The sequence below is a fragment of the uncultured Granulicatella sp. genome (genome assembly GCF_963528195.1).
In the GTDB taxonomy this organism is placed as follows: Bacteria; Bacillota; Bacilli; order Lactobacillales; family Aerococcaceae; genus Granulicatella.
The window spans coordinates 57,672-115,342 of sequence record NZ_CAURVN010000002.1 but is presented as its reverse complement, the minus strand read 5'-3'; the positions used below and the strand labels follow the sequence as shown (position 1 = coordinate 115,342).

At 33.7% G+C, this 57,671-nt stretch carries 50 protein-coding genes, 2 tRNA genes, 1 pseudogene and 1 riboswitch (2 of these 54 cut by a window edge); of the genes and pseudogenes, 44 read left to right on the top strand and 9 right to left on the bottom strand.

Annotated elements, in window-relative coordinates; genetic code table 11:
- A protein-coding gene (locus RWR88_RS01475) for a HAMP domain-containing sensor histidine kinase (protein WP_314450252.1) crosses the window boundary here: on the top strand, positions 1–536 show its 3' end. 718 nt of this gene lie to the left of the window's left edge; 536 of the gene's 1,254 nt are visible here — the last part of the coding sequence; its start codon lies off the left edge, out of view; its stop codon occupies positions 534–536.
- Between the two features lie 137 nt (positions 537–673).
- Here RWR88_RS01475 and RWR88_RS01470 read toward each other — a convergent pair whose 3' ends face one another.
- Complete coding sequence (locus tag RWR88_RS01470; protein ID WP_314450250.1) at positions 674–1,318, bottom strand: ABC transporter ATP-binding protein; 645 nt, start codon at positions 1,316–1,318, stop codon at positions 674–676.
- A 9-nt stretch (positions 1,319–1,327) separates the two neighbouring features.
- Positions 1,328–3,544, bottom strand: a complete 2,217-nt coding sequence (locus tag RWR88_RS01465) for a hypothetical protein (protein ID WP_314450249.1) — start codon at positions 3,542–3,544, stop codon at positions 1,328–1,330.
- Between the two features lie 328 nt (positions 3,545–3,872).
- On the opposite strand from RWR88_RS01465, the gene RWR88_RS01460 reads away from it, so the two are divergent.
- The 24 genes from RWR88_RS01460 to RWR88_RS01345 all read left to right on the top strand — a co-directional run bounded on the left by RWR88_RS01460 (position 3,873) and on the right by RWR88_RS01345 (position 24,217).
- A complete protein-coding gene (locus RWR88_RS01460; RefSeq protein ID WP_314450247.1) occupies positions 3,873–4,634 on the top strand; it encodes an exodeoxyribonuclease III in 762 nt (253 codons plus the stop codon).
- A gap of 157 nt (positions 4,635–4,791) precedes the next feature.
- Positions 4,792–5,766 (top strand): Fic family protein, encoded by a 975-nt coding sequence (locus tag RWR88_RS01455; RefSeq protein ID WP_314450246.1) that lies wholly within the window; start codon positions 4,792–4,794, stop codon positions 5,764–5,766.
- A 104-nt stretch (positions 5,767–5,870) separates the two neighbouring features.
- Entirely contained in the window at positions 5,871–8,690 is a 2,820-nt protein-coding gene (uvrA, locus tag RWR88_RS01450) for an excinuclease ABC subunit UvrA (protein WP_314450244.1), read from the top strand.
- A gap of 113 nt (positions 8,691–8,803) precedes the next feature.
- Positions 8,804–8,920, top strand: a riboswitch (FMN riboswitch).
- A gap of 163 nt (positions 8,921–9,083) precedes the next feature.
- A complete protein-coding gene (locus tag RWR88_RS01445) occupies positions 9,084–9,704 on the top strand; it encodes an ECF transporter S component (RefSeq protein ID WP_006703717.1) in 621 nt (206 codons plus the stop codon).
- 180 nt (positions 9,705–9,884) lie between these two features.
- Positions 9,885–10,160, top strand: a complete 276-nt coding sequence (locus tag RWR88_RS01440) for a DUF2087 domain-containing protein (RefSeq protein WP_314450242.1) — start codon at positions 9,885–9,887, stop codon at positions 10,158–10,160.
- Between the two features lie 212 nt (positions 10,161–10,372).
- Entirely contained in the window at positions 10,373–11,842 is a 1,470-nt protein-coding gene (locus tag RWR88_RS01435) for an SLC13 family permease (RefSeq protein WP_314450241.1), read from the top strand.
- 14 nt (positions 11,843–11,856) lie between these two features.
- A complete protein-coding gene (locus RWR88_RS01430) occupies positions 11,857–12,129 on the top strand; it encodes a chorismate mutase (RefSeq protein ID WP_314349157.1) in 273 nt (90 codons plus the stop codon).
- A gap of 80 nt (positions 12,130–12,209) precedes the next feature.
- A complete protein-coding gene (locus tag RWR88_RS01425) occupies positions 12,210–12,689 on the top strand; it encodes a DUF6985 domain-containing protein (RefSeq protein ID WP_314450239.1) in 480 nt (159 codons plus the stop codon).
- 220 nt (positions 12,690–12,909) lie between these two features.
- Entirely contained in the window at positions 12,910–13,401 is a 492-nt protein-coding gene (locus RWR88_RS01420; RefSeq protein ID WP_314450237.1) for a nucleotidyltransferase, read from the top strand.
- 140 nt (positions 13,402–13,541) lie between these two features.
- Positions 13,542–13,955, top strand: a complete 414-nt coding sequence (locus RWR88_RS01415) for a hypothetical protein (RefSeq protein WP_314450271.1) — start codon at positions 13,542–13,544, stop codon at positions 13,953–13,955.
- Positions 13,956–14,030: 75 nt separating this feature from the next.
- Positions 14,031–14,570 carry a T6SS immunity protein Tdi1 domain-containing protein gene (locus RWR88_RS01410; RefSeq protein ID WP_314450235.1) on the top strand — a complete coding sequence of 180 codons (540 nt, stop codon included), beginning with the start codon at positions 14,031–14,033 and terminating at the stop codon, positions 14,568–14,570.
- 255 nt (positions 14,571–14,825) lie between these two features.
- Positions 14,826–14,909, top strand: a tRNA-Tyr gene (locus RWR88_RS01405).
- Position 14,910: 1 nt separating this feature from the next.
- A tRNA-Gln gene (locus RWR88_RS01400) sits at positions 14,911–14,982 on the top strand.
- Positions 14,983–15,114: 132 nt separating this feature from the next.
- Entirely contained in the window at positions 15,115–15,552 is a 438-nt protein-coding gene (locus tag RWR88_RS01395; RefSeq protein WP_314450234.1) for a hypothetical protein, read from the top strand.
- Positions 15,553–15,720: 168 nt separating this feature from the next.
- Positions 15,721–16,044, top strand: a complete 324-nt coding sequence (locus RWR88_RS01390) for a PTS lactose/cellobiose transporter subunit IIA (RefSeq protein ID WP_314450232.1) — start codon at positions 15,721–15,723, stop codon at positions 16,042–16,044.
- A gap of 30 nt (positions 16,045–16,074) precedes the next feature.
- A complete protein-coding gene (locus tag RWR88_RS01385) occupies positions 16,075–16,395 on the top strand; it encodes a PTS sugar transporter subunit IIB (RefSeq protein WP_314450231.1) in 321 nt (106 codons plus the stop codon).
- An 11-nt stretch (positions 16,396–16,406) separates the two neighbouring features.
- Entirely contained in the window at positions 16,407–17,762 is a 1,356-nt protein-coding gene (locus RWR88_RS01380) for a PTS transporter subunit EIIC (RefSeq protein ID WP_314450230.1), read from the top strand.
- Between the two features lie 104 nt (positions 17,763–17,866).
- A complete protein-coding gene (locus RWR88_RS01375) occupies positions 17,867–18,370 on the top strand; it encodes a GrdB-related putative oxidoreductase (protein WP_314450228.1) in 504 nt (167 codons plus the stop codon).
- A gap of 16 nt (positions 18,371–18,386) precedes the next feature.
- A complete protein-coding gene (locus RWR88_RS01370; RefSeq protein WP_314450227.1) occupies positions 18,387–19,367 on the top strand; it encodes a hypothetical protein in 981 nt (326 codons plus the stop codon).
- A gap of 4 nt (positions 19,368–19,371) precedes the next feature.
- Positions 19,372–20,463 (top strand): M42 family metallopeptidase, encoded by a 1,092-nt coding sequence (locus RWR88_RS01365; protein WP_314450225.1) that lies wholly within the window; start codon positions 19,372–19,374, stop codon positions 20,461–20,463.
- 2 nt (positions 20,464–20,465) lie between these two features.
- Complete coding sequence (locus tag RWR88_RS01360) at positions 20,466–21,425, top strand: N(4)-(beta-N-acetylglucosaminyl)-L-asparaginase (RefSeq protein ID WP_314450224.1); 960 nt, start codon at positions 20,466–20,468, stop codon at positions 21,423–21,425.
- On the top strand, positions 21,426–22,556 hold the full coding sequence (locus RWR88_RS01355) for a Sapep family Mn(2+)-dependent dipeptidase (protein WP_314450223.1): 1,131 nt from the start codon (positions 21,426–21,428) through the stop codon (positions 22,554–22,556).
- 19 nt (positions 22,557–22,575) lie between these two features.
- Positions 22,576–23,307 (top strand): copper homeostasis protein CutC, encoded by a 732-nt coding sequence (locus RWR88_RS01350; RefSeq protein ID WP_314450221.1) that lies wholly within the window; start codon positions 22,576–22,578, stop codon positions 23,305–23,307.
- Between the two features lie 13 nt (positions 23,308–23,320).
- A complete protein-coding gene (locus tag RWR88_RS01345; RefSeq protein ID WP_314450219.1) occupies positions 23,321–24,217 on the top strand; it encodes a haloacid dehalogenase-like hydrolase in 897 nt (298 codons plus the stop codon).
- Positions 24,218–24,298: 81 nt separating this feature from the next.
- On the opposite strand, the gene RWR88_RS01340 is transcribed toward RWR88_RS01345, so the two are convergent.
- From RWR88_RS01340 to RWR88_RS01330, 3 genes are all read right to left on the bottom strand, one after another.
- A complete protein-coding gene (locus RWR88_RS01340; RefSeq protein WP_314450213.1) occupies positions 24,299–24,910 on the bottom strand; it encodes a tetratricopeptide repeat protein in 612 nt (203 codons plus the stop codon).
- Positions 24,911–25,001: 91 nt separating this feature from the next.
- Positions 25,002–25,415, bottom strand: coding sequence for a peptide deformylase (locus RWR88_RS01335; protein WP_314450211.1), 414 nt, complete (start codon positions 25,413–25,415; stop codon positions 25,002–25,004).
- Positions 25,416–25,425: 10 nt separating this feature from the next.
- Complete coding sequence (locus RWR88_RS01330; RefSeq protein ID WP_314450210.1) at positions 25,426–25,974, bottom strand: TetR/AcrR family transcriptional regulator; 549 nt, start codon at positions 25,972–25,974, stop codon at positions 25,426–25,428.
- A 125-nt stretch (positions 25,975–26,099) separates the two neighbouring features.
- Here RWR88_RS01330 and RWR88_RS01325 point away from each other — a divergent pair, with 125 nt between their 5' ends.
- On the top strand, positions 26,100–26,801 hold the full coding sequence (locus tag RWR88_RS01325; protein ID WP_314112387.1) for an ABC transporter ATP-binding protein: 702 nt from the start codon (positions 26,100–26,102) through the stop codon (positions 26,799–26,801).
- Positions 26,802–26,814: 13 nt separating this feature from the next.
- Positions 26,815–29,985 carry an FtsX-like permease family protein gene (locus RWR88_RS01320; RefSeq protein ID WP_314450208.1) on the top strand — a complete coding sequence of 1,057 codons (3,171 nt, stop codon included), beginning with the start codon at positions 26,815–26,817 and terminating at the stop codon, positions 29,983–29,985.
- 645 nt (positions 29,986–30,630) lie between these two features.
- On the opposite strand, the gene cbpA is transcribed toward RWR88_RS01320, so the two are convergent.
- Positions 30,631–31,269, bottom strand: coding sequence for a cyclic di-AMP binding protein CbpA (gene cbpA / locus RWR88_RS01315; protein ID WP_314257272.1), 639 nt, complete (start codon positions 31,267–31,269; stop codon positions 30,631–30,633).
- Between the two features lie 218 nt (positions 31,270–31,487).
- Between cbpA and RWR88_RS01310 the strand changes: the two genes are divergently transcribed.
- The 5 genes and pseudogenes from RWR88_RS01310 (at position 31,488) to RWR88_RS01290 (ending at position 42,158) form a co-directional block, all read left to right on the top strand.
- Positions 31,488–32,852, top strand: a complete 1,365-nt coding sequence (locus tag RWR88_RS01310; RefSeq protein ID WP_314450206.1) for a hemolysin family protein — start codon at positions 31,488–31,490, stop codon at positions 32,850–32,852.
- A gap of 322 nt (positions 32,853–33,174) precedes the next feature.
- On the top strand, positions 33,175–34,416 hold the full coding sequence (sstT, locus tag RWR88_RS01305; protein ID WP_314450205.1) for a serine/threonine transporter SstT: 1,242 nt from the start codon (positions 33,175–33,177) through the stop codon (positions 34,414–34,416).
- Between the two features lie 115 nt (positions 34,417–34,531).
- A pseudogene (locus RWR88_RS01300) lies at positions 34,532–37,016 on the top strand (heavy metal translocating P-type ATPase).
- A 612-nt stretch (positions 37,017–37,628) separates the two neighbouring features.
- Entirely contained in the window at positions 37,629–38,948 is a 1,320-nt protein-coding gene (locus RWR88_RS01295; RefSeq protein WP_314450203.1) for a glycosyltransferase, read from the top strand.
- A 177-nt stretch (positions 38,949–39,125) separates the two neighbouring features.
- A complete protein-coding gene (locus RWR88_RS01290; protein ID WP_314450201.1) occupies positions 39,126–42,158 on the top strand; it encodes a YSIRK-type signal peptide-containing protein in 3,033 nt (1,010 codons plus the stop codon).
- 90 nt (positions 42,159–42,248) lie between these two features.
- Here RWR88_RS01290 and RWR88_RS01285 read toward each other — a convergent pair whose 3' ends face one another.
- Positions 42,249–42,968 carry a YebC/PmpR family DNA-binding transcriptional regulator gene (locus tag RWR88_RS01285; RefSeq protein WP_006703679.1) on the bottom strand — a complete coding sequence of 240 codons (720 nt, stop codon included), beginning with the start codon at positions 42,966–42,968 and terminating at the stop codon, positions 42,249–42,251.
- 143 nt (positions 42,969–43,111) lie between these two features.
- On the opposite strand from RWR88_RS01285, the gene RWR88_RS01280 reads away from it, so the two are divergent.
- From RWR88_RS01280 to RWR88_RS01260, 5 genes are all read left to right on the top strand, one after another.
- On the top strand, positions 43,112–43,405 hold the full coding sequence (locus RWR88_RS01280) for a thioredoxin family protein (RefSeq protein ID WP_314450200.1): 294 nt from the start codon (positions 43,112–43,114) through the stop codon (positions 43,403–43,405).
- A gap of 80 nt (positions 43,406–43,485) precedes the next feature.
- The gene (locus RWR88_RS01275; RefSeq protein WP_314450198.1) at positions 43,486–44,130 is read left to right on the top strand and encodes an NfeD family protein; all 645 of its coding nucleotides are present in this window, start codon (positions 43,486–43,488) and stop codon (positions 44,128–44,130) included.
- 11 nt (positions 44,131–44,141) lie between these two features.
- Positions 44,142–45,146, top strand: coding sequence for a flotillin-like protein FloA (floA, locus tag RWR88_RS01270; RefSeq protein WP_314076631.1), 1,005 nt, complete (start codon positions 44,142–44,144; stop codon positions 45,144–45,146).
- The gene (locus tag RWR88_RS01265; RefSeq protein ID WP_314450196.1) at positions 45,143–45,811 is read left to right on the top strand and encodes a hypothetical protein; all 669 of its coding nucleotides are present in this window, start codon (positions 45,143–45,145) and stop codon (positions 45,809–45,811) included. Before floA ends, RWR88_RS01265 begins: the two co-directional genes overlap by 4 nt.
- An 81-nt stretch (positions 45,812–45,892) precedes the next feature.
- On the top strand, positions 45,893–46,708 hold the full coding sequence (locus RWR88_RS01260) for a DUF2785 domain-containing protein (protein WP_314450194.1): 816 nt from the start codon (positions 45,893–45,895) through the stop codon (positions 46,706–46,708).
- A 339-nt stretch (positions 46,709–47,047) separates the two neighbouring features.
- Here the strand turns inward: RWR88_RS01260 and RWR88_RS01255 are convergent, their stop codons facing one another.
- Positions 47,048–48,262: a GTP-binding protein gene (locus tag RWR88_RS01255; protein WP_314450192.1), complete on the bottom strand. Its 1,215-nt coding sequence runs from the start codon at positions 48,260–48,262 to the stop codon at positions 47,048–47,050.
- Positions 48,263–48,435: 173 nt separating this feature from the next.
- Here RWR88_RS01255 and RWR88_RS01250 point away from each other — a divergent pair, with 173 nt between their 5' ends.
- The 5 genes from RWR88_RS01250 (at position 48,436) to RWR88_RS01230 (ending at position 53,516) form a co-directional block, all read left to right on the top strand.
- Positions 48,436–49,296, top strand: a complete 861-nt coding sequence (locus tag RWR88_RS01250) for a methyltransferase domain-containing protein (protein WP_314450191.1) — start codon at positions 48,436–48,438, stop codon at positions 49,294–49,296.
- 13 nt (positions 49,297–49,309) lie between these two features.
- Positions 49,310–50,665 (top strand): hypothetical protein, encoded by a 1,356-nt coding sequence (locus tag RWR88_RS01245; protein WP_314450190.1) that lies wholly within the window; start codon positions 49,310–49,312, stop codon positions 50,663–50,665.
- Positions 50,666–50,798: 133 nt separating this feature from the next.
- On the top strand, positions 50,799–51,251 hold the full coding sequence (locus RWR88_RS01240; protein ID WP_314450189.1) for a MarR family transcriptional regulator: 453 nt from the start codon (positions 50,799–50,801) through the stop codon (positions 51,249–51,251).
- Between the two features lie 23 nt (positions 51,252–51,274).
- Positions 51,275–52,006 (top strand): ABC transporter ATP-binding protein, encoded by a 732-nt coding sequence (locus RWR88_RS01235; RefSeq protein ID WP_314450187.1) that lies wholly within the window; start codon positions 51,275–51,277, stop codon positions 52,004–52,006.
- Positions 51,999–53,516: an ABC transporter permease/substrate-binding protein gene (locus tag RWR88_RS01230; protein ID WP_314450185.1), complete on the top strand. Its 1,518-nt coding sequence runs from the start codon at positions 51,999–52,001 to the stop codon at positions 53,514–53,516. Before RWR88_RS01235 ends, RWR88_RS01230 begins: the two co-directional genes overlap by 8 nt.
- A gap of 147 nt (positions 53,517–53,663) precedes the next feature.
- Here RWR88_RS01230 and RWR88_RS01225 read toward each other — a convergent pair whose 3' ends face one another.
- A complete protein-coding gene (locus RWR88_RS01225) occupies positions 53,664–54,224 on the bottom strand; it encodes a TetR/AcrR family transcriptional regulator (protein WP_314450183.1) in 561 nt (186 codons plus the stop codon).
- A 129-nt stretch (positions 54,225–54,353) separates the two neighbouring features.
- Between RWR88_RS01225 and RWR88_RS01220 the strand changes: the two genes are divergently transcribed.
- Together RWR88_RS01220 and RWR88_RS01215 are read left to right on the top strand one after the other, a co-directional pair.
- Entirely contained in the window at positions 54,354–57,005 is a 2,652-nt protein-coding gene (locus RWR88_RS01220) for a YhgE/Pip domain-containing protein (RefSeq protein WP_314450181.1), read from the top strand.
- 270 nt (positions 57,006–57,275) lie between these two features.
- Positions 57,276–57,671: the start of a PTS sugar transporter subunit IIA gene (locus tag RWR88_RS01215; RefSeq protein WP_314450179.1), read on the top strand. The gene runs 1,545 nt beyond the window's last position; only the first 396 of its 1,941 coding nucleotides appear in the window; the start codon lies at positions 57,276–57,278; its stop codon lies beyond the right edge, outside the window.

The following is a 57,671-nucleotide window of genomic DNA, read 5'->3' as shown; positions in this document are numbered from 1 at the left end:
AACAAATGAAGGCATTAGTAGATGATTTATTCGAATATACAACGACAAGTCCAAATGGAGCACCGTTGCGATTGAATGATATTCCAGTAGCGAATTTCTTAGAACAAGTAGCAGCCGATTTTGAATTAGAAGCACAAAAACGTCAAATGACAATTGAAGTGATTCCACCAAAAAGAAAAATGGTGCTAGAAATGGATGCCGAAAAGATGGTACGAGCGATTCATAATTTACTGTCGAATGCGATTAAATATGGTCGTGAAAATACGAAAATTACGATAGAAGTGTTGGAACAAAAAGACATTGTAACCATTGCTGTTCGTAATATTGGAGAACCTATCTCAAAAGAAGTGTTGGAGCATTTATTTAGTCGTTTTTATCGTGCAGAAGGCTCTCGTTCGAAAGAAACAGGTGGAACAGGCTTAGGTTTAGCCATTGCGGATAATATTGTTCGAAGTCATGGTGGGAGAATGTTAGCCGAATCTGTTGGAGAAGTCATTAGCTTTTATATTTGCTTGCCGAATGATGCGGATATTTAGAGAGAAATGAAGTACAACAAAAAGACATAACTATCTAGTATACTTAAGTCAACGAAATCAAAGTATAGAAATGATAGTTATGTCTAAAAACTAAACAAAATAATACTACAAAAATTTATCATAATAATGATACAACATTAAAAATTTAGATTTATAATTTTATCGGTTTTATTGGCTAAATTCATATCATGAGTAACAATAATGATAGTTTTTCCATATTTATCGCGTAAATTTTTAATTAAGCTAAATACTTTTTCAGACATTATGGGATCAAGAGAACCTGTAGGTTCATCAGCTAATATCAAGTTTCCTGGTTTTAAAATACACCTAGCAATAGCCACTCTTTGTTGTTCTCCCCCAGACAATGTATTTACAATTTTAGTTTTTAAATCAAATATATCCAACTCATTTAGAACATTATCTATTAGATGGATTTTTTCTTTTTTTGAGATATCTAAAAATTCCATAGCAATTAGTAAATTATCAACAACTTTTATATCATTGATTAGAGCAAACGATTGAAATAAATAATTAATACTGTCTCTTCTCAATTTCATTGCTAAGGAACTGTTGATAGATGGTAATTTTTTTCCATTTATTTTAATTTCACCACTATCAACTTTTTCGAGCATTCCAATCATGTTTAATATTGTACTCTTTCCAGAGCCAGACTTACCTATGATAGATACAATAGATTTTTCAGGAATAGAAATAGTGAAATTATTAATAATTTTTCTGCCATTATAACTTTTAGAAACATTTTTTAATTCTAGTATATTCATATTCCCCTCCTATGATTTTAAAAATAGATTTAGTTTTTTTATTTGATTACTTATCATAACCTCATAAAATATAACAAGTTGTATTAAACCTAGAACTATCATAAATACTATGCCAACTTTACTATGAAAAAGTATAACAGTTACAATGTCTAAGGTTATCACAAAAGTTGTTAAAAGTAGCGGGACTTTGTATATGCTAAAATTGCTATATCCTAAGAATTTCTTAACGGATATTTTTTCTTTATACGCATTCTGAAAAATAGTTATGATGCTAATTAATAAAATAATAACGATAAATGTAATAGCAATTAAAGCTCCCAAAAATAATTGTATCGTTAACCATAAATCTTTTTGTATTCCATCAACAAATAAACGAATTGTAGCAAACTCTATATAGTTATCATTTAAATTAAATTTTGATAAGTATTCTTGGCTTAAATACTTTGCTTCAGCTTCCCCTTCAAGTTTAATGTAAGAATTTTCTAAACCAATAGCTATTAAACTTTCTGTCTCTCTATAGATCATATTCTCAGGGGTAATGACTAATATGATTGGATCTTTAATCATAAGTTTATCTACTGATTTCGTACTAAATGAAAATACTTCTTGATTAAATTGATATTTTAAAAATTCAAATTCTTTATTTTCATTAAAACTAGTTTTAATATCATCTGATCTAATATTTTTAGTATCTTTTTCGATGAGCATTTCTTTTAACAGTTTAATTTCATTATCTGATTTATTTTCTGGAATTAAATAAGTTCTAGTTCCTCGCTTAGCATTTTCTATAACTGAATCTTCAATTTTTATACCAATCTTTTTTAAATAATTAGGAGATGCCGTCAATTCCCAAAATTCTTCGTTAGGAACAGATTTATAAACTTCATTTAATTTATACTTCTTTAGCATATCCTTGGAAATAAATGAAGTGTTTATGATATTTACATCGTTATCATCTGAAATTTCTTTGTACCAGTTATAAAAATCTCTAAAAAACTCTTTTGATTGCCTGTTAAAACTAGCTTGATCATTTCCAACACTAATATTTTTTAAAATCTTATAATCAGAAACCTTATTCCAGTTTTTAGAGATTTCTATATTTTTTTGGACTTCTTGGTAGGGGCTATCTATATATACACTTCCTACAATTAAGAAGATATTAAAAATAAAATACACCAATACTGCAACAATCATATATTTTCTTCTTGGTATTCTTTCTCTTACTGCATTTATTGCTGAAATTAAGAAGATAAAAAGGGATGCTATTAATAATAAAATACTAATGATTATAAAATGAAGTATTCCTATCCCAAGCATTAAACTAATAAAAAAAATGGAGTTGAAAGTAATATCCGTTAAAACTAATCCATAGGGTATGAATAAAAAAATAGATAACAGAGCCGTATAAATTAACGGTTGATATAACTTAATAGCAAAATATTTTCTTGACCATCCTAGTAAAATAAGTTTACCTAAATTAGGCAAATACTTTATCGTTATTACAATAAGTAACGATAATAATACTAAATTGCTAATCACAAACATACTAACTATTATTATTTCATTCAATCCATGATCTAGAAAATATCCAGATTTACCATCAAAAAAAACGGAACTATCAACACCACTCACTTTACTGAGTCCTTCTAAAAATTCTATTTTTTTTGAATTATCTAATCCCAGAATTCTGTATTCACCATTAATAGTTTTTGTTTCTCTAATTGTATTTGATAACTTTTTAAAGACTATATTTTCTCCGAATTTAAAACGTGGAATATTATCAATACTATTTAATGTAGTTTCAGATACACCCAAAGTTACATTTTCATCTTTTGCAACTAATAATTTCTCTAATTTATTTGAATTAGTAATATTTTGCCCTAAAAAATCAAGTGTTAACTTATCTTTATTAGATTTTATATCCCCATCAATACTAAACAAAGCACCATTAACTGAACCATGTCTATTAAGCAAAAAATCTTTCCTAATATAAAACAATCCATTTTGTTCTGCATATTCATTTAAAAATTTATACGTAGAGTCTGCTTTTTCTTCTGGTATCGTTTTTAATTGAATATATAAAGCGGAAGATGGATACATACTTAATTTATTAAAATATGCTATATCCATGTAAAAAGTTGCCACTAATGAAAATAAAACACCATTTAGTAATATCATAATACAAGTTAAATATTTTAATAAATTATTGTTAAAAATACTTTTCATAGTGCCTCCTAAATGAATTATTATATAGAAAATATTCAAATTTAACTATTTACAATCCCGATATGCTCTAGCTTTAGAGTTTCCTACAAACTGTGAAGTATAAGCAATTTATTTTGTATTATTTTTAATTATCTCTCTTTGTCTACATTATAAAACGTTAACCGCTTACATTCAAGTGGTGGCTTGGACTTTGGAAAGAAAGTATTTCTGAAATACCGACCCCAAAAAGTTAGACTAAAAATCTAACCGTTGGAGGTCGGTATCTTTTTGCTAGTCATCATTTTATAAAATTGTTATGATAGAATAAAATGAACGTGGAGGAAGAAGTATGAAATTAACAACATGGAATGTGAATGGAATTCGTTCTGTTTTAAATAAAGGGGCTTTACAAGAATATGTATTAGAAGCTCAACCAGATATTTTATGTTTACAAGAAACAAAGGCACAGCCTGAACAAGTGGATTTAGGAATGGAATTTGCAGGTTATCATGCGTATTGGAATTCAGCAGTGAAAAAAGGATATTCTGGAACAGCCATTTTTACAAAGGAAGAACCGATTTCTGTTCAATATGGTTTAGGAATTGAAGAACATGATCAAGAAGGACGTGTCATTACAGCAGAATATGCGGATTATTATTTAGTGACAGTTTATACGCCAAATGCCAAACGTGATTTAACTCGTTTAAGTTATCGTCAAGTGTGGGAAGATGATTTCTTAGCCTTTATTAAAAAGTTGGAAGAAACAAAACCTGTTATTTTCTGCGGAGACTTAAATGTTGCACATAAGGAAATCGATTTGGCAAATCCAAAAACAAATACAAAAAATGCAGGATTTACAAAAGAAGAGCGTGAAAAATTTGATCAAATTGTAGAAAATGGATTAGTAGATGCATTCCGTTATCGTTATCCAGATACAGTAGGAGCTTATACTTGGTGGAGCTATATGGGTGGCGCTCGTGCAAGAAATATTGGATGGAGAATTGACTATTTTGTTGTATCAGAAGTGTTAACTTCTCGCATTCAAGAAGTGAAAATTCGTGCGGATGTAACCGGAAGTGATCACTGTCCAGTGGAGATGGAAATAATCTAAGAGTTTACAAAAAATGTCTGAATTTTGATAGTGAGGGGCTATGAAGATTCAGACTTTTTTGTTGAGTAGGAATCTGCTCATAATCTGCTCACATTCTGCTCATAATCTGCTCATTTATGATATACTGATACAAATAGAAAGAAGGGAGCGCATATTGATGACACCCCATTACCGTATTACAGAGAAAATACTAAATTTGGTACAAGAAATATCTGAAAAATCAACGCAATTATCATTTGAAAAAAGAGAATTGCATTTACGAAAAGAAAATCGGATTCGTTCTATTCAATCTTCATTAGCGATTGAAAATAATTCATTAACGATAGAACAAGTTACCGATATTATTGAAGGGAAGAGAGTATTAGGTCCACAAAAAGATATTCATGAAGTTCAAAATGCTTATGAAGCTTATGAACAGGTATTTAAAATGGATCCATATGAAATCAATGATTTTTTATTAGCGCATCACTTACTCATGCAAGGATTAGTTAAACTGCCGGGTAAATGTCGACTGGGAGATGTAGGAATTTATGATTCGAATGGTAGAGTCGTGCATATAGGTGCTAGAGCACAGTTTGTTGGATCATTGGTTCAAGAGTTATTTGATTGGGGAAAGAATAGTATGATTTCTCCTATTGTTAAGTCATGTATCATTCATTTTGAATTAGAAATTATTCATCCTTTTGAAGATGGAAATGGTAGAATGGGACGGTTATGGCAAAGTTTAATTTTAAGTAAGTGGAATTCCTTATTTGAATGGCTACCAATAGAATCTGTTATTTATAATCATCAACAAGGTTACTATGATGCTTTAAGTAAGAGTAATCGAGAAAATGATACCACTTATTTTATTGAATTTATGTTGCAAGCTATTCTTCAAACATTAGAGTCTTATGGAGAAACTGCTTCTGTAGTGGAAGATTTTGTTATTCATTTAACTGTAAAGGAAAAAGAATATTATCGAGTATTAGAAACTTATTTAAAAGCGCATCAATTTGTTAGTGCTTATCAAGCTCAGGAATTATTAGGAATGAGTGGAGCTAGTGTGAGAAGATATTTGAAAAAATATGTAGAAATAGGATTACTAAAGAAAATAGGAACTACAAAAAATCGATTGTATTATTTGGTATAACTGGACAAGAACGTTTGTTCGTAATAAAAAAGAAAGTATGCTATACTAAGGTGAACGCCTAAGGGCAGAGTTTTTGATTTTAGATAGAAATAGAGGAAGATGGAATGGCGAAAGATCAGATTATCGTTCGTGGAGCACGCTCCCATAATTTAAAAAATATTGATGTAACAATTCCAAGAGATCAATTAGTAGTAATTACAGGATTATCCGGTTCAGGGAAGAGTTCACTAGCTTTTGATACATTATATGCAGAAGGGCAAAGAAGATATGTAGAGAGTTTATCAGCTTATGCACGACAATTTTTAGGGCAAATGGATAAACCAGATGTTGATAGTATTGATGGATTAAGTCCAGCAATTGCGATTGACCAAAAAACAACTTCTCGTAACCCTCGTTCAACTGTCGGAACAGTAACGGAAATTAATGATTACTTGAGATTACTATATGCACGAGTAGGAAAACCGTATTGTCCAAATGACGGCACTCTAATTGAAAGTCAGTCGATTGAACAAATGGTGAATCGTGTCATGGAATTGCCAGAAAGAACAAAAATTCAAATTTTAGCTCCGATTGTAAAAGGGAAAAAAGGAGAACATAAAAAAGTTTTCGAATCGATTCAAAAAGACGGCTATATTCGTATTCGAGTAGATGGCGAAATGATGGAGACAACGGATGAAATTTCATTAGAAAAAAATAAAAAACATTCGATTGAAATTGTTGTCGACCGTATTATTGTATCGGACAAGAGCCGTTCAAGATTATTCGATTCATTAGAAGCAGCGCTTCGTTTAGCAGAAGGGTATGCGATTGTCGATGTCATTGGGCAAGAAGAAATCTTATTTAGTGAGCACTATGCTTGTCCTCATTGTGGATTTACGATTGGAGAATTAGAGCCACGTCTATTTTCATTCAATGCACCTTTTGGAGCTTGTCCGGAATGTGATGGATTAGGTATGAAATTAGAAGTGGATATCGATTTAGTCATTCCAGATAAAGAAAAAACATTAAATGAAGGAGCATTAGTGCCTTGGAATCCGATTAGTTCGAACTATTATCCAGAGATGCTACGTCAATTTTGTGAGCAGTTTAAAGTTCCAATGGATTTACCGTTTGAAAAATTAACACAGTCTCAGAAAAATCTAGTGTTATATGGTTCTGGAGATGCCACTTTCCATTTCCATTATGAAAATGAGTTTGGTGGTGTTCGAGATGTGGATGTGCCTTTTGAAGGAGTCATTGTCAATGTGAAACGCCGTTACCATGAGACGAATAGCGATTATACTAGAGAACAAATGCGTCAATATATGACGGAATTATCGTGTAAAGCTTGTCATGGACATCGTTTAAATGAACAGGCATTGGCAGTCAAAGTGAATCATAAACATATTAGTGAAGTATTGGAATTGTCTGTTGATGAAGAAATTGAATTTTTCAAAGACTTAACGTTATCTCCACAAGATGAACAAATTGCTGCTCCTATTTTAAAAGAAGTGCAATCTCGTTTAACATTCTTAAAAAATGTTGGGTTGCAATATTTGAATCTTAGCCGTGCAGCAGGAACTTTATCAGGGGGAGAAGCGCAACGGATTCGTTTAGCGACTCAAATTGGATCGAATTTATCAGGAGTTTTATATATTTTAGATGAACCATCGATTGGATTGCATCAAAGAGATAATGATCGATTAATTCAATCGTTACAAAATATGCGTGATTTAGGAAATACATTAATTGTAGTAGAACATGATGAAGACACGATGAGAGCAGCAGATTACTTAATTGATATCGGGCCAGGAGCAGGAGAATTTGGTGGACAAATTATTGCTGCTGGAACGCCAAAAGAAGTGGAAAAAAATCCAAACTCATTGACGGGTCAGTATTTATCAGGAAAAAAATCAATTGCAGTTCCAACGGAACGTAGAACAGAAGATAAAGGGTGGATTCACTTAAAAGGCGCAAGTGAAAATAACTTAAAATCTGTTAATGTCGATATTCCTTTAGGAAGATTAGTAGCAGTTACAGGAGTTTCAGGTTCTGGAAAGAGTTCTCTTGTTAATGGAGTGTTGAAAAAAGCTCTAGCAAGAGAAATTTCAAAATCAAAAGAAAAACCTGGGGCCTTTAAATCGATTGAAGGATATGAAGGATTAGATAAAATCATTGATATCGATCAAAGTCCAATTGGTCGTACTCCAAGAAGTAATCCAGCGACTTACACCAGTGTATTCGATGATATTCGTGACTTATTTGCAACGACAAATGAAGCGAAATTACGTGGCTATAAAAAAGGACGTTTTAGTTTCAATGTCAAAGGTGGACGATGTGAAGCGTGTAAGGGCGACGGTATTTTAAAAATTGAAATGCATTTCCTACCAGATGTATACGTTCCGTGTGAAATTTGCCATGGTAGTCGTTATAATTCAGAAACTTTGGAAGTCAAATATAAAGGAAAAAGTATTGCGGAAGTATTAGAAATGACGGTAGATGATGCAGTAGAATTTTTCCAAGCTGTGCCAAAAATTAAGCGAAAACTTCAAACGATTAAAGATGTTGGTTTAGGCTATGTGACTTTAGGACAATCCGCTACAACTTTATCGGGTGGAGAAGCACAACGAATGAAATTAGCGAGTGAACTGCAACGAGTGTCTACAGGAAATACCTTTTATGTATTAGATGAGCCAACGACTGGGCTTCATACAGATGATATTGCTCGATTATTAGAAGTATTAAATCGTTTAGTAGAGTCAGGAAATACAGTTTTAGTGATTGAACATAATTTGGATGTAATCAAAACGGCGGATTATATTATTGATATGGGACCAGAAGGTGGAAGTGGTGGAGGACAAGTTGTCGCTACTGGAACGCCTGAAGAAGTTGCTCAAGTCAAAGGAAGCTTTACAGGACAATATTTGAAGAAAGTATTGAAATAATGAAATGTCTTAATGCTTTTAGGAATTGTTGACAATAAAAATGAGACTTTTTTGAGAACTCAAGCAGAACTATTGTCATGCAAAAAAAAGTGTGGTACTCTTTGTTTATAAAATAACATTTTCGGGGCAAGGTGTAATTCCTTACCGGCGGTATAGTCCGCGAGCCAAACAGGCATGATCTGGTGCAATTCCAGAACCGATAGTGATAGTCTAGATGAGAGAAAATGGTTATATTTCACGTTCGAAGATACCAATCAATTTGATATATAAGAATGCAGCGATGAAATGTAGACCATTTTGTTGCTGCATTTTTTCGTGCAGTTATACAAATGAAATGGAACAAGCGCGTGAAAAACCATCCGATCCTTCACCCGGTTAAGGAGGAGATGTACGATGAGTACAAATGCAAAAACAGTGTCACGTTATGCGACAAAACAAATCATTTTAGTAGGACTATTCGGTGCGTTAAGTACGATTCTAATGTTATTAGAATTCAGTCTGCCATTTATTCCACCATTTGTTAAAATGGATTTTTCTGAATTACCTGTTATTTTAGGAGGCTATTTATTAGGGCCATTATATGGTGCGTATATTGCGATTGTAAAAGTTGCCTTAAACTTTGTTTTAAATGGAACAACAACATTTGGAATTGGCGAAACAGTTAACTTAATTGGAAGTTTAAGTTTCATGTTGCCAGCGGTATTTTATTATAAATATCACCGTACATTCAAAGGTGCAATTACAAGTTTAGTGATTGGTACAGCTACTGCAACAGTAGTATTGTTAACAGCAAATTATTTTGTAATTTTCCCATTATATGCAACAGCGATGCATTTCCCAATTGAAAAAATTGTTGCACTTGCAGCTACTACAAACCCATTTGTGACAAATTTATGGACATTAATGCTATTTGCCTTATTACCATTTAATGTATTAAAATTTGGTTTAAGCAGTGTACTATCGTTAATGCTTTATAAAAAAGTTGAAAAAGTATTAAAATTAGAAAAACAATAAATTTAATAACTCAAGAAACCCACTACCCAGAACTTGTTAGAAATAACTGCCATTTCTAACAAGTTTTTTTGTGGAGAAAATTGTCAGTGTTGTAGAGCGAAGAAGTTTCTTATAAAAATTTGCCTTTTTTCTGTATGTAGTATAAACTTTACAAAAATAGGAATAAGAGGTGTTCTCAGTATGAAAGAGGAAAATATTTCTAGATTTATGAGGGATGGAAAGATTACTGTTCTTCCTAAAAAGCAGAAAAATAAAATGGAAATCTTTGAATTTATTTATAATCATTTAAAGAATCATTCAGAGACGTATACTGAAAAAGAATTGAATGAAAAAATTAAGGAATTATATGATGATTTTGCTACAATGCGTCGTTATTTAGTGGACTATAAATTTGTGATTAGAGATGATTATGGAAAAAATTATCAACTGAATCCAGAGGTTGGATTAGAAAATTAAATACAAAAACAGGAAACGGTAGAGGAAAAGTCTCTATCGTTTTTTGATGGTTTGAGGGAATTCAAAAATATTTAACGATATCGACTATAGTCGATAAAAGCATCTGAAAGTCATTTGATTTCGATTATAATCGAAATGATAGCTTTACTAGTATTTTCGAGAAAAATACGGTAGGATGGATAGCGAAATAAATGAAAGTTGAGGAGTAGAATATGAAAAAAGAAACGCGAAGTTTGGTTCAAACGGGCGCAATAGTGTTAAGTATCCTTTTTATCGTTCTTGCGATGATTAACTCGCATTTTGATTGGCAATTATTAGCGATACCTGGAAGTGCATTTGCCTTATTATCGATTTTTATGAGTTGCTTATTATTATGGTTATTTGTAGGAATCGACTGGCCAAGTGTTTTATGTTTAGTCTTATTAGGACTCGGGTGGCTTCCAAAAGTAACGTATAGTCAAGTGTTTTCTCTTTCTTTTGGGAATAGCACATTTGTTTTCTTATTATTCACCTTTATAGTGACGTACGCTTTAGAACAGACCCCTGCTTTAAAACGTTTAGTCGGTTGGTTTTTAAAAACGAATTTTGCTAAGAAGAGTCCGAGTCATTTTTTAGGAGCCTTTTTAGGAGCGGTATTAGTTATTAGTTGTTTTATTTCACCGACGATTTTATTTATGATTGTCTTTCCAATTTATGAAGAGATGATGGAAGTATTTGGACTAGAAAAAGGGAGTCGACAAGCATCCTTTATTTTAATTACATTATTTTCGACCATTGCGATTGGAACGGCGATGACGCCGATTAATCATGTCTTTGCGATTACGGCAATGGGATTGTATCATACAGCAACTGGTGTAAGTATTTCGAATATCCAATATATGGGAATTGCGATGCCTGCAGGACTTTGTATTTTTGTTGGAATGTTGGCAAGTTTACACCGCTTATGGAAATTAGATTTATCAGAAGTGACTTTTCAAAGTCTAGAATCATTGGGAAATTTACCCAAAGTAACAAAAAAAGAAAGATGGATTGTTTCTATTTTTTCAATTGTGATTGCTTTATGGATTGTTCCGGAATGGTTAGGAATTCTTTCACCTAGTGTGGCAGCTTTCTTAAAATCTGCAGGGATGGCATTCCCACCAATGATTGGAGCTGTATTATTAGCTTGTATCCGTGAAGATGGGAAACCGCTAATGTCGATTCAAGAGGCGTTAACACGTGGCGTTTACTGGCCAAGTTTATTATTAGTAGGCGCAACCTTGAGTTTAGGAACTTTATTAACAAAACCAGAATTAGGGGTATTACCATTAATTGAAAGTGGACTAACTCCGTTATTCCATCAATGGAGTGCGATGATGATTGTTATTGTCTTTGTCATTTGGGCGGGGCTTCAAACGAATTTTTCATCGAATTTAGTAACCGTTTCGGTTGTGACGACTGTGTTAACAACGATTGCTGCTAGTACGGATTTAGGCATTCATACAGCAGTTGTTGCTTGTTTAATTGGTTTTATGGCAAGTTTAGCTTATATGACTCCACCAGCAATGCCTTATGTAGCCATCTCCGTTGGTAGTGGTTGGACAAGTTCAAAAGATGCCTTTTTATATGGTGGATGGTTATTAGTGTTAAGTATTGTAAGTGCTGTTGCTATTGGGTATCCGCTAGGAACTTTATGGATGTAAGAAAGGAAGGTATTATGTTAGAAGAACAACGTCAAAAAATTGATTCTATTGATCGCCAAATAGTTGCGTTATTTGAAGAACGTACGAATGTAGTAGAAGAAGTAGCGAAAATTAAATTAGACAACGATATTCCGATTTTAGATAGTGGACGTGAGGAACAAGTGATTTTGAAAGTTCAATCATATTTAAAAGATGAGTCTTTAAAAGATGAGTTAGCTGAACTTTATACTGAATTAATGCGTATTTCTCGCAAACATCAAAAAAATTGGATTGAAAAACAAGGATAATTGAGATAGGAATGCTCCAATCACTTTAAAGAAAGTGGGAGAAAAAAAGTATTAGGTTTATAGAAAGATTGGAGATAATAATGGAAATAAATCATAAAACTTTTGGTAAAATAAAATTCAATTACGGTTGGACAAAAGATATTTCTCTAGATATTTTCAATAAGCACCATATTTTGGAAATCAATATTGATGCGGATGAAGATGCTGAGTTTGAAATTAATCAGGAAAAAGCGTATATATTTTTCAATAATCACTTAGACGAAATAGTAAAAGAGGCAAATTCTGCAATTATATCATATTACAATCGTGAAATATCAAATATTGTTTCAAGCTACACGAATAATAACGAAAAAAAATATTTTTTAGATATAATTGGGAACAAAGATAAAATTTATTCTTTGTTGCAACCCAAACAAATCATGTTTCCTTTAACTTTTGATGAAAATATTGAAGAGTTTGGTTTTTTATGTGAGTGTGATTGGGATAAAGAAAATGGCATAGGAATAAAATTTGTTAATGGCGTATTGTCTGAAATTGGTTATCAGGATATACTGCTATAATGATTTGTAGTTTTTATATTTATTGCATTAAGAAAAGTACGTATTGATTCCATTTTACTGGTTATTTGATTTATACTATATTGGCGAGTAATAGAATTAGTAAAGAAGGAAAAGAATTTGTATCCAAAATAACTGGATATACTCTAGAAAATGAAGTTGATTTTGTTCAAGGTAATAAAGAAGAAATAACAAACATTTAGATGAAAGGTTTATAGTAAATATGAGTCTCTTATTTGAAGAATTTAAAACAATTTGTTTCCATTTAAATCGAGTCGGAATTACACCAACACTGATGGGTTCTTTGGGATTGGAGTTTAGAACGAAAGAAAATTGGGAGCCGTCTGACATTGACATTCATGTGGCTGGTGATCCTAGAGGTTGGGAAGCGCCTGATCATCTCAGAATTTATGACTGGGACAAGATAATGAAAGTGATGAAAGACTTAGGCTACGTCTTAATAGATATTCATGAGCATGAATTCCAAAAGGATAGAGTGAGTGTTGAATTTGGAAGTATCGATTCCTTACCTGATTTTGCAGGAGTTTCGGAATCGGATATAGAGCTTATTCACATTGAAGGCCTCACATTTCGTCTTCCAAGTCTGGAGCAGTATCTAAGTATTTACAAAGCTTCTTCTCAAGACTCTTATCGAAATGATCACAATAACAATAAGGATTTTAAAAAGATCGAGTGGATGGAAAGACATTTGTAAATTATCATATGAAAAGTAGTAAGTTGTAAGACTGGCTACAAAACAGTAATCCAAATGTTAGAAGAGCTGTTACAGAAGGTTTGAGAATATGGACGAGTAGACCATATTTCAAAGAGAATCCATATGAAGCGGTTAGACATATTGCAGCATTAAAGGAAGATTCCAGTGAATATGTCCAAAATCAAGCAGAAAAAGTATATATTTATTGTATTTCTGAAGAAGCATTACTTTCTTTTGATGTTTTTTATAAAATTAATGGAATTTTGACAAAAATGTATGCAGTGAATGAAATTATTAATAGAAAAGTAGACACGTCAAAAAATATGATCGTAGCAGTACAACGCTTTGGTCTTGAAGATATACAAAAAATGCTTGATATTTGCCAAGAATACAATCGTGAACACCCAACTGAAATATGGTTGATTTATGATTCACAGAAAAACAGCCTTGACAGTCGCTATAGCTATGAAGGACGTTATGAGAAGGATGAAGAGTTGCTTCCACGACTAGAATTTGAAAAATGGTTTGAGGAAGTGAAAGGTGAGCAACTGTAGGAGACAAGATGATGACAGAACAATTACAAAATACCTATCTATATGTTCACTTAACTTATTAAATTAGGAGTATATATGTTAAAAGATTTTACAAGAGTGGCGGTCATGCCTCAAGAAGTAATTAAAAAGTACAAAGACCAAGTCCCAGAAGAGCTAGTTCAAATCTGGGAAGAATGCGGTTTGGGGACTTTTTTAGACGGTTATCTGAAGATCATTAATCCAGATGAGTATCTTGAACTGGTTCAGGAAACTTACTTCAGAGGGGGTACTTCCATTCCAATTTTTGTGACAGCTTTTGGGGATGTTATAACTTGGGAGAAGAACGAATTTTTGGGGATTATTAAATATAAAGAAGGTACATTTGATATTTTTTTAGAAAATTTATCACTTTTTATCAAGTTTTTACCTGATAAAAGTTTTACAGATGATTATTTTGACTTACCGCTTTATCATGAGGCAATTGAAAAATATGGTTCGCTTGATTATACACAGTGTTTTGGATTTGTACCACTTTTGGTTTTAGGTGGATTTAAAGATGTGAATCATCTAGATAAGGTAAAAATGTATGAACATATTTTTTTAATTACTCAATTCACTGGATCTATAGGAGATTAAAAGTAGTCATACTCTTGATAATCTAATCAAAATGAAGAACCTTGTGTAATACCTAATTCAATTTCAGTGCAATCGGATAACGTTAAATATTTGTGTTTTGTGTTTTTGTCTCATACTAACTTCTAGTTTTGATACTTAACTAGAAGTTACTTTGAAACTTTATGCTTATATAAAAATAAATATTTTTTCAAAAAAGTATTGCAAAACATTAAGGTCTAGTGTACTATATATGAGTACGTTATTTTAATAACAGCTGGAGGGGTAGCGAAGTGGCTAAACGCGGCGGACTGTAAATCCGCTCCTTAGGGTTCGGCAGTTCGAATCTGCCCCCCTCCACCATTGGGGTATAGCCAAGCGGTAAGGCAACGGACTTTGACTCCGTCATTCGTTGGTTCGAATCCAGCTACCCCAGTAGGATAGACAGCTTTGGCTGTCTTTTTTATTTCCTAAATTTTTATTAAAATTTCTCAGATACTCTTGATTTAAAATGCCTAGTCATTGATGATGGTCGTAAAGGTGGGAGTTAGAGAAAGGAGCAAAGGTGATGAAAAAGTTTAGTACCTATTATTGGAAGTTTATAATGGGAATGATAGTACTAACGAGTGTAATAACTGTATTTGCAATGAATCAAGGAAGTTCACTATTAGTTAAAGATGGGGAAGTCGTCTTATTCGTTTTTCTAATGGCTTTATTAATTATGGTTGCAGAACAATGGAATGGGAAAACGTGGAAAAATTCTCCATTAATTGTATTAGGAGAAATGATGTTTGCAATTATGTTAACACCAATCTTTTTTATGTCGTATCGTTATATGGCAGAAGTATTAAGTTTAGGGTGGATTCTTCATTTATCTAGTCCAATGATTTTATTAATGAGATTGCTTGGAATGGTGCAATATGTATTAGTATTGGTAAATCCAATTATGGCGATTTTAAAAGCCGTTCAATTTGTGAAGTCTCCTTATGAAAAGAAAATTAGTTAAAATTACTCTCAGAATGATGGAAGCTCTGTCGTTCTGAGATTTTTTTATTTTGTGAACAAATAGAATAATTGAAGATTTTAAGATAAAAGACTAGGATTTTTTTTGAAAACGGTTTATAATGACTTTAGAAAGAAAGCGTTTAAAATGCCTAAGAGAGGAGGAATAATCGTGAATGAAATAGAATTAGTGTGTTTTAAAATGATTAGTGCATTAGGGGCAGCTCGTTCTGCTTTTATGGAAGCAATAGTAGCTGCAAAAAAAGGAAATTTTGAAGAAGCTCAATCTCTGATTGAGGAAGGTCAACAGCAACGATTAAAAGGACATGAAATCCACTTTGAGTTATTACAAAAAGATAGTTCAGGAAATAAGGTACCTTTTTCGTTGCTTTTATTACATTCAGAAGATCAATTGATGAGTGCAGAAATCTTACAAGTTACAAGTGAAGAGATTTTAGGCTTATATCAACGATTGGAAAAAATTGAAAAAGCATAAAAACATAACAAAATAATTGGGGGTATAAATATGAAACATGTGTATTTATTTTGTAATGCAGGAATGTCTACAAGTTTAGTGGCGAGTAAGATGCAAGAAGTTGCGAATCAACATCAATTGCCAATTGAAGTCAAAGCATTTCCTGATGTTCAGCTAGATTCTGTAGTTCAAGAATTTCATCCTGATGTCATTCTTTTAGGGCCTCAAGTGAAATTCAAATTTAATGCTACTCGTGAAAAATACGAACCTATGGGTATTCCTGTAGAAGTGATTAATTTGGAAGATTATGGGAATGTTAATGGGGAACGTATTTTGAAACGCGCGATTCAACTCATCAAAAATAAAAAATAGGAGGAATTGTTATGTTTGCTTCGTTAGAAAAAATAATGGGAAGTTCCGCGGAAAAATTAGGCAATAATAAAGTCTTAATTGCGATTCGTGATGGTTTCTTAGTATCCACACCATTAATTATTGTGGCTTCTATTTTTCTTGTAATTGCGAACTTTCCAATACCAGGTTATGTTGATTTCTTAGCTCAATTTTTTGGTCAAGGTTGGCCAAGTAAAATGGATGCTATCATTGATTCAACATTTAGTGTTTTAGGATTATTAGGAGCTGTAGGGATTGGTTATGCTTATGCTCGTCAATTAGAAAGCGATCCAATTGCGGGTGGAGCCGTTGCTCTTGTATGTTTCCTTATTATTACACCAAAAGTTCATTCTGATTTTGTAAATGCAGCGAATGGTAAAGCTTTTAATGGATTTGCATTAGCACATTTAGGGTCAGCAGGAATGTTTTTGGCCATGATAACAGCTATTATTTCTGTAAAAATTTTTGTAACGATTAAAAACAAAGGCTGGGTTATTAAAATGCCTGACGGTGTTCCGCCAGCTGTTACTCAATCCTTTGCAGCATTAATTCCAAGTGCATTTGCAATGTTCTTCTTCTTTGTAGTGTATTTAGTATTCTCAGCAACAGATTATCAATACGCTCATAACTTTATTTATAAAATTTTACAAGCACCATTAATGGGATTCGGACAAAGCTGGATTTTTGAACTAATTTATCAGTTCTTATCTACTTTATTCTGGTTCTTTGGTATTAATGGGCCTGCTGTAACGAATACGGTATTTAATCCAATCCATTTAGCTTTAACAGCAGAAAACTTAGAAGCCTTTAAACAAGGAGCAACACTTCCTAATATCTTTACAGGTCCATTCGGAGATTTCTTTGGAAACTTTGGTGGTGGCGGTAGTACATTGTCACTTGTTTTCTTAATGGTATTCTTCGGAAAATCAGAACGTATGAAAAAATTAGGACGTTTAGCTATTGTTCCTGGTATTTTTGGGATTAACGAAATGATTATTTTTGGATTACCAGTTGTATTAAATCCATTAATCGTTATTCCATTTATTTTAACACCATTAGTGAATACTATTTTATCCACTATTGCTACATTAATTGGTTTAATTCCATATACTACAGGTGCAGCACTTCCTTGGACAACTCCATTCTTCTTCTCTGGTTGGTTAGCCACAGGAAGTATCGTAGCAGGTTTATTCCAAATTGTATTAATTATTATCGGAATGTGTATTTACTATCCATTCTTTAGAGTGATTGATAAACAATATCTTCATGAAGAACATCAAGCTGCTAATTCATTAAGCGATGAATTAGATGAATTGTCATTAGATGATTTAAGTTTTGATGATTTATAAAAAGTAATAAACGAGTAGAAAAGTTGAACGTGCGGAGGTGGGAAGACAACAGAAATGAATCAATTTCTGTCGTTATTCCCACTTTTTTTGAAGGGAGAATGCATATGCGAGTGATATTATTTTTGAATCAAATACAAGCGGGTTATGGTGGAAAGGAAAGAGCAGATACTCCTCTTGGGTTAGAAAAAGGAGGAATTGGCTCCTACTTAATGTATAAAGATTACTTTTTAAAAGAAAATTTACAAGTATTAGCGACTGTCTATTGTGGTCCAGATTATTTTGCGAATCATAAGGAAGAAGTACTTCATAAAATTCATAATTTGATTTTGAAAACAAATGCAGAAGTGTTATTTGCAGGTCCGTGCTTTAATGATGAAAGTTATACAGAAATGGCAGCAAATGTAGCTTCTTTTATTGAACATCAAACAGATTGTAAAACGTATGTAGCTTGTTCGAAAGAAAATGAAGAGATTATTCAACAATTCAAGGAACATACGACAATGATTGAAATGCCTAAAAAAGGTGCAGTTGGTTTGAATGAAGCGTTGAAAGACATTGCACTTATTATTGCGCATGATCAACAAGATTCAAATCGGATTTATCGTTAGAAAGGAAGCGAGTGAAGTGGAGTTAAGTACCTTATGTAGTCTACCTGGAGTTTCTGGAGACGAGTATGAAGTCCATCAATATTTGTCTAGGGAATATCAACAATTGAATTTAGACTTGAAAAAAGATAAATTAGGTTCGATTTTTGGAGAGAGACAAGTAGAGAATAGTCCTTTTAAAGTGATGATTAGTTCCAATATTGATGAATGTGGAGGAATGATTGACGATATTCATGAGAGTGGATTATTGTCTTTTGTGACCATTGGAGATGTTTTGCCAAAAGATTTTCTTCATCAACGAGTTTGTCTGTTAACACGACATCATCAACGAGTCTATGGCTATGTCCTACAAAAACAAGAGAAATTTTGGATTCATATAGGAGCTAAATCGCAGCAAGAAGTGGAAGAGATTGGAGTTCAAGTAGGAGATACTTTTGTATTAGAAATTCCAGTTATTGAAACGGAAAAAATGATTTTAAGTAAAAATATATCTAATCGAGCGGGAGTTTATGCTGCCTATCAGTTGATGGAAACAATGTCCTCTCTACCTTATACACTTAGCATTGGAGGAATTGCTCAATCGATTGTGGGATATAGAGGAGCTATTACTGCTACAAATACGATATTACCTGATGTATCGATTGTATTAGATGTAGCACCAGTTAGAGATTATGCAGAACAAACAGTCTATATTCGCTATTTTGATAAGACATTATTACCCAATGTTTCGTTAGTGAAAGAAATCAAAACAGTTGCTCAAAGTTTAGGATACGAAGTGAAGGCAAATATCCAAGAAAAAGGGACGGATGGATCATTTATTCATAAATCTCTAGCAGGAACCCCTACGGTTGTTGTTGTGATTCCGTTAAAAGAAGAAGGAGAATTTATCCAATTATTGAATAAGGACGATTTGAAACCTGTCATTCATACGCTTCAAGTATTTTTAGAAAATTTAACTCTCCAAAAAGCTCAGCAACTTGCTTTCCAAGAAAGTTGGTGAAGCGATGTTAGAAAATCATCAAATAGAATTATTAAAGATATTGAGTAATCTTGTAGGTGTGTCAGGACATGAAGAGCAAATTTTACAATTTGTGTCAGAACAACTTCCTTTTTGTACGAAAGAACAAGATAAATTAGGCTCAGGATTATTTTCGTTAGGAGAGGGAGACCTTTCCATTATGTTTGCCACTCATATGGATGAAGTGGGATTTGTTGTTTCTTCGATTAATGAGAGAGGATATGTATCGATTCAACCTGTCGGAAATATGTGGGCGCATACGTTATTACAACAATTAGTGACCATTACAACGACTGATGGTCGACAATGGACAGGAATTATTGGGGGACCTCAAACGCATGCGATTTCTCCAGAGGCTCGTAAAAAAGTTGTTGCAATGGAAGAGTTATTTATCGATTTGGGTGTTGATAGTCGGGAGTCTATTCAAGAAATGGGCATTGAAGTAGGAGATGTCGTGAGTTTAGTGAGTAATTGCCAAACGATTGGATTGAATCAGGAATATATGATTGGAAAAGCTCTCGATAATCGAGTGAGTGTTTCGTTAGGAATTTGGCTTATGCAAGCTTTAGAACATCAAAATCTATCTAAAAGAGTGACATTAGCAACAACGATTCAAGAAGAAGTTGGATTAAGAGGTGCACGTACGACAGCTTTTCAAGAAAAACCATTAGTGGCTTTTGCGGTTGATACAACATTAGCAGGAGATACTCCAGCTAATCAAAATCATACGAAACTAGGAAAAGGTGTCTCGCTTACTGCCATTGATAATATGACAGTGACGAATCGTGGTTTGCTTATTTACTTGGAAAATCTTTGTAAGAAACATCAAATTCCTTATCAAATTGGTTGTTTTACAAAGGGTGGAACAGATGCTGGCAATATTTATAAGTCTGAAACGGGAATTTTAGCGACAACTTTATCAATTCCAATTCGTTATATGCATACGCATCAAAGTATTGTGCATTTAGGAGATGTTGAAGCAACGCTTCGATTAATGTGTGCGATTTGCGAAGATTTAACGATGGAAAAATACCATCAAATATTAGAATACAATTATCAATACGGAATGGAGGAGTGACTATGTGGGGAATGATTGCCACTTGGAGAATGGCGCTAGAAGGAGTTCAAGAGGCTGTGCAGTCATTAGAACAACAGGCATCTTCTGGAGATGCAATTGAATTAGCGGTTAAAGCAGTTGAAGATTTTCCCTATTATAAATCAGTGGGTTATGGGGGACTTCCGAATGAAGTGATGGAAGTGGAACTAGATGCAGCCTATATGGATGGAACAACTCTTGATTTTGGAGCGGTATGTGCCATTCAAGATGTGGCGAATCCCATTTCAGTGGCTCGTCAATTGAGCTTACAATCGGTGAATAATGTATTAGTTGGAATCGGTGCTCAAGCTTATGCACAAAAGCAAGGATTTGAACGGAAAAATATGTTAACTGATCGTGCGAAAATTCATTATCATAATCGTGTTAAAGACTTACAAACGGAATCTTTAGTACCTTATGCAGGTCATGATACTGTTGGAATGATTAGCTTAGATACAAACGGAAAAATGGTTGCCGGCACTTCGACAAGTGGACTGTTTATGAAAAAAAGAGGACGAGTAGGAGATTCTCCATTTATTGGTTCTGGTTTATATGTGGATAGCACAGTTGGTGGAGCAACTGCTACAGGTTTAGGGGAAGATTTGATGAAGGGAATTATTTCCTACGAAATTGTTCGATTAATGGAACAAGGAATGCATCCTCAAGAAGCGTGTGAAACAGCAGTGAAGAATTTATCTAAAAAGTTAATCCAACGAAGAGGAAATGCTGGGGATTTATCCGTTGTAGCGATGAACAACAAAGGAGAATGGGGAGCAGCGACCAATATTGCCAATTTCTCTTTTGTAGTAGCAACAGAAAAAGAATCCTTAACGGTTTACCGAGTACATCCACAAGAAGATGGCACAATGATTCATGAAAAAGCCACTCAAGAATGGTTGGATGAGTATTTAAGAGAACGGATGAAACCACTCGAGGTGAAATAAATGGGAATAAGAGAGGATTTAGTCAAAGCGTTGGAAGACATTCAACCCGAATTGCACAAAGCTATCGAGCGATTAGTCGCCATTGAAAGTGTTCGGGGAGAATCATTACCAGAAGCTCCTTATGGACAAGGCCCTAAACAAGCTCTATTAGAAGTATTAGCACTCGCTGAAGAATTAGGCTTTGAAACGAAAAATTTAGACAATAAAATTGGCTATGCACAATATGGCGACTCTCGTGAAGATGGAAAATATTATGGCATTTTTGGACATGTAGATGTCATGCCATTAGGAACAGGATGGGAAAGTCCAGCGTTAAAAGCAACGAAGCGAGATGGGAAAATTTTTGGACGTGGCGTGTTAGATAATAAAGGACCGATTTTGTCGAATTTATTTGCCTTATATGTATTGAAGGAAAAGGGAATTCAATTTGACCGTCCGATTCGAATTGTATTTGGAACAAATGAGGAAACGGGATTTGGCTGTGTAAAACATTATTTAACAAAAGAACAGCCCCCTACTTTTGGATGGACTCCAGACTGTAAATGGCCAGTTGTTTATGGAGAAAGAGGACGATTGAAAGTTCGATTGAGTACTTCTTTAGAACAGATTTCAGAATTATATGATTTTACCAATCAGTACTTACTTCATACAACTCATCAAGGAGTAGAATTAGGGATTAACTATTCCGATGAAGATTTTGGGATGATGCAATTAAGAGGATATACAGTTGGGATAGAGGAAGAAAGACATTTTGTGGAGTGGACGATGAGTTATCCAGCTTCTGTGACAAAAGAACAATTATTGTTCGATATTCGAAAACATATTCCAGAAGGAAGTCGTTTAGAAGAAATCAGTTCATGGAAGCCAGTTTTGTATGATCAAGATTCGATTTATGTGCAAACTTTACAAAAGGTCTATCAAGAAGTTGTCGATGGCAATGCAACGCCTGTTACAACAACGGGTGGAACTTATGCGAAAATTATTCCAAATATTATTGCTTATGGCCCAAGTTTTCCAGGGCAAAGAGATATTGCTCATCTTCCAAATGAGTGGATAGGAATTGAAGATTTAAAAGTGAATACCATTATTTATGGATTAGCATTATATGAACTAAGTTTCATCAACTATTAAACAGACAGGAGAGAGAAGAATGACAATTTTAGAAATTTGTGCAGGAGGTATTGAGGATTGTATCAATGCTCAAGCTGCAGGAGCCAATCGTATTGAATTAAATAGTGCATTACATTTAGGAGGATTAAGCCCATCATTAGCTGTTTTAACTCAGGCTGTTAAAAAAATCGATATTCCTATTATTTGTATGGTTCGACCAAGGGGAGCCGGTTTTTGTTATAACGAATTGGAAAAAGAAGTGATGTTTGAAGATGCAAAAATCTTTTTAGAAGCAGGAGCAAAAGGTTTAGCATTTGGTTTCTTAACTCCAGAAGGGAACATGGATTGGGATGCGACAAAGAAAATGATTGAGTTATGTAAAGAATACGGTGCTGATAGCGTAGTTCACCGTGCCTTTGATTGTGTGAAAAATCCGGAAGAAACACTAGAAAGATTAATCGAATTAGGATGCACTCGTATTTTAACAAGTGGGCAAGGAAAAAATATTATGTCTGGCTTGGAAAATTTAGCGAAGTGGCAAAAACAATATGGAAAACAAATCGAATTTTTAGGGGGATGTGGCGTTTCTCTTGCCAATCTAACAGAAATTTTAGAAAAAACAGGATTAGAACAACTTCATGGAAGTTTTAAATCTTGGGTAGTGGATCCAACGACAACGAATGGAGAAGTTTCTTATCGCTATTCTGATAGCGGAGACTATGATTTGTGTCATTTAGAAAGTATGAAAGAAGCAGTTACTATTTTAAAATAAAGGGGACTTTACAATGGGAAAACGAATTTTAAACTGTGTGGCAAGTGATTTTAGAAAATTTTCTGCAGAAGAATTAAAACTAGCCATTCAGGCAGGTGAGGGTAGAACGGTATGTTGTGAAATGGCTATTCGTCATCGTCCAATTATTCCGGAGTTAACACATGCGGAAATTGCCAGTGCATTTGGGGGTGACTTAATGCTTTTAAATGGATTTGATTGTTTAAATCCAAAATTATACGGAGTAGAAGGTAGCGCAAATCCAATTGAACGATTAAAAGAATTATGTGGACGTCCTGTTGGTGCTAACTTAGAACCTGTCGATTTAGAAGCAGAAATGTTAGAAACTCGACTAGTCATTCCAGCAGGAAGAATTTGTTCGAAAGAAACATTGAAATCAGCAGAAGCTTTAGGATTAGATTTTATTTGTTTAACTGGAAATCCTGGTACAGGAGTGACGAATCAAGCGATTACCCAAGCCATTCAAAAAGCGAAAAAATATTTTACAGGAGTCATTATTGCTGGAAAAATGCATGGAGCAGGCTCAAAAGAACCCGTAATGAATCGAGAAATTGCAAAGGAACTGATTGAAGCAGGAGCGGATATTTTATTGGTTCCAGCCGTAGGAACAGTCCCTGGATTTACAGAAGAAGCATTGATTGATATTGTCCAATTTGCTCATGAACATGAAACACTTGTATTATCTGCCATTGGAACTAGTCAAGAAGGCTCTTCTAAGGAAGTCATTGAACAAATCGCTATTCGCAATAAAATTTGTGGAGTCGATATTCAACATATTGGAGACGCTGGTTATGGTGGTTTAGCCGATGTAAATAATATCTTTGCTTTGTCCGTTGCGATTCGAGGTATGAGACATACCGTTGCAAGAATGGCAAGTTCGGTAGTCCGTTAATGTAAGGTTAAAATGAATATCAAAAAATACCCCAAAAGTTAGATGTTTTATGTCTAACTTTTGGGGTGAAGTTTTTATAAGTTACTTCTTGTTCTCTAATAAAGCTCTTACTTCATCTGCTCCAATTTTATCTTCAGCTTTTTCAAAGAGTTGAATAGATTGATAAAAATAATCTTGAGCTTTATCTGATTCTTGAGCTAGATAAATTTCTCCCATACCTCTATAAGCGCATGCTTGTGCAATGAAATCATCCGTTTTTAAAGCGAAATCTAAGGATTTTTGCATATGATTTTCTGCGTATTCTAGTTTACCTAGTTTTAAATGAAGAAATCCTTGTTCGTAGTAATTAATAGAAAGTTTTAAAGCATCATTAGGGAAATTATTTTGAATTATTTCCATTTCCTGATTGATATAGAGTAAAGCCTTTTGAAACTCGCCCAAGTCACGATAAACCATTGCTAATTGATGGTAACCAATGTGTTCGTTTTCTAGGTCGTTTTTAGAACGAGCTAGGGCAATATAACGTTGGTAGATTTTTAAGGAGTCGTTATAATTTTTCTCTTCAAGATAGATATAGCCCATTAAATTTAATAAATGATAGTCCGTACAAGTTTCTACTGAAAAATCAGGCTCAACTAGTTTTTTTGCCTGTTCGATTTTTCCTTCCATGAATAATTGCCATGCTTGCTCCATTTTTAACCCTCCTAATATTTTTAGTAGTTTTCTGAAATCATTTTAACAAATAATAATGGTAACTAGCAAACTAGATTCGATGCTGTATTCCTTAAATTAAAATTCCTTGTAAGTGATCGATCTCATGTTGAATAACTTGAGCTGTAAACTCTGTAAATGTCCCTGTGTGAGTTTTCCCCATAGCATCTTGATAGCGAACTTCGATTTTTTGATAGCGAGTAGTGCTTTTCATTCCTGTATGAGAGAGACAACCTTCTTCCGTTTGGTATGGTTGAGATTTTTTAGTAATGACTGGATTGACCATTACGATATCAAATGGACCAGCGGCAACAATAATAATGGCTTTATGACTTCCAATCATATTCGCAGCCAAGCCGACACAACGGTCACGATTGGCACGTAAAGTATCTTGTAAGTCAATAATGACTTGTTTATCCGTAATAGGATTAGCAGGGATTGCTTTTTGTGATAAGAAAAATGGGTCTTTCATAATTTCTTTTTTCATAAGTTCTCCTTTATTCTTGGCACATTCCAAGAAATATTTTAGTAATTTCTTCAGGGGATTCTACTCCCCCTTTTAAAATCCAGTGGAAAATAATCGCGCTATTGCTATAAATGAATACTTCTCTAGCATAGTCTTCTGGAATGGGGAGTTCTTGTTTTAAATTTTGCTTAATTGAATCCATTTTTTCCATTAGTTCCATTAGAAACTTTCGAACGAGTTGGTTCGTATACGTGAAACGGCTCGTAGCGATTGCGTGTATAAATTCAAATTCTTCTTTTAAATACTCGAAAATTTGAATGACTGCAGGGTAGGCTTCTTGTTTTTGAGTAATAGAATGATGATGCAAAATCGTTAAAATATGATGCAAGATTTCTTCTTCTAACTGTTTCATCATATCGAATTTATCCACATAATGTAAATAAAAAGTTCCACGATTCACACCTGCAGTGCGAGAAATATCACTAACCGTAATGGCTTCAAACTCCTTTGTTTGAAGAAGTTGAATTAAGGCTGTTTTTAAAATTTCTTTCGTTTGAGTTTGTCGTTTTTGAACTTCCATCGTCTCATCCTTCTTAAATCAACACACGGCTTCTAATTGCGCATTGAAATTTCTGTAGCGCTATTATATAGTAAATTTAAACAATAATCAACACGTTGTTCATTTAATAAGTAGAGGGAAAAGTGATGACATATATACAAGTAAAAAATAGTTTTAAACGATATCAAGTAGGAGAAACTGAAATAATTGCGAATCATGATGTGAATTTTGATATTGAAAAAGGCGAATTTGTGATTATTCTTGGAGCATCTGGAGCAGGAAAATCAACCGTCTTAAATATTTTAGGGGGAATGGATACAAATGATGAGGGAGAAGTATGGATTGATGGTGTCAATATTTCAAACTTTGATGAAACGCAATTAACGTATTATCGTAGGGATGATGTAGGATTTGTTTTTCAATTTTATAATTTAGTGCCAAATTTAACAGCAAAAGAAAATGTAGAATTAGCTGCTGAAATTGTGAAGGATGCTTGGGATGCAGAAGAAGCGTTGAAAGCAGTAGGATTAGGACATCGTCTTCATAATTTTCCTGCACAATTATCGGGGGGAGAACAACAAAGGGTATCGATTGCTAGAGCAATTGCAAAAAAGCCGAAGATTTTACTTTGTGATGAGCCAACAGGGGCATTAGATTACCAAACAGGCAAGCAAGTATTGAAGATTTTACAAGAAATGTCAAGAGATTATGGAGCGACTGTTATTATCGTCACCCATAATACGGCATTAGCACCATTAGCGAATCGTGTAATTCATATGCATGATGCTAGAGTAAAAAGTATCGTGTTAAATGATTCTCCGCAAGCAATTGAGGAATTGGAATATTGAGAGGAGAAGAATCGTGAAAAAGAAAATATTGAATAAAGCGATTCTTTCTTCGTTGAAGGAATCGAAGGGAAGATTTTTATCTATCTTATGTTTAATGATGCTCGGTTCATTTGCATTAGTGGGATTGAAAGTTTCGGGTCCGGATATTCAAGAGACGGTTCATCAATATTTGGAAAAATATCATACAGCGGATATTTTTGTATTGGCAGATTATGGATTAAGTCCAAAAGACCAAGAAGAATTACAAGAAGAAAATGTCGAAGTCGAATTTGGATATTTTGTAGATACCGTAATAGCAGACAGTCCGAAAGCCATTCGAGTATTTTCTAAGACTGCTCAGCAATCGGAAGTAGAATTAGTGAGTGGAGTTTATCCAAGTCATATGGATGAAGTCGTATTAGATGAACAGTTATCCAATCGTTATCAAATTGGGGATCCCATCAGTTTAAATGAAGTGAAGTCTCCGTCATTATTAAAACAGCACGAGTTTAAAATTGTCGGATTTGCTCATTCGAGTGAAATTTTATCGAAAAATAGTAAAGGAGTTTCGACTGCAGGAAGTGGGGACTTATCAGGATTTGCTATTGTTCCACACGAAAGTTTTGATAGCTCTGTTTATACGATTGCCCGTTTACGTTATCCGAATTTACGCAGTTTGAAAACATTTAGTCAAGAATATGTAGATGAAGTAATTAGTATTCAACAATCCATCGAGGAAAAATTGGCTGATAATGGAACAGTAAGGCTGAATGATTTAAAGCAGGAAGCCGATGGAAAAATTCAAGAGGGAGAAGAACAAATTTCCAAAGCTCAAAATCAACTCGATGAGGGAAAAATGAAGCTCGAAGATGGGCAACAACAAATAGCAAATCAAGAAGGTAAATTAGTTCAAAGCCAAAATGAACTCGCTCAAAATCAGGCATCTCTCAATAGAGGAAATCAAGAAATTCAACAAGCAAAGCAAAATTTACAAAATCAGTATGAATTACTTGAATCTAATCGAGTGCAGTTAGAAACTTCCAAACAAACGTTGGATCAGCAAAATAGCACCTTACAAGAAGGTAGAAAGAAATTAGCAGAAGCAGAAAAGCAATTCGAATCTCAAAAAGAAAAAGGGCTTCCTCAAACAGTATTATCTGCTATGCAAGAAGAAATTCTTCAACAAAAACAAGAATTGGATGCGGGAACTACCGCTTATGAACAAGGCTTGAAGCAATATGAGAGCGGATGGGCTAGTTATCAAGAAGGCTTGAAACAATACCAAGAGGGATTGGCAATCATTCAGTCTAAACAAAATACGCTAGATGCTGGGCAAAAAGCTTTAGCAGAAGGAAAAAGACAAGTCTCGGTTGGTGAGGAAGCTATAGCGAAAGCAAAACAAGAAATCCAAGAAAAACAAAACCAATATACAGATGAAAGAGAAAAAGCTGAAGAAAAGATTGATCAAGCTAAGACGGATTTAGAAGATGCAAAAGTCAAAGCTTCTAAACTAACGAAACCTCGTTATTCTGTTTATACTCGCTCGACTATGCTAGGGAGTGAAGGCTATTTAAATATGAAGTCTACTGCAGAAGGGATTATTGCTGTAGCGAATTTATTCCCGGTTGTATTATATGCTGTAGCAGCTCTTGTGACAGTGACAACGATGACTCGTTTTGTCAATGAAGAACGAATGAATGCCGGCATTTTAAAAGCGCTAGGCTATAGCACTTTTGATGTGATGAAAAAATTTGCTTTTTATGGATTTAGTGCGGGGATGATTGGAACGATCATAGGAATCGGATTAGGAACTTACTTTTTACCAAGTATATTAGGGGTTACTTTATTAAAAGAAACAATTCTTCCTTCGATTTCTCTCCTATTTAACTTTCCGATTACTTTAGTAGCTCTATTATGCTCGATTAGTTGTAGTGTTATTCCACCTGTATGGATTGCGTATCGAGAATTAAAAGAAAGTTCAGCAAGTCTATTATTACCAAAAGCTCCAAGTGTAGGTTCTAAAATTTGGTTGGAATATGTACCATTTATTTGGAAGAGATTCAGTTTTACTCAAAAGGTAACAGCACGAAATATTTTTCGTTATAAACAACGAATGTTGATGACAATATTTGGGGTAGCTGGTTCGGTAGCTTTATTATTTGCCGGAAGAGGAATTTTATCTTCTTTATCAGGTATTTCACATCGCCAATTTGGGGAAATTATTACGTATGATGCCATTGTTATCAAAGAAGCTGTAATGACGGGAAAAGAACAAGAAGAGTTGAGCCAATTATTATCTACAAAAGAAATTGAGCATTATAGTAATATACATAGTGAAACGATTGCTACTAAAATTGCTGGGGTACATGAGGAACAATCCCTAACCATAATAGTAGGAGAAGAGGCAGAGTTAAGTCGTTATTTACACTTGTATGATGCGAAAACAAAGCAACAGAAATCTCTTACGAACGATGGAGTGTTCTTATCGAAAAAATTAGCCCAGTTATTGAATGTTCATGAAGGTGAAACAGTTCGTTTGCCAATTAAAGACGGTGTGACGAAAGAGATGGTTGTGTCAGGCATTATTGAAATGTATGCAGGGCACTTTATGATCATGTCGCCAACGGCTTATGAAACACTGGCTCAAGAAACTCCAACAAAAAACGCAAGCTTTGTTAGTTTTAAAGAAAAAGATGCGGATAGTGTACGTAAGATGTCTGCTCAATTATTAGCTCAAGATGGAGTGAAGGCTGTTGTTCAAAATACTTCTATGATTCATCGGATTGAAACAATTGTTGGTTCATTGAGTCGAGTGATGATCTTATTAACGATTGTGTCAGTTCTGTTAGCTATTGTTATTTTATATAATTTAACAACGATTAATGTGGCAGAGCGAATTCGAGAATTGTCGACGATTAAGGTGTTAGGATTTTTGAATCGAGAGGTGACTTTATATATTTATCGTGAAACGATGGTTCTTTCTTTGATTGGGATTGTTGTGGGGCTGTTGTTGGGGAAGGTATTGCATCGTGTGATTATTGAAGCGGTGGCGCCGGCGTTTGTACGGTTCAATCCGCAAGTCGGGTTGGATGTTTATATTTGGCCGTGTATTTTTATCGTCTTGATTTTAGCAGTACTAGGAATATTAGTGAACCATATGCTGAAAAAGGTTGATATGTTAGAGGCTTTGAAGTCTGTTGATTAATACGAAAAAATAAAGCAGAAAAAGATTATGCTTTGGTAGCTAAGGACGCCAGCAGACCTACGGTCTCATGGCTAAAAAACAAGCCTTGGTCTCCTTTTTTACTGTAATATAAGCCGAGAAGGCTTATATTACTCAAGCTATAAAGCTTCATCTTTTTCTGCTTTATTTATATAGAATGACCTTTTACAATAAGTATTTTTTATAAATAACGCTATAATCATGTATAGTTTCAGGAGTTTAAAAACGTACAAAATATATAGCATCTCAAAAATCAGACTGAAAAAATCTAATTTTTTTAGATGCTTTTAATAATCTTAACTTGTTTAAAGAAGTTTTCAAAATAGTATAATGTTAACATTAGCAGAGTACATTACATAATTTATTGATAGAAATAGAATAGAACGTGTTAAAAATGAAAAAATTGTTATTATTCTTATTCAACTAAACGGCAAACAAAAAAATAAAAACAGAAAAAGTTGGAGCGCTGTAGCTTTGGTACTATAAGCCACAAGGGCTTATAGTACGGGAAAAATTGAGACCTTAGGCTCAATTTTTAGCCATGAGATTCGCAAAGCGAAGCTGCTGGCGTCCCTAGCTACTAAAGCGTAGACTTTTTCTGTTTTTATTTTTGTTTAGTATTCGTATTTAATAGTCGTTCAAATCTTCCACTTCAGCAATTGAGAAGTCTTTTTTCTCTAAGGCTGCAATAATTTGATTCAATGTTTCGTTTGAAACTCCTGCTGGAAGAGTAATTAAAAGACGACGAAGTGTACGATCTCTTTCCGTATCTAATGTCATCACATTGGCAATAGAAGCATATTGATTAATAATCTTAGAAATTTGAGCTAACGATCCTTTTTCACCACCAGAAATAATCGTTAAAACATAAGAACCATTATTCACACTCCAAGATTCTTGAAGCATATTTAATAAACTACTATGCGTTAAAATACCATAAAAATGTTGAGAATCATCTAACACCGCAATATAAGGTAATTCTTTAATCGTAAAGAACACTTTGAAGAACGAACTCGTAATATTGATAAATTTCGTAGTATTTTTAATTAAATGAGTAACCGGTAAGCTCATATCGCCCCCATTTGCTTTATGACGATAGATGTGCATTTTATAAATATTTCCACGGAAGAAAGTTTCTGTTTCATCTAATACTGGAACGCAACGATATCCAGAGTTTTCTAAAATAACAATCGCTTCTTCAAGAGTACAAGATTCTTTAACAACCGTTAAACTCTTTTTAGGAATAACTAGTGATTTTAATAGCATAGACATGCCCCTTTCTTGAAATCAATTTTCGTGTTTTGTAAAATATAGACACGTTTTCATTATTGATAATACCACTTTTTGATTAAAAAGTAACGAGAAATTTATTAAAATCGGGGGCAAAAATCTCTATATAATGGACATATCTTGCATTTTCACACAAAAGTGAGTATGATATTTGTATATTTTTAAAAAATTAACAAAGTAAAGGGGATAACTGAATGATGACAGCAGATTCTGATGGGAGTTCGCTGGGAATCCAGATTTTAATTATTGTACTATTAACTGCGATAAATGCATTTTTTGCAGCAGCGGAGATTGCCTTTGTATCGATCAATCAAGGAAAGATGAGTCAAAAAGCGAGTGAAGGAGATAAGAAGGCGCAACGAGTAATGCGTTTATTAGAAAATTCGGATGAATTTTTAGCAACGATTCAAGTAGCGATTACGTTAGCAGGATTCTTCTCAAGTGCTTCTGCAGCAACAAGTTTTGCTTCACGTATTCAACCATTATTGGAGAATGTACCGGGTGCAGAAACATTAGCAATTTTGATTGTGACTATCATCTTATCTTATTTAACATTAGTGTTTGGGGAATTGTATCCAAAACAAGTTGCCTTACAATTGGCGGAACCGATTGCCTTACATACGGCAGGAATTATTTTATTTGTTAAAAAAGTTTCCAAACCATTTGTATGGATTTTAACCGTTTCAACGGGTATTTTAAAACAAATGACACCGATTGAATTTAATAATGAACAAGAAAAATTAACGCGTAGTGAAATGAAATCTCTTCTAGCGAATAGTCGTAATGATGGAGCGATTGATAAAGAAGAATTTACAATGCTTCAAGGAGTTTTATCTCTTGATTCAAAACTAGCTAGAGAAGTGATGGTACCAAGAACGGACACATTAATGCTTGATGTGGAAGATGATTTAGCAGAAAATATCGAAATCATTTTAAGTAGTTCTTATTCACGTTTCCCAATTTATGAAGAAGATAAAGATAATGTCATTGGAGTTTTACACTCTAAAGACGTTTTAAGAGCGGCAAAAGAACAAGGCTTCGATCAAATCCAATTAATGGATTTAGCGCATCAGCCATTATTTGTTCCGTCAACGATTTTCGTAGATGATTTATTAGTTGAATTTAGAAAAACACGTCAACATATGGCGATTTTAAAAGATGAATACGGTGGAGTCGAAGGTGTCGTAACATTGGAAGACTTAATCGAAGAAATTGTCGGTGAAATTGAAGATGAGTATGATGTGGAAGAAATGAGTTACCGTGAAATTGATGAGAAGAATTTCTTAATTGATGCGGGAATGACATTAGAAAAATTCAATCAAATTTTTCAAACAACGATTGATTCAGATGAAGTGGACACAATGGCGGGAATTATTTTAGAAGACTTAGGATATTTCCCAGAAGACGATGAAGTGGTAGAAGTTCGACAACAAAATGTTCTATTAAAACCAACATTAGTAGAAAATGGAAGAATTCGTCGTATTCATGTGCACTTACTAACTCCAGAAGAAGTAGAAGCGTACGAACAAGAAGAAAACGAAGAAGAAACAGAAGAATAATATATCGTAACTATCGGGTGAACGGGCTCGGTAGTTTTTTGTGTTTATAGACGCTAATCTCGCCAGTTTCGATTTTTTCTACGCCAAAACGTTAAAAATGGCGTAGATTAATCTCGCCATTGCTAATTTTTCATAGCCAAAATGTTCAAAATGGCGTAGAAAGATTGTATCATTAAAAAATATATTTTCTTCCTCTCAAAAGCAGTGAAAAAGAAGTGTTTACAGCATAGATACAAATGTATCTAATTCGTGGATTTTTATTGACAGAATAGGGTTTGTTTGTGTATGATTGTCGCTATATTAAGAGAATAGGGGCAAGAAGATGAAACAAGTATTAAATTTTTGGAGTCAATTAAGTTTGATTAACCGAATCGTCATTGGTATGATTATCGGTATTTTATTAGGAATTTTCGTTCCTCAAGCAGCAGCGATAGGAACTATCGGAACAGTATTTGTAAGTGCGCTAAAAGCAATCGCACCATTATTAGTATTCTTTATTGTACTAAGTGCTTTAGCACAACATAAAGAAGGTCATGAAACAAATATGAAATCAATTGTAATTTTATATTTATTTGGTACTTTTGCAGCTGCATTAGTGGGGGTTATTGCTAGTTTTGCATTCCCAATTACACTAACATTAACAGATTCTGTATCAGAGATTAAGGCACCAGAAGGAATTGCTTCTGTATTGCAAACATTAATTTTAAAAATCGTAGATAATCCAGTGAATGCTTTAATGAGTGGAAACTATATTGGTATTTTATCTTGGGCAGTTGTTTTTGGTTTTGCATTCCGTAAAGCAGATGCATCTATGAAGTCCGTTTTACAACAAGTAGCAGATGCGACAAGTTATGTTGTGAAAGTAGTGATTAGTTGTGCACCGTTTGGGATTATGGGGTTAGTATATACAACTGTTTCAGAAAATGGAGTAGGAGTATTTGCTTCGTATGGAGAGTTAATTATGGTTTTACTTGGAAGTATGTTTTTTGTTGCATTAGTGGTGAATCCAATTATTGTATTCTTTATGATTAAAGAAAATCCTTATCCAATAGTTTTCCGTTGTTTGAAAGATAGCGGAATTACAGCTTTCTTCACTCGTAGTTCAGCAGCAAATATTCCAGTAAATATGGAATTGTGTAGAGATTTAGGATTAGATGAAGATAGCTATTCAGTATCGATTCCTTTAGGTGCAACGATTAATATGGCGGGTGCGGCAATTACGATTACAGTGTTATCATTAGCTGCCGTTAATACTTTAGGAATTCAAGTAGACTTCTTAACAGCGTTAGTACTAAGTGTATTATCAACAGTAGCAGCATGTGGTGCTTCTGGAGTAGCTGGAGGATCATTATTATTAATTCCTGTTGCATGTAGTTTATTTGGAATTTCAAATGATATTGCGATGCAAGTTGTTGGGGTTGGATTTATTATTGGAGTATTACAAGATTCTTGTGAAACTGCGTTAAATTCATCAACAGATGTTTTATTCACAGCAGCAGCAGAATTCCGTCAATGGAAAAAAGAAGGACGAGTAATTAACGTTAGTCCTGAATTAGTAGAATAACATTTCTAGGGAAGACTTTTTAGTCTTCCTTTTTTTGTGTTGACTTTTTTAAAATAAGAGGTATAATTAACTTATGAAATTTACAAATGTAAATTTAAGAAAGGTGGTTTTTTTAATGATAAAAGAATTTAAAGTAGAAGGATTAAAATGTTCAGGGTGTGCGAAAGCTGTTGAAAATGCAGTGAGTGCTGTTGAAGGTGTTGAAAAAGCAAGTGTTGATTTCGAAGCTAAAAAGCTGACTGTAGAATTTCAACAAGATAAAGTAGAAGAACAAAAAATTATAGAAGCTGTATCAAAAGCAGGGTATCAAACTGAATTAGCATAATAGTAAGAAGGAGTTGTTAATCATGAAGAAAGAAGAATTTGCATTAGAAGGATTACAATGTGCCGGTTGTGTCAGTACGGTTGAAAAAGTTGTCCGAGATCTTCCAGGCGTTAAAGAAGCCAATGTAAATTTAGCGACTGAAAAAATGATGGTGCAATTTAATCCAAAGGAAGCAGATGTACAAAAAATTATGGAAACTGTTTCTCTAGCTGGATATCAGGCTATATTGATAAATGATGAAGAAGATGTATTAGAAAAAACAGCGATTAAAAAAGAAAAACAATTACACTCGCTGAAAGTAAGAGCGTGGGTATCAGGTGTGTTTGCCATTGTATTACTTTATATTGCGATGGGTGAAATGATTGGACTTCCTCTTCCACAAATCTTACAGCCGATGGAACATCCAATTGTATTTTCTGTAACTCAATTGATTTTAGTAACTCCTATTTTATGGGTGGGTCGTAGTTATTTTGTGAATGGATTTAAGGCATTGATTAGAAAGCATCCGAATATGGATTCATTAGTCGCACTGGGAACGAGTGCTGCGATTTTATATAGTGTATGGAGTACGATTCGTATTTTAGCTGGAGAATATCATTATGTGATGCATCTCTATGTAGAATCTGCAGCAGTCATTTTAGCGTTTATTACAGTAGGAAAATATTTTGAAACTTTAACAAAAGGAAGAACTTCTCAAGCGATTCAATCATTAGTCGCTTTATCTCCAAAAGTAGCGACAGTCATTCGTGATGGAAAAGAAGTAGAAGTTCCAGTAGAGGAATTACAAATTGGAGAAGTAGTCTTCGTACGACCAGGTGAAAAAATTCCTGTGGATGGGGTTATTATTTCTGGAGAAAGCTTTGTTGATGAATCCATGATTACAGGCGAAAGTGTACCAGTCTTCAAAAAAGAAGGAAGTAAAGTGGTTGGTGCTACGTTGAATACAACTGGTTCATTCCAAGTTGAAGTGAGCCAAGTTGGGAAAGATACAACATTGTCTCAAATTATTCGTTTAGTAGAAGAAGCGCAAGGTTCTAAAGCACCAATTGCTGCCATTGCAGACCGTGTAGCTGGAATTTTTGTTCCAATCGTGATGGGATTATCTCTCTTAGCAGGTCTATATTGGGGATTGATTGGTGGAGAATCTTTTGAATTTGTCGTAACCGTGATGATTTCTGTATTAGTCATTGCTTGTCCATGTGCATTAGGATTAGCCACTCCAACTGCCATTATGGTAGGAACAGGTTTTGGTGCTAAAAGAGGAATTTTAATTAAAAGTAGTGCCGCTCTAGAAGAAGCTGGACATGTAGGAGTTGTATTATTAGATAAAACAGGAACGATTACAAATGGTAAACCTAAAGTAGTCGATATTCAAGTATTCAATGATTATTCAAAAGAAGAAGTACTAAAAATAGCAGCATCAATTGAAAAACATTCGGAACATCCATTAGGAAAAGCTATCGTGGAAGAAGCTGAAAAACAAGAATTTGAAGTTTTACCAATTGAACAATTCCAATCTATTTCTGGTATGGGAATTCAAGGAATTGTGGATGGAAAAGAAGTGTTACTAGGAAATCATTTATTATTACAAAATCAAGGAATTGCGGTAGATGAATTTAATGCTGTGATTGATATAGTCGCTTCTAAAGGGCAAACAGCAATGTTCGTAGTTATTCAAAAACAAGTAGCCGGAATTATTGTAGTTGCGGATACGATTAAAGCAACTAGTAAAGAAGCAATCCAACAAATGAAAGCATTGGGACTTCAAGTTCGAATGGTAACAGGAGATCATGAAAAAACAGCCAAAGCAATTGCGAATGAAGTTGGAATTGAGACGGTATATAGCCAAGTATTACCAAATGAAAAAGCAAGTGTTGTCCAACAATTATTAGACGAAGGCTATCAAGTAGCCATGGTTGGAGATGGGATTAATGATGCACCTGCACTTGCCAAAGCAACAGTCGGAATTGCGATTGGATCTGGAGTAGATGTTGCCATTGAAACTGCCGATATGGTCATGATGCAAGATGATTTAAGATTAGTGGCGAAAACGATTCAATTAAGTAAAATGACAATGATGACGATTAAAGAAAACTTATTCTGGGCATTTATTTATAATGTAATTGGAATTCCCGTAGCGATGGGTGTCTTACATTTCTTTGGAGGACCATTATTAAGTCCAATGATTGCAGGAGCAGCGATGAGTTTCAGCTCAGTCTCAGTTGTGCTAAATGCATTGAGATTGAATCATAAATTATCAAAATTAGAAAAATAAAAAAAGATGAAGCGACCCCAAAAAGTACAACTTTTTGGGGTCGCTTCAATTATTTGTTTTTAAGATTTATGTTTAATTTTTTTGAACACGAATTTAAGAAAAGCATACAGTAATGCTAGATAAAAACAAATTGTCGATAGATGAACAAATAATAAGAAAAAGTCAGGTAAGAAGTAATAAAGAAGAAGTGATGATGCTAAACCGAAAACAGCACCGTAAAACAAATAATTACCAAATAAAAACTTACTCATTTTGACTCATCTCCACTCTGATTAGGTATCTAGTTTTCCCTATCTTATCAATATTTTAAACTATCATTTTAGTGAAAAACAGACTTATCATTCAGAAAATATTGATGTATAATTAAATTTTGTAAGGGTTTTATTTTTGTGTGATAGTTAGTCTGTCTAAGGGAAGCTTTGTCGATGAATGATTATAGGTGAGATAACTATAAATTATCAAAATTAGAAAAATAAATAGAGAACAAGAATTAGAGGGCTATATGTTGATAGTCCTTTTTTATGGCATCAATTTCATTTTGTTTATGGTAATATAGGGATAAATAAGTGCGATTTAAAAGTAGATTAGAATAAAAGAATCGAGGAATCATTTATGGTGAAAATGGTTACGATACATCCGGGACTTTGGAAAGAAACTGTCAAAAAATATGGATTCGAATCCTCCCAATTATCAAGAAAGAAAATAGCTGAATATTTAGGATGGGGACATCTCTATATTTTAACGCATCCTCAAGTTCGACCTGATTGGAAGGAAGGATATGAAAAAATAGGATTTCAACGTGATGAATTGATATCGGTCTCTCATTATCAGTCAGATATTGGACATGATGAATTAAGTGTTCGCCCTTCTGATATTATCGACAAATATCCAACTGGGAAAATGACCGTTATGAATGGCTTTGTAGCAAGTATGGAATTAGAAGAAGAAACATTATATTTTACTTCGGGATTATTTTTAAAGAAAAATAAAAAAGAGGAATTAGAATGGTTTAATCGAGATGGTTCTGTTGCTTTGAGAGCTAGATATTATAAACCGAAAGAAGAACCGACTCCCATTTATATGATGGAGGATAATTACTTATATTATAAAGATGGAGAATGGTTGACGTACGAAGATTTATTGATTCAAGTATTAATGACTCTTACAGATAAGAACGATATTTTAATTCGAGATCAGCATAATATAGTCACACCGAAGTTATGGCGTTTTGTGGAAAATACGAATCGAAAATATTTTGAATATATTCATAATAATGTATTGAAAGATCCAGCACATAATTTAAGAAGAAAAACACGATACTTAGTAGCTTCTGAAGTTTTATCTGATATTTTACAAGATTTAGGCTATCATACATGGTTTATGCCACCAATTTATGCTCCACAAAATGATTCTGTAGTTACAAAAAGAAGTAACCCTCGTTCTTATTGTTATGTTGGGAATATGACAGAAGTGAAGAGGGTAGAATGGATTATCGAAGCGTTTAGAGTATTGCAAAAGGAAGGTATTAATGTTGAAGTATCTTTATATGGGGGAGATTTGACTCAATTAAAAGAGAAGTATGAGAATTTACCTACTAATATAAATATTGTTGGTTATGTAGATGAAGTGCCGTATTGGAAACATGATGGGTATATCTCTACTTCTCAAAAAGAATTATTTGCGAATGCTTGTGTCGAAGCAATGAGTTTAGGGTTAATTCCGTTATTATCTAATGTAGAAATTGCGCATCAATATTATGCTGCTAAAAATTCAGATGTTTGCCTGTTTGATTCACCTGAAGAATTAGCTAGTATCATTCAGTGCTTATATGAAAAGAATGATGAAATTGAAACGAAGAATACAATTAATTTTGTGAGACGATACTCAATTGAAGAAGTTTCAAAAAAATATTTATTTATAAATAAATCATGATAATTATTTATTAAACTAATTTAAATATTATTTTTTAGGAAAAATTCTGTTTAAAAGCAAAAAATATATTTGTGAATTAATTATATTGCAGTTTGATAACTAAAAAGTAGAATGATATGATTAATAAGATACAGAGTAAATGTTATATAACAAAGAAGCATAGGAAAAGAGGATTCTATGAAAAAATTAGGTTCAGAAAAAATTCAAAAATATTCATTACGTAAATATAAAGGAATTGGTGCGGCATCAGTTTTATTAGGGATGATGGTTGTTGGAGCTAGTCCGGTATGGGCTGAAGATGCTACAAATATGAAAAAAGAAAGTGCTGTAACCCCAGTAAAAGATAATGTGGAAATGGAAACATTGAGTAATGGTGCTGGTAGCTATACAATGCCGAAAATGCATGTGTTTGAGAGGACGGAGGGTGGTGGACGACTGCGTGGGGATGAACACTGGTATGAGAAAAAGCATAAACAATTCGAAGAAACTGTTAAGGAAGATTTGAAAAGGGTAGAGGATAGTAATATAAAAGAATCAGGTTTGGATACATTTAAGGATACAAAAGTATCATATGTAACAAAAGAAGGCGAAGTTCTAAAAGAAGAGTCTGATGTAGAAATTCCTGTTGGTGATCATAAACTTTCTAGTAGCACAATGAACTATAAAATACGTGGACTTTTTGGAAAACGTTATGAAGGAAATGTAGCAAATTTAAATAATGATGTTTTAAGTAAGATTAAAGAAGCTGATAAAGTTTTAGAAAAGAATGGGAAAAAATATCATAAGATTGATACAGAAGTAGATAAACATGAGGGGACTACTAAGGAAACAACTTTCAATGATATTACAGTACATGCAAATCCTGGAAACTTGCATAATGAAGATGGAAGTATTCGCTATAACAATATTAAAGAAGGTAGTCGAGTTTGGCTTGTTTCAGAAACATCTGAAAATCAGTACGGAAAATACGTCTTAGCGACAAAAACGTCAACCTCAGATGACTCTTGGGTAGTAGAAACTTTTAAAAAAGGAGAAGAGAACGCCAAAGCTTTCACGAAAGAAAACATAAATTCTGAAGGTGGAATAAAAGAAGGGGATACAATCTTAGTTGTTGAGAAAAATGAAGTTTCTTTAAAAGTAGGAGCAGCATCGACAGCAACAGAACAAGCAGCATATACAGCAGGAGTATTTTTCAATGAAAAATCATTATATGAGGGACTGAATGGGTTATTAGGTAATCAATTAGAAGATCTTGCTAAAGAACAAGAACAAGCTATTGAAAATAAACGTCTGAATAAAAAAGAAGAAACTTGGGAAGAATTATACAAAAAACAATTAATAAATGAATATCTAGTAGATAAACAAAATAGACCTATTTATACTGAGTATGAGACATTCCATGGTTATATCAGAACAAATGGTGACTTTAAAGAGTACAGTGATATTGAAAAATATATCTCAATTTTAAAAGAAAAATTTGGAGAAGGCCCGATTAAAACAAACTGGGATAATACTAGGGATAAAATAGAGCCGAAATTTATTGGGAATATTGAAGAATTTAAAGATACTAGTAATTATGAAGAAGAAAAAGCAAATGTAGAAAAATTTAAAGAATCTCATAAAAACATTCGATATGTAAATGAAGTACCTAGTGATGCAAATTTTGTAAAAAATGTATTTGAAGTAAATGTTGATTATAAATTAGGTAATAAAGGCAAGGATGAAAATTATCCAATTGATGAAAATGAGACAGAAGATTCAAACAAAAAATATCTTGCATATACAGCAGGTTTTGGAGAAGTTAGATATTCTGGTGGGCACAGTAATTATCAATATGGAATAGGGCAATTATATAAAGAATATACAAAAAATGGCATTACATATAGAGTAGCTGCACCGACAAAATATGATCAATATGCTTATGTGTCAGGGCCATCAATTACAGAAATTCACTATTACAATTTGTATCAACCAACACGTGCTTATCACGTTAGTGAAGAGTTAACAAAGGTTAAAAACATCTATGCTAAAGAAGAGAAGTCTACTACAGAAATAAAAGGAAATGTAAAAGTCCATTACCAATTAGAGGATGGAACTTCGATTAAAGAAAGTGTGGATGTTGTAAAAGATGCAGTTGTATCTTCTACAGAAGAAAAATATTACCTGGATAAGGATGATAAAAAAGTTGTTGTTGGAACACCAACGACAACAAATAATGATGTTTCATATGACACAACAACACGAAAACTACAAGAAATCACCAAAAATGGTAAAAAATATAAACTAGTAGGACTAAAAACAGGGTCTCCTACAGAAAAAGGAACAGTCGTTTCAGGAACTACTGAAATTACCTATGTTTATAAACTAGCAACTGTCGGAAATGTATTTGCAAAATACATGTTAGAAGGAACAACTACTGAAATAGCATCAGGAAAACTACTAACAAAAGATGCTTCTATCGGGGATGAATATACGTCTGTTGCTCCTAAAGTGGGGACACTGCTTCAAAAAGATGGTAAAACTTATTTTTACAAAGGACATCGTGCTACTTCAGCACCTGAAAAAGGTACAGTTGAGGAAAGTGAAAAAACAGTTATTTATGACTTTGTAGAATACTTTAGTGAAAAGGGTGAACCAGAAGTACGAGCAGAATTGCCAGAAGGAATTGTAAGTGAGAAGGGCGAACCAGAGTTACCAGAAGGTGCCGTGAGTGAGAAGGGTGAACCAGAAGTGCAACCAGCGTTACCAGAAGGTATCATCAGTGAAAAAGGTGATCCAGCAGTTCATCCTATAGTCGCATTATTGATTACTCGCCATATTATTATTGGATCAAATGAAGAACTTGTTCCAACTGAGGTAGGTCATTTTGGTCCAAAACAAGGAATCATTACCAAAAATGGAAAACAATACCAATATGAAATGACTCAAGAAGAGGATGGGATTACGACTCATTACTATAGAGAACTTTCTGGTGAAACACGTTCAAATATTCCTCAAGAAAATAGAGAGAAACAACCTGAACAAACGCAGAATTCAACGAGTAACCCAGTAGAACCTCAACACGAGAATTTGCAGCATAATGCTGAATTAGTTTCTCATCCTGAACTACCAAAAACAGGTCAAGCAGAAACACTACCGACATGGTTAGGATTCCTAAGTTTAATAGGTGGAGTTTTCGTTAAAAGAAAAAACAATAAAGATAATTTTTAATTCATATCTTTAATCAACTAAAAAAGTCTGTCTCAGGAGAAAACCTCCTAGGACAGACTTTTTGTCATATTTCGTAAAAATCAACAATGATTAGTCTTCTAAGTTTACATTGTGGTAAACTTTTTGAACGTCTTCATTATCTTCTAATGCGTTAATCATACGTTCAAATAAACGTAAATCATCGCCTGTTAATGTTACTTCTGATTGAGGAATCATTTCGATTTCAGATACTGTGAATTCAGAAATTCCTAATCCTTCTAATGCTGTACGAACTGTGTTGAAATCGTTTGGTTCAGCATAAACGATTGCTTGGTCGTCTTCTTGTACAACGTCACGAACGTCTACTTCTGCTTCCATTAATTGTTCTAATAATTCGTCTGCATCTTTGTTTGCAATACCGAAGATTGCTGTATGATCGAATAAATAAGTTACAGAACCTGGCGCACCCATGTTTCCTCCGTTTTTGCTATAAGCAGCACGAACGTCTGCAGCAGTACGGTTTACGTTATTTGTTAGTGCGTCTACGATAATCATAGAACCGTTAGGACCGAATCCTTCATAACGTAATTCTTGGTAATCGCCATCGCCGCCACCTTTAGCTTTTTCAATTGCACGTTCGATAATATGACGAGGTACATTATAAGTTTTAGCACGGTCAATTACGAATTTTAATTTTTGGTTAGAATGTGGATCTGGTTCACCTTGTTTTGCTGCTACATAGATCTCAATTCCGAATTTTGCATAAATTTTACTGTTGTTAGCATCGAGTTTAGTTTTCTTTTCTACGATGTTAGCCCATTTACGTCCCATTTTCTCACTCACTTTCTAAAAATATCTATAAGACATTCTTCATTATACAGATGGAAGCTAGGTTTGTTAAGTATTTTCTATTCAGAAATGCATTTTACAAGAAATTTTTTCTAAAAATGGTACACTATAAGAGAGGTGAGGTTATGAAAAATATTCAAGTAATCTATTTAGAAAGCGAAACTTGTGGGGTTTGTCATGCATTACAGCCACGAGTAGAAGAAGTCATAGAGCAAGAAGGAGTAGCGTTAGAAATCATTAATGTCACTCAGCATCCTGAAGTCGCAAGCCAGTATCAAGTGCTAACAGTTCCCGTTGCGATTGTTTTTGTAGGGGATAAAGAATTTGCTCGTCAAGCGAGATTTATTGATATGGAATTGTTCGAAAAACAATTACAACAAGCGAAAGAATTTGCTCAAATGGAAGACTATTCATCGTAATTTCAGAAACGGTTTCCATCTTTTAAATTTAAGTATTTATTAAGAATTATTCAGTTGTATTTAAAAAGGAAAGTGCTATAATGATGACAACGAATGGGGGTGGTCTTTTGTATGTTGACTTACTATTACTGTTAGTAGCTGTCATTGGTGTTTTCATTTCTTTGTTCTCCAAATGGAATATACTTGGTAGTGTAATAACAGTAATAAGTTTTACAACCTATACTTTTCTTCATCCATACTGGAATTTCTTCGTCCTTATCCTATTTGTATTTGGGTTTCTATTTTTAGGATTTGAAGTATTAATTCCAGGAATTGGAGCTTTAGGAGTGTTAGGGACAGTATTCGTATTAGGAGGGATGTACTGGGCAAACCAGGCTGTCATGGAGTTAGTCGTTTTAATCTTAATGTCACTATTGTTGGCGATAGTCTTGTTAGTTTTATTGGTGAAAAGGGGAAATCATTTTTCTCATAAGAAAGGATTAGTATTGCTTTCTTCTCTAAAAAAATCAAAAGGCTATTCAACCTCAAAAGTATATGACGATTTAGTCAATAAAACAGGGAAAACATTGACGGTATTACGTCCGAGTGGAAAGGCTGAACTAGACGGTGAAATCGTTGATGTGGTGAGTACGGGATTTGTGATTCCAGAAGATACAATGATACAAGTTGTCAAAGTAGAAGGAAGTAAAATCGTCGTACAAGTTTTGGAGAACAATAATGAGTAGGAGGGAGTAAAATGTTAGAAAAAGGTTTATTAAATAATCCAACAGGAGTCATTGGACTCATTGTGATACTATTTCTAATTTTAACAGTTGTCATGTTATTTTTTAGATTTGTACCGATTGGGTTATGGATTACAGCATATTTTTCTGATGTAAAAATTGGAGTAGGCACATTAGTAGGGATGAGATTACGTCGAGTAGCTCCTCAATATATTGTGCGTCCAATGATCAAAGCAACAAAAGCAGGGTTGAAAATCGATATTAATGAATTAGAAGCCCATTATTTAGCAGGTGGGAATGTCAATGTAGTTATTGATGCGTTAATCGCAGCACAACGTGCGAATATTGACTTAGAATTTGAACAAGCGGCTGCCATTGACTTAGCAGGTCGAAATGTATTTGAAGCCGTTCAAGTATCTGTAAATCCAAAAGTAATTGAAACTCCTGTTATTGCAGGGGTTGCGATGGATGGGATTGAAGTTCAAGCAAAAGCAAAAGTAACGGTACGTGCCAATATTGAACGATTAGTTGGGGGTGCTGGTGAAGAAACCATTATTGCCCGTGTTGGTGAAGGGATTGTTACTACCGTTGGTTCAGCAGCTCACCATAAATTAGTTTTAGAAAATCCGGACTCTATTTCCCAAACGATTTTGAGAAAAGGATTAGATGCAGGTACAGCATACGAAATTCTATCCATTGATATCGCAGATGTTGATGTCGGTAGAAATATCGGGGCAAAATTACAAGCAGAACAAGCAGAAGCTGATAAGAAAATTGCACAAGCTAAAGCTGAAGAACGTCGTTCTCTTGCCGTAGCGCAAGAACAAGAAATGTTAGCAGAAGTACAACGGATGCGTGCAAAAGTTGTAGAAGCTGAATCGCAAATTCCATTAGCGATGGCAGAAGCTCTACGTAATGGAAAACTTGGAGTCATGGACTACTATCAATTGAAAAATATTCAATCGGATACAGATATGAGAGAAGCGATTAGCAAATCTTCTGTAGAGAGTGAATCATGAATATTGTACTCTTTCTCTTGTATGTAGTAGTCCTTGTGATTATGTCTGCTGGTAGTTATCTTAATTTAAAAATGAAAAGTAAAGAAAAGGGATTTAGCCAACTGCACGATTGGTTGAATCATTCTTTTCAAGAAAAATCCGTTTCGTCTAAACATCATCATCCAAAAAATCAAAAAGTAGTAGATGTTGTCGTAGAAGAAATGCCTGAAACAAAAGCGACATTATCTCATACAGAGAAAATGAGACAACAATTTTTTAAGATAGTACAAGTCTTTCGACAATTCTCACCAGAGGACTATTCTTTATCTGTATTTGACAAGGAATTAATCCAAAGAGTGTCGATTATTTCTTCCGAAGAAATTGATACTATGAGAAGAAGTGCCATTTTAATTCATACTGAAAAATTAAAACGATTATATTTGAATAATCCGAATTTACCAGAAGAATTATTAGAACATCTTCGAGTTTTTGTAGAAGAAATGGAAGCCATCCAATTACAGGAAGAAGAAGTTCAACATATGGGTTCAAAAGGTGAATTAGTGGTGGAAGCTGTAAAAAGTGCAACAAATTATACAACGAAAAATCGAGTGTTAAAATATCACTTACAATGGAAAAAAGCAATTGTCGCAAGTGAAGTATTATCAAAACCAAAAAGTATGCGATAAAAAGCGAAGAAAGAAGGTTAGGCAGAAATGCTTAGCCTTTTTATTTTGTGTTACAATATGTCTAGTAGAGAGGTGAATATCATGTTAGAACAAGAAATGATTACTCAGTTAAAGATAAAACAAGGGAATAATACAGCATTAACACAAGAAGAATTAGAATGGTTATGGGAGAATATAGGAAATCCGAATCCAGAAATCCGAGATGACTTAGTCTTTAATTTATTCGGGCAAGTTATTTTTGAACAACTGATAACAAAAGAACAATTACGATGGATCATTGAAAAAGTGAATGTCACAAATCCTTTGGAGTATAGAATCGAAGAATTTGCTAGTGCAACAGCGTATCGTTCATTCTCAGCGCTTGTAATGGGAATGATTTTACAAGTAGATGGGGATAAAACAAGTGGATATGATTCTTGTTTAACAACTTTAGAGAGAACGAGTTGGATTCAAAATGGAATTCATTATTTAAAAAGAGAAAAAGACAGAACGGGATATGATGAGAAGTTAGGATGGATACATGCATTTGCTCATGGAGCCGATTTATTAGGAACCATTATTTCGCATCCGAATTGTACCCAAGAATATGTAGTAGAAGTATTAGAAGTCATTAGTGATATTTTTCAAAAGAGTAAACAACCATTTATGGATGAAGAAGAGAAACGATTAGGATTAGCAATCTTTTTTGGAATAGAGTCGGAAAATCTTTCTCAAAAATTGTTGTGTGAGTGGATTAAAAAGCAAAGATTTGAAGAATTAGATGGAAGCCGTGAAAGTTATCAACGTTTAGCAATGTACAAAAGTTTTTTAGCGACAATCTATTTTAGGATGGAAGCTTTAAACCTTTGGGAAAATTCTTTAAAGGATGAGATGATAATGATCCTCCAAGAATATTAAAAAACCACCGACACAATGGTCGGTGGAAAAAAGGATTTTGAAATATTTAACTTGGGAGGATAATATTTCTTATTTGGGAATGACTAAAGTATAGAGTGAAATTTTGAAAATTATATGAAGACTCCGATAAGAAAGTGAGAAGAATCTTTAAAGAAATACATAAAACAGATAAAAACATTTCTCCGTAGCAAAAGTAATATAAGCTTTCAGCTTATATTACAGGGGAAATTTGAGACCAAGGCTCAAATTTTAGCCATGAGACTCGCAGTTGCGAGGCTGCTGGCGACCATGCTACGGCTAGAAATGTTTTTTCTGTTTTATTGTAGTTATTTTACGAAATTATTTATTTGTACAAGCAACGAAACTTTCTCTTAATGTATCTTCTGGTAAGTTTTTACCAATAAATACTAAAGTCGACTTACGCTCTGTATCATTCCAATCACGTCCACGAGAAATATCAAAACTCATTTGAACCCCTTGGAAAATGATTTGATAATCCAAACCTTCTACGCTTAAAATTCCTTTATAACGATATAATTCAGGTCCATAAATATAAACTAATTCATTCAACCATTCGTTAATATGAGCCAAAACAAGAGGTTTCTCAGTTTCAATGACAAATGAATTAATCCCACTGTGGTGGTGATGTTTGTGATGATGATGTCCATGATGGTGATGATCATGATCATGGTCGTGGTGATGTTCTTTATCGTGATGGTGGTCATGATCGTGTTCCCCATGTGCATGAGTATGTCCACATTCTTCACAGTATTCATCGTGCTCGCCATGCGCATGAGAGTGACCGCATTCTTCGCAGTGTTCTTCATCGTGATGATGGTGGTGATCATGTTCCCCATGAGCATGAGTGTGTCCACAAGCTTCACAATATTCTTCTTCAGAATTTTCTTGCATTTCTAAAATTTTCTTTTCAGAAGCATAGAATAATTCAAGTCCAAACATATCTTTCATTTCAACTGGACGAGCATCTAAATCTTGAATTTCTGCAAAAGGATTGATAGAACGAACTTCGTTAATCACTTTTGTATAAATAGTGTCGTCTACTAAACTATGTTTAGACATAAAGATTTTGTCTGCAAAACCGACTTGTTTTGCTGGTTCAGTTTGATGAGTGGTTTGATATAAGAAATTTTTTGAATCAACAACTGTTAAAACAGCGTCTAAAATAAAATGTTCATTTAAAAATGGTACATTGATAAATGTTTGAGCAATTGGTGCAGGATCTGCTAAGCCAGTTGTTTCAAATAATACACGGTCCACTTTAATACCGTTTTGTTCTTTGACCATTAAAATAGATTTTAACATGTCTGCAATATCTGTACGAAGGGTACAACATAAGCAGCCATTATCCATTTGATAAATTTCTTCTTCTACATCTAATACGAATTGATGATCAACACCAATTTCTCCAAATTCATTAATAACTACGGCAATATGTTCACCGTGTTTTTCTTTTAATACTTTGTTAATGAGCGTTGTTTTACCTGCTCCTAAAAAACCGCTGACAATGGTTACTGGAATTTTGCTACTCATCATGATTTCCTCCATTCATGTAATTAAATCTGCATAATTACGATTCTATTCTATTGTATCATTGCAGGAAAAAATGTCAAAATAAAAAACGGTTAATTTTATAGAGAAAGAAAATCAAACAGAAAATCAATTTTATGGTATACTGACAATTGAGAATAAATGGAGCAGGAGTGTGCATGATGCAAAAGAAAATCGACTGGAGTCGAGATTTTATACAAAAACATCAACATTTATTTGCATGTCCCTATTGTCATGCAGCTATTGAAGCGTTAGATGGGTATAGTCTGGTTTGTACGAACCGTCATCGCTTTGATATCAATAAAAAAGGCACTCTTCATTTGATGAAACAAAAAGCGAATGAGGATTATGATGCTGAGCTATTTACGCATCGTTATGAATTAGCGCAAAGTGGTTTCTTCAATCCTTTGTTAGACGAAGTTTTGTCACTGATTTCAAAACAGGAGAATCAACTAATTGTTGATATTGGCTGTGGAGAAGGAAGCCCGCTTGCTTATTTATCGTCATTTTTAGAAGATATTCCTTTAGTAGGAATGGATATTGCTAAGGAAGGCATTTTGGCTGCTAGTCATCATCATTCACAAAAAGCTTTATGGATTGTGGCAGATTTAGCGCAGTTACCTTTTAGGGATGAATCTTGTGGAGCTTTAATCAATATGTTGACTCCTTCGAATTATAAGGAGTTCAACCGTGTCTTAGCATCAGGAGGAAAATTAATTAAAATTATTCCTGGAAGTAATTATTTAATTGAATTAAGACAACAATTATATAAAAGTAATGAAGAAAAACAACACTATTCTAATGAGGATATTGTAGAACGATTTAAACAAGAATATCCATCGATGAAGATGAAGGAAGTTTCTTATCAAGTGACACTTACAAAAGAAATGTATGGACACCTATTACAAATGACTCCTTTATATTGGGGAGCTAGTAAAGAAGATCAAGATTATAGTAAAAATCATCCTTTAGAAACTATTACGGTACATTTATGGATATTAGTCGGAGAAAAGAATTAACGGAGGAAAGAAAATGGGATTAAAAGATTTATTTAAAAAACAAGAAACAGAAGCAACAGTTCAAGACAAACCAACATTCAAACTAGGGGTAGAAGATGTTTATAAAATTAGTGATGATTCTCTAGATTTAGTAGTAACAGGGAATTTGGAAGGAACATTAAAAGTAGGGGATTTTGTTTGGTTGACAAATCTTGGAGATGATAATGGAACTGTTACAACTTCTGCGATTTATGCAATGGAAAATGCTCAGCGAGAAAAAGTGTTTGAAGTAACAGATGAACCAGTGGCTCTTTGGTTAGAAGATGCAATGCCTTTAGGGATTAAAAAAGGTACTGTGTTACATGAAGAAGGTGCCAACAAGGAAGAAATCTATAAAACATTTGTCAATACATTAGGGAATGTCTTTGTTGGTCGTCAAGAAGGTGTTTTAACACAAAGAGATGTTGAGACCTTAACCTTAGCGGATTTATCAGAAATTGCACGTGTATTTTTACTATACTGTCATATGAATGCTTCGCAAGAATCACCAGAAGAACATACTGCAAATGTCGGCAAAATTGAACAATTAATGATTGCCGTGCGAGATAAATTGCTCCAAGCAGATGAATTAGTAACCGTGTATTCTAAAAAAACAAAAGAACCTTATTTATTCTCTCAAACTCAACAAAGAGAAGAAGGGGGCTTTATTTGTAGTTCGCCAATGATCTTCATTGCTCCAGTAGCGTATGAAGAAAGATTAGCGTCTCGATTTGCAGATACAGAAATTTTTGAATTACGTCGTATTCAAAAAGGAGAAGATGGAAAAGGAATTGAGAATTTCTTCTTAGAAACTTTCTACCAAAATGGAGCGACAGGTGTCCATCTTGTAACAGAACAAACATCTCTTGCTGCAGAAGGAATTATTGCAGCACCCGATTATACAGGAGTAGCAGAAGAAGATATTCCTGTCACAAATCCTGATGCTATGAGATGGATCTTGTTGTTAGGACAATTAGGATTTCCGCAGACAGAAGAACAAAAAATTATGCACGGATTATACTATCGATTCTTATGCTTAGAATTACCAAAAGCAAAATTCTTAACACCAATCAAATTAGAAAATGCAGATCCAAATGCACAAATTGATTTACAATCTGGAGAAAAATTAAATGTTGCGATTTTACCAGGAAAAGATGAAAAAGAAGCAATGGTCTTCTATACAGATTGGAAGAGATTGAGAGAAATTTATGATGAAAGTTGGAGTGGAATGATTCAGACTTTATCTCAAGTAACAAAAGCTTTCGATGTAGTGATTAACCCATCAGAAAATCCTGCTCTTGGATGTTATGTTAATGATGAAATGTTTGAAGAAATGAAAAAAGTAGATTAATAAATTGAGGAGGAGTGTTCGAGTAAGAACGCTCTTCTTTTTTATTTTTAAATATTTCTATATGGAAGCAATTGACAAAATAGATAAAGGGGTATATAGTTCTATATAGAACTATTTTAAGAGGAGTGTTGATATGACTTCGAAGATGCATGGTGGAAATTTAATTCACCATATTGGATTAGTAAATGGAAGAGTTTACCAAAAATTATTAAATAATGAACCGAAAGCTTTATATAGAAGTGAACAAGCAAAAATTTTATCCGTACTGTGGAATGATACAGAGGGATATATTACTTATACTGATTTGAGTATTCGAACAGGGCTTGCCAATAATACCTTAACAAGTATGATTAAAAAATTGGAAGAACAAGGCTTAGTTTGTTTGAAACATTGTCCAAAAGACAAACGAAAAAGATATGTAAACTTAACGGAATTAGGATGGGCTCAAAAAGAAATTGGAGAGAAAATTCATCAAGAATTAGGAGAAATTTTTTATTCTGGATTTAGTAAAAAAGAAATTATCCAAGTAGAAGAATATTTAAATCGAATTCTTCAAAATTTAAGGAAGAATGAAGCACTTAAATAATTTAGGTGTTAGGAGGGGTTACAGTGATTGAATACAAAAATGTAGCATTGCGCTACGCAGAAAAAACCGTCTTAAAAGACGTTAATTTACGCATTGAAGATGGTGAATTTATGGTGTTAGTGGGACCATCTGGTTCAGGGAAAACGACGATGATGAAAATGATTAACCAATTAATCGAACCAACAGATGGAAATATTTACTTGAATGACAAGCGAATTAAAGATCATCATCAACGAGAATTACGATTAGAAACAGGATATGTTTTGCAACAAATTGCGCTTTTTCCAAATTTAACCGTAGCAGAAAATATTGCTTTAATTCCTGAGATGAAAGGTTGGAAAAAAGAACAAATTCAAGAGAAAACAAAGGTATTATTAGAGAAAGTTGGGCTTTCTTTTGAAGATTATGCGAATCGTTATCCAAAAGAATTATCTGGTGGAGAGCAACAACGAGTAGGAATTGTTCGGGCAATTATTGCGACTCCAAAAATATTATTGATGGATGAACCTTTCTCGGCATTAGATGCCATCAGTCGTAAACAATTACAAGATTTAACGAAACAATTACATCAAGAATTTAAAATGACAGTATTATTTGTTACACATGATACAGATGAAGCTATAAAGTTGGCAGATAGAATTGCTGTATTAAAAGATGGAGAAATTGTTCAAGTAGACACTCCTCATGAAATTCAAACAAATCCGGCTAATGAGTTTGTCAAAGAATTATTTAAAGGGGGAGAACAACATGAATGAATTCATTCGAACATTTCAAGAGAGAAATAGTGAATGGATGTTATCTCTAGGGCAACACCTTCAACTTTCTTTATTAGCGTTATTATTAGCAGTAGTAATTGCTATTCCTATTGCAGTATTAGTCAGTCCATCGAAAAAGATTTCTGGATTTTTATTACAAATTGCAGGGATTATTCAAACATTACCATCTTTAGCGTTAATTGGATTATTTATTCCATTAATGGGGATTGGAACATTACCAGCTTTAACGACTTTAGTGTTATATGCTTTATTCCCAATTTTGCAAAATACAATTACAGGGCTACAAGGAATTGATGAAAGTCTAGTCGAAGCAGGAATTGCGTTTGGAATGACAAAATTTGAGCGCCTTAAAAAAATTGAAATTGCTATAGCGATGCCCGTAATTATGTCTGGGATTCGTACCGCAGCTGTATTTATTATTGGAACAGCGACTTTAGCTGCATTAATTGGTGCAGGAGGATTAGGAAGCTTTATTTTATTAGGGATTGACCGAAATAATTCAAGTTTAATCTTGATTGGAGCTATTTCTGCTGCAATTTTAGCAATTTTATTCAACTTCTTATTGAAATGGATGGAAACAGCAAAATTAAAAACGATTCTGTCAGCCTTTTTAGTTTTAATCATTGGATTAGGAGCTTCTTATGCACCAACAATTGCTAAAATGCAAACATCAGATAAACTAGTGATCGCAGGAAAATTAGGACCAGAACCTGAGATTTTGATGAATATGTATAAGTTATTAATCGAAGATCAAACAAAATTAAAAGTCGAAGTGAAACCAAACTTTGGAAAAACGAATTTCTTATATGAAGCATTGAAAAAAGGGGACATTGATATTTACCCAGAATTTTCAGGAACGATTACAGAAAGTTTATTGAAGAATAAACCAAAAGTTAGTCATGAACCTGAAGAAGTGTATGAAGTAGCTCGTAAAGGAATTTTAGAACAAGATGGTTTTGTATTTTTAAAACCAATGGCATATCAAAATACTTATGCAGTTGCCGTGCCAAAACAATTAGCAGAAGCTGAAAAATTAACAAAAATTTCTGATTTGAAAAAAGTGAACCGTCCATTAAAAGCTGGATTTACATTAGAATTTAATGACCGTGAAGATGGAAATAAAGGATTGCAAAGTATGTATGGCTTACAATTGGATGTAGCCACAATGGAACCTGCATTACGTTATCAAGCTATTCAATCTGGTGATATTCAAGTTACAGATGCTTATTCAACAGATGCAGAAATTTCACGTTACCAATTAAAAGTATTAGAGGATGATAAACAATTATTCCCACCGTATCAAGGGGCTCCTTTAATGAAACAAGACTTGTTGAAAAAACATCCTGAATTAGAAGGGATTTTGAATCAATTAGCTGGAAAAATTTCTGAAGAAGAAATGAGCCAAATGAATTTTGAAGTAGGGGCAAATGGAAGACCTGCTGAAGAAGTTGCTAGAGAATATTTAGTGAAAGTTAATCTTTTGAAATAGTGAGAAAAGCCAAGAAAAAAATCTTTTTGTTTGTGAGGTCGCCAGCAGCCTCGCGTGCGAGTCTCATGGCTAAAATTTTTTCTTCTTGTTTTTAAAACATCAAAAAAGGCATAAATCTTGAGCGTATGATTTATGCCTTTTTGTTATCTACTTTTTAGAGAAAACTTCACTGACTGTATTTGTTAGTGGAAATAAAAAGTCTGTAATTTCTTGAGGACTTTCTTTTTTTCCACGGGCAATCCATTTTTGACAAACTCCAAATAATGCATTGGAGAGATAGACGCTATAATATTCTAATTCTATTATATTTAAAGAATTGGTAGAAATTCTTTTTTCGATATCTGTCTTTACAAGAATAAGTAATTTATTTCGAAGATAATTTTGAATTTCTTTTGTACCATTTTCGGATAATAATGCGGCTAAAAGGGGTTCAGATTGTAAATATTCAAATACTTCAAAAATAGCTTGTTGTTTATCGTTGGCATACTTGCTAAAAATATATTCTAGTGTATGGAACAGTCTACTTTGGTAGAGATCAATCATATCGTATTTATCTTTGTAATGGGTATAAAAACTGGAACGACTAATTCCAGCTGTTTCCGCTAATTTTACAGTACTAATTTGGTCGAAAGGCTGTTCTGCTAGTAATTGTACCATGGCATCTTCAATCACTTGTTTTGTTTTTTGTCTTTTATTACTCTCTGTCATAATATCTCCTTTATGAACATTTTTATACATTGTGTCTAAAAATATTTTTAATCACTTGATATATTGTTTTCTTGTTGTATAATCTATTTTATCAAAAATTAGACATTGTGTACAGAAAAGAGGGCTTATATGTTTAGAGAATGGAAAGCAGTTTTAAAAAAACCAACTTTTATAATTGTTATGGTAGGGATTGCTCTTATTCCTGCTTTGTATAATATTATATTTTTATCTTCTATGTGGGATCCATATGGAAAATTATCTGAATTGCCAGTAGCAGTTGTGAATAAAGATCAGCCAGCTACTTATAACGAGAAATCAATGAACATTGGAGAAGACATGGTCTCGAATTTGAAGGAAAATGATTCGTTAGATTTTCATTTTGTTACAGAAGCAGATGGTGTGGAAGGACTAGAAAATGGTACTTATTATATGGTTGTGACTTTACCTAGTGATTTATCCCAAAAAGCTGCATCGATTTTAACAAATCATCCGGAACAAATGAATATTGATTATCAAACTTCAAGTGGTCATAGTTTTATTGCTAGTAAAATGAGTGATTCTGCGATGACTCAATTAAAGCAAACAGTTGCAAAAAATGTGACAGAAACTTATACAAAAACTTTATTTGAAAAAATGGGGAATTTAAAAGAAGGGATGGAACAAGCTTCGCAAGGAAGTCAAACTCTTGCTGATGGGTCTAATCAATTAAAAGATGGAAGTCAACAATTAGCGACTAACTTACAAACTTTAGCTCAATCGAGTGTCACTTTTTCAAATGGAGCAGAGCAATTTACGAATGGACTAGCAACTTACACAGATGCTGTGAAAAAAATTGATGCAGGTATAACGACATTCCATAATGGATTATTAACATATACAGGAGCTGTTTCTCAATTAGATAATGGCTTAAATCAATTATCTTCTAAAACTCCAGAATTAGCTTTTGGAATCCAACAATTAAATGATGGGGTTCAAGCATATGCTGGTGGAGTGGTGAAACTAGACTCAGGGTTGAATCAATTATCTAGTGGAGTTCAAGCATATACATCTGGAGTGGATAGTTTATCTTCAGGTGCAAGTCAATTAGCAGGCCAATCAGACAAATTGCGAAATGGAGTTCAACAATTGAATCAAGGAATTCAGCAATTATCGAGTCAATTAGAGGCATCTGCACAAAAAAGTATTCAAATTTCTCAATTGGCAGCTGGGTTAGATCAATTAAATCAAGCGATTCAATCAGCGAATGCAAATGAAAGTACAGCTTTAATGGGTGAAGTAACCAATGCTTTATCTACAATCGCAGCTTCAGCACAAAGTGTAATAGTAAATAGTCAAGCTTCTCAACAAGCTGCATTAACAGCCATTCAATCAACAAATGCGTATAGCACTTTAAGTGCTGAACAGCAAGCAGAATTAACAGTAGCTGTATCAAATCAATCAAATACAAGTGTGCAATCTGCAAAAGAAATTTTATCGACGATTCAAGTATTAAAAGGGAATTTGGGAAATGCAAAATCTCAAGCAGAAAGTGTCGCTAAATTACAATCCGCAGCAGGACAAGTATTACCATTAGCTTCTACTTCATTAACACAATTATCAGGAGGGATTGGAACATTACAATCGGCAGTCAGTCAACAACTAGTTCCAGCTAGCCAAGCTATTCAAAGTGGTGTAGGTGCTTATACAAGTGGAGTGGATAAAGTTGCGCAAGGAGCCAATGCTTTAAGCTCTAAAAACAGTACTTTAAACGGTAGTGTCAGCCAGTTAGCGTCAGGTTCTTCTCAATTGGCCGAAAAATCTTCAACTTTAACTTCTGGAGTTGGACAATTGGCGCAAAAAGCTCCTGAACTAGTCACAGGTATTGAAAAAATTTCTTCTGGAAGTAACCAATTAAATCAAAAATCTTCAGAATTAGTATCTGGAATTACTAACTTGCAAGCAGGAACAAATCAGCTAAATCAAAAATCTGAACAACTTCTTTCGGGTTCTTCTAAATTAACAGACGGATCACAAAAAATTGCAGATGGTGCAGAAAAACTTGCTGATGGAGGAAATACTCTTTCATCTGGTTTAGAAACTTTATATGGAGGAGTTACTACATTAAGTACTGGATTAATGGATGCAAATGAACAATTAGCATTAGCTTCAACAGAAGAGACGAATGCGAAAACTTTATCAAATCCATTGGCGTTATCGAAAACAGATGATGATGCAGTATCGGTTAACGGAATTGCGATGGCTCCATATATGATTTCTGTGGCATTATTTGTAGCAGCATTATCAACGAATATGATTTTTGCGAAACTTCCATCTGGAAGACAGCCAGAAACTCGTTGGGCATGGTTCAAAGCTCGTTTAGAAGTTAATGGAATTATTGCGGTATTAGCAGGAATACTTGTTTATGGTGGAGTACACTTGATAGGATTAACAGCGGTACATGAAATGAAGACATTATTATTGATTCTATTAGCGAGTGTAACATTTATGTCAATCGTAACAGCACTAACGACATGGAATTCTCGAGTGGGAGCCTTCTTCTCACTTATCTTATTATTATTACAATTAGCATCAAGCGCAGGGACTTATCCTCTTGCATTGACGAATGATTTCTTCAAAACGATTAATCCATGGCTTCCGATGAGTTATTCAGTATCAGGATTACGTCAAACGATTTCTATGGTAGGAATGATTCAAGAACAAGTTGTATTCTTAAGTGTGACACTAGTCATCTTTATGGGATTAGGTGTTCTTGCATATCAACCTGGTATGGGGGAAGAGTAGAATTTAGGATAAATTAACGACTTTTACTGTTAGATTTCTTCTAATAGTTAAAAGTCGTTTTTTATATTTTTGATTTACAAATTTTATAGAGGGTATTGATTGTAAGGGGATAAAGTAGGAAAATAACAGGAAATAAATTCCTTGTTTTTTATACATGGAAAATTGTAATTAAAAAAGAAAAGAATAAGACTTCCACAATGTTCTGGAAAAAAGTTGACTTAATATATTATTGAAAGCGATTTAAAATAAAGATGTGGAAATATATGGAGGGTGATTTTAATGAATAATAGACAGGTAGATCTATTGAATCGATTAATTCAAGAAACCGAGCCTGTAACAGGAAAGTTATTAGCTCAACAGTATTTAGTTTCCACTAAAACAATTTACAATGATATTTCAGTTATTAATCAATATTTAAAAGCTTTTTCTTCAGTTATAAAGAAAAAACCTAGTATGGGAATTTATATTGAAATAGATGAAAAATATAAAGAACAATTGAAGAAAATTTTTCTCGTTTCACCAAAAACAAATAAGCAAAATGAAGAGTGTAAACTATTATCTACATTTATGCTGAAAAATGAAATAGATATTCTAGATTGCTCCATTGAAAATTTCACAAGTGAATCAACTATAAGAAGAGAAATTCATGAACTAGAAAAAGAGATT

Bases quoted from the DNA above. Each gene is read 5' to 3' on its own strand.
- RWR88_RS01470 (WP_314450250.1), bottom strand. From the start codon at position 1,318: ATGAATATACTAGAATTAAAAAATGTTTCTAAAAGTTATAATGGCAGA.
- RWR88_RS01465 (WP_314450249.1), bottom strand. From the start codon at position 3,544: ATGAAAAGTATTTTTAACAATAATTTATTAAAATATTTAACTTGTATT.
- RWR88_RS01460 (WP_314450247.1), top strand. From the start codon at position 3,873: ATGAAATTAACAACATGGAATGTGAATGGAATTCGTTCTGTTTTAAAT.
- RWR88_RS01455 (WP_314450246.1), top strand. From the start codon at position 4,792: ATGACACCCCATTACCGTATTACAGAGAAAATACTAAATTTGGTACAA.
- uvrA (WP_314450244.1), top strand. From the start codon at position 5,871: ATGGCGAAAGATCAGATTATCGTTCGTGGAGCACGCTCCCATAATTTA.
- RWR88_RS01445 (WP_006703717.1), top strand. From the start codon at position 9,084: ATGAGTACAAATGCAAAAACAGTGTCACGTTATGCGACAAAACAAATC.
- RWR88_RS01440 (WP_314450242.1), top strand. From the start codon at position 9,885: ATGAAAGAGGAAAATATTTCTAGATTTATGAGGGATGGAAAGATTACT.
- RWR88_RS01435 (WP_314450241.1), top strand. From the start codon at position 10,373: ATGAAAAAAGAAACGCGAAGTTTGGTTCAAACGGGCGCAATAGTGTTA.
- RWR88_RS01430 (WP_314349157.1), top strand. From the start codon at position 11,857: ATGTTAGAAGAACAACGTCAAAAAATTGATTCTATTGATCGCCAAATA.
- RWR88_RS01425 (WP_314450239.1), top strand. From the start codon at position 12,210: ATGGAAATAAATCATAAAACTTTTGGTAAAATAAAATTCAATTACGGT.
- RWR88_RS01420 (WP_314450237.1), top strand. From the start codon at position 12,910: ATGAGTCTCTTATTTGAAGAATTTAAAACAATTTGTTTCCATTTAAAT.
- RWR88_RS01410 (WP_314450235.1), top strand. From the start codon at position 14,031: ATGTTAAAAGATTTTACAAGAGTGGCGGTCATGCCTCAAGAAGTAATT.
- RWR88_RS01395 (WP_314450234.1), top strand. From the start codon at position 15,115: ATGAAAAAGTTTAGTACCTATTATTGGAAGTTTATAATGGGAATGATA.
- RWR88_RS01385 (WP_314450231.1), top strand. From the start codon at position 16,075: ATGAAACATGTGTATTTATTTTGTAATGCAGGAATGTCTACAAGTTTA.
- RWR88_RS01380 (WP_314450230.1), top strand. From the start codon at position 16,407: ATGTTTGCTTCGTTAGAAAAAATAATGGGAAGTTCCGCGGAAAAATTA.
- RWR88_RS01375 (WP_314450228.1), top strand. From the start codon at position 17,867: ATGCGAGTGATATTATTTTTGAATCAAATACAAGCGGGTTATGGTGGA.
- RWR88_RS01365 (WP_314450225.1), top strand. From the start codon at position 19,372: ATGTTAGAAAATCATCAAATAGAATTATTAAAGATATTGAGTAATCTT.
- RWR88_RS01360 (WP_314450224.1), top strand. From the start codon at position 20,466: ATGTGGGGAATGATTGCCACTTGGAGAATGGCGCTAGAAGGAGTTCAA.
- RWR88_RS01355 (WP_314450223.1), top strand. From the start codon at position 21,426: ATGGGAATAAGAGAGGATTTAGTCAAAGCGTTGGAAGACATTCAACCC.
- RWR88_RS01350 (WP_314450221.1), top strand. From the start codon at position 22,576: ATGACAATTTTAGAAATTTGTGCAGGAGGTATTGAGGATTGTATCAAT.
- RWR88_RS01345 (WP_314450219.1), top strand. From the start codon at position 23,321: ATGGGAAAACGAATTTTAAACTGTGTGGCAAGTGATTTTAGAAAATTT.
- RWR88_RS01340 (WP_314450213.1), bottom strand. From the start codon at position 24,910: ATGGAGCAAGCATGGCAATTATTCATGGAAGGAAAAATCGAACAGGCA.
- RWR88_RS01335 (WP_314450211.1), bottom strand. From the start codon at position 25,415: ATGAAAAAAGAAATTATGAAAGACCCATTTTTCTTATCACAAAAAGCA.
- RWR88_RS01330 (WP_314450210.1), bottom strand. From the start codon at position 25,974: ATGGAAGTTCAAAAACGACAAACTCAAACGAAAGAAATTTTAAAAACA.
- RWR88_RS01325 (WP_314112387.1), top strand. From the start codon at position 26,100: ATGACATATATACAAGTAAAAAATAGTTTTAAACGATATCAAGTAGGA.
- cbpA (WP_314257272.1), bottom strand. From the start codon at position 31,269: ATGCTATTAAAATCACTAGTTATTCCTAAAAAGAGTTTAACGGTTGTT.
- RWR88_RS01310 (WP_314450206.1), top strand. From the start codon at position 31,488: ATGATGACAGCAGATTCTGATGGGAGTTCGCTGGGAATCCAGATTTTA.
- sstT (WP_314450205.1), top strand. From the start codon at position 33,175: ATGAAACAAGTATTAAATTTTTGGAGTCAATTAAGTTTGATTAACCGA.
- RWR88_RS01295 (WP_314450203.1), top strand. From the start codon at position 37,629: ATGGTGAAAATGGTTACGATACATCCGGGACTTTGGAAAGAAACTGTC.
- RWR88_RS01290 (WP_314450201.1), top strand. From the start codon at position 39,126: ATGAAAAAATTAGGTTCAGAAAAAATTCAAAAATATTCATTACGTAAA.
- RWR88_RS01285 (WP_006703679.1), bottom strand. From the start codon at position 42,968: ATGGGACGTAAATGGGCTAACATCGTAGAAAAGAAAACTAAACTCGAT.
- RWR88_RS01280 (WP_314450200.1), top strand. From the start codon at position 43,112: ATGAAAAATATTCAAGTAATCTATTTAGAAAGCGAAACTTGTGGGGTT.
- RWR88_RS01275 (WP_314450198.1), top strand. From the start codon at position 43,486: ATGATGACAACGAATGGGGGTGGTCTTTTGTATGTTGACTTACTATTA.
- floA (WP_314076631.1), top strand. From the start codon at position 44,142: ATGTTAGAAAAAGGTTTATTAAATAATCCAACAGGAGTCATTGGACTC.
- RWR88_RS01265 (WP_314450196.1), top strand. From the start codon at position 45,143: ATGAATATTGTACTCTTTCTCTTGTATGTAGTAGTCCTTGTGATTATG.
- RWR88_RS01260 (WP_314450194.1), top strand. From the start codon at position 45,893: ATGTTAGAACAAGAAATGATTACTCAGTTAAAGATAAAACAAGGGAAT.
- RWR88_RS01255 (WP_314450192.1), bottom strand. From the start codon at position 48,262: ATGATGAGTAGCAAAATTCCAGTAACCATTGTCAGCGGTTTTTTAGGA.
- RWR88_RS01250 (WP_314450191.1), top strand. From the start codon at position 48,436: ATGATGCAAAAGAAAATCGACTGGAGTCGAGATTTTATACAAAAACAT.
- RWR88_RS01245 (WP_314450190.1), top strand. From the start codon at position 49,310: ATGGGATTAAAAGATTTATTTAAAAAACAAGAAACAGAAGCAACAGTT.
- RWR88_RS01240 (WP_314450189.1), top strand. From the start codon at position 50,799: ATGACTTCGAAGATGCATGGTGGAAATTTAATTCACCATATTGGATTA.
- RWR88_RS01230 (WP_314450185.1), top strand. From the start codon at position 51,999: ATGAATGAATTCATTCGAACATTTCAAGAGAGAAATAGTGAATGGATG.
- RWR88_RS01225 (WP_314450183.1), bottom strand. From the start codon at position 54,224: ATGACAGAGAGTAATAAAAGACAAAAAACAAAACAAGTGATTGAAGAT.
- RWR88_RS01220 (WP_314450181.1), top strand. From the start codon at position 54,354: ATGTTTAGAGAATGGAAAGCAGTTTTAAAAAAACCAACTTTTATAATT.